This is a genomic window from Pleomorphomonas carboxyditropha, from assembly GCF_002770725.1.
Classification (GTDB): Bacteria; Pseudomonadota; Alphaproteobacteria; order Rhizobiales; family Pleomorphomonadaceae; genus Pleomorphomonas; species Pleomorphomonas carboxyditropha.
Genome location: NZ_NQVN01000011.1, coordinates 56,201 through 113,347, shown reverse-complemented (window position 1 = coordinate 113,347; position 57,147 = coordinate 56,201). Strand labels below are relative to the sequence as shown.

The window sequence follows — 57,147 nt, the reverse complement described above, 5'->3', positions numbered from 1 at the left end:
GCGGCGCAGAAGGCGTCGTAGTCGCGGATGGGCGTCGGCACGCGGCCGATTTCGCTGGCCGTCATGTCGGCGCCGACCCGCGCCGCCGCGATTTTCGTGCCGCCGATGTCGAAGGCTATGACCATGCGTTCCTCTCCGAGATTCGGAGGCGGAGGCTATCACCAAAGCGGATCGGAAAGCGACGGGCGCGGGTGTGACGCAATCACGTAGCACGGCTCCTTGTTTGTTTCATTATATGAGTATATTATAATATACAATCTAAACGGAGATGCCTGATGACCCTCGATCGCGCCGTTCTCGTCTTCGCCGGCAGCGTGCTGCTCGTCTCGCTGCTGCTCACCTATTTCGTCTCGCCGTACTTCATGTGGCTGACGGCTTTCGTCGGTTGCAACCTCATCCGGTCGGCGTTCACCGGGTTCTGTCCGGCGGCGATCGTCTTCCGCAAGCTTGGCGTCAAGCCTGGCACCGCCTTCTGATCGGGAACTCGCGATGCGCCTCTTCCTTGCCGGGTTCGTTTCGCTTTGTCTTGTCTCGCCGGCCGAGGCGGGAACGCTGGTCGTCCAGCCGGTTGCCGTTCCGGAATGGAAGGCGGTCTACGGCCGTGTCGAGGCGCGCGACAGCCTCGCCGCACGGGCTCGGGTCGGCGGCACGCTGGTGTCGCTCGACGTATCGGAAGGTGACCCGGTGAAGGCCGGGCAGCGCATCGCGGTCGTGCGCGACGACAAGATCGACTTCCAGATTTCGGCGCTCGATGCGCAGCTGAAGGCGCTCGGGGCGCAATTGCAGAACGCGGAAGCCGAGCTGGCGCGCGGCCAGACGCTGGTCGACAAGGGCGTCAGTACCAGCCAGCGGCTGGATCAGCTTCGAACGCAGGTCGAGGTGTTCCGCGGCCAGATCGCCGCCGCCGAGGCGCAGCGGCAAGTGGTCGTCCAGCAGGGCGCCGAGGGCGACGTTCTTGCTCCTGCCGACGGCAAGGTTTTGACCGTGCCGGTCACCAGGGGATCGGTGGTGATGGCCGGCGAGACTGTCGTCACCCTGGGCGGCGGCGGTTTCTTCCTGCGGCTTTCCATTCCCGAGCGTCACGCCGCTCTCCTCGAACAGGGGGCTTCGCTGGCCGTCGAAGCGACGGGCGGCACCCTGGAGGGGCGGCTTGCCAAGCTCTACCCGCAGATCGAGGGCGGGCGCGTCACCGCCGATGTCGAGGTGCCGAACCTGCCGACCGATTTCGTCGACGCCCGCCTTCTGGTGCGCGTCCCCGTCGGCACGCGGCAGGCCATCTCGGTGCCGGCCGATGCCATTACCAGCCGGTCTGGCATCGACACGCTGCGCGTCGTTTCGGACAGCGGAGAGGCCGACCGAACCGTGGTGCTCGGCGAACGGCATGATGGGCAGGTGGAAATCCTGTCCGGCCTCGCCGCCGGCGACACGGTGGTGCTGCCATGAGGCTCGGTATCGCCGGCCGTCTCACCCATGCCTTCATCGGCTCGGCGCTGACGCCGCTGTTCCTGCTGGCCGCCTTCGCGGTGGGCCTCGTCGCCTTGGTGACGCTGCCGCGCGAGGAGGAGCCGCAGATCTCGGTGCCGATGGTCGATATCCACGTCTCGGCCCCCGGGCTCAGGGCGGAGGATGCCGAAAAGCTGGTCACCGAGCCGCTCGAGACCATCGTCAAGGCCATCGACGGCGTCGAGCACGTCTACTCGCAGACCTACGACGAGCGGGTGCTGGTCACCGCCCGCTTCCTGGTCGGCACCTCGGCGGACGCGGCGGTGCTGCGCGTTCACGACCGGATTCGCGCCAATCTCGACCGCATTCCGGTCGGTATCGCCGAGCCGAGAATCGTTGGCCGCGGCATCGATGATGTCGCCATCGTCACGCTGACGCTGTCGCCGAAGCCGGAGACGGCCGCTTCGGTCAGCGCTGCCGACCTTACGCGCATCGCCAGGGAACTTCGCGGCGAGATCGCCAAGGTCGACGACGTCGGTCTTACCTATCTGGTGGGGGAAACCGGCGACGCTATCCGCATCGCGCCGGATCCTGCCCGGCTTGCCCTCTACGGCGTGACGCTGCAGCAGTTGTCGGCCAAGGTCACCGCCGCCAACAGGTCGTTTCCGGCCGGCATGGTGCGCGACGGCGGCGAGGGGATCCAGGTGGTCGCGGGTGAGACGCTGCAATCGCCGGCGGAGATCGCCAACCTCCTGCTGACGGCCCGCGACGGCCGTCCGGTCTATGCGCGCGACGTCGCCGACGTCTCTTTCGCTCAGGATACCGCCGATCTCTATGTGTCCACCGTTCGGAAGGCTGTCGGCGGTTCGATCGAGCGGTTGCCGGCCGTGACGCTGGCCGTTGCCAAGCGGGCCGGCGCCAACGCCGTGACGGTCGCCCATGACGTCCTCGCCCGCGTCGATAGCCTCGAAGGCAACCTCATTCCGGACAGCCTCACCGTCGAGGTGACGCGCGACTACGGCGAGACGGCCAACGAGAAGGCCAACGAACTGCTGTTTCATCTCGGCCTGGCGACACTGTCGATCATCGCCCTCGTGTGGGTGACGATCGGTTTCCGCGAGGCGGTGGTGGTGGCAGTGGTCATTCCGGTCACCATCCTGCTCACGCTGTTCGCCGCCAAGGTGATGGGCTACACCCTCAACCGCGTCTCCTTGTTCGCGCTGATCTTCTCGATCGGCATCCTGGTCGACGATGCCATCGTCGTCATCGAGAACATTGCCCGCCACACAGCGATGCGTGACGGTCGCAGCCGTCGGGAGGCGGCCGTCGATGCCGTTGCCGAGGTGGGTAATCCGACCATCGTCGCGACGCTGACCGTCGTGGCGGCGCTCTTACCGATGCTGTTCGTTTCCGGCATGATGGGGCCATATATGAGCCCCATCCCGGCCAATGCCTCGGCGGCGATGATCTTTTCGTTCTTCGTCGCGGTGATCGTCACGCCCTGGCTGATGCTGAAGGTGGCTGGGAACGGTCCGGTGCATCATCATCACGGCGATGGCGCAGGGGGCGCTCTGGGGCGGACTTATGCCGCCGTGGCGCGGCCGATCCTGGCGAGCAGGCGGAGGAGCCTTGCGTTTCTCTTGGCCGTCGGTGTGCTGACGCTCGGCTCTCTGACGCTGTTCTACACCAAGCACGTCACCGTCAAGCTCTTGCCCTTCGACAACAAGGCGGAACTCGCCGTCACCATCGATCTGCCGGAAGGTTCCGCAGTGGAAGCGACCGACGCGGTAGCCCAGGCGGTGGCGAAAGTGGCACTCGATTTGCCGGAGGTGGTGTCCGTTCAGACGCACGCCGGCGCGGCGGCGCCCTTCAACTTCAACGGACTCGTCCGTCATTCCTATCTGCGTGCCGAACCGCAGCTCGGCGACGTGCAGGTCAACCTGACGGCCAAGGGCAAACGCGACAGGGCCTCGCACGACATCGCCCTCGATCTCAGGCAGCGGGTCATGGCATTGACGGTGCCGGCCGGCACGTCGCTGAAGGTGGTCGAGCCGCCGCCGGGGCCGCCGGTGATGGCCACGTTGCTCGCCGAAATCTACGGCCCGGACGCCGATACGCGCCGTCGGACGACCGAGAAGGTCGAGGCCGCCTTCCGCGAGGTGCCCTTCATCGTCGATGTCGACAATTCCTTCGGCGTGCCGGCCCGGCGGCTCCGGGTGACGATTTCCACCGACGATCTCGACTTCTTCCATGTCGAGGAGAGCGACGTGTTCGATACGCTGGCCATCCTGGGCGGCGCGTCGACGGTCGGCTATTCGCACCGGGGCGGTGGCCGTGCGGCCATTCCCATCGTCGTCGAGCGGCCGAAGGGCGAGAAGGTGCTTGATGAAACGGCCCTGACTACGCCCATTCCGGCCAATGTGCTGCCGGGCGACCGTGGTGTCGTCGAACTCGGCGACGTGGTGCGGGTGAGCGAGGAGAGGGCGTCCTTCCCGATCTTCCGCCACAATGGCCGCTTCGCCGAGATGGTAACGGCCGAACTGGCCGGTACTTTTGAGGCTCCCCTTTACGGCATGCTGGCGGTGCAGGAGGCCCTCGACCGGCAGGACTGGACGGGCCTCGCAAAGCCGGCGATCGCCTTGCACGGCCAACCGGCCGACGAGAGCCGATCGACGCTGCTTTGGGATGGCGAGTGGGAAGTGACCTGGGTGACCTTCCGCGATATGGGAGCCGCCTTCGCCATTGCCATTCTCGGCATCTACATTTTGGTGGTGGCGCAGTTCGGCTCTTTCAAGCTGCCGCTGGTCATCCTGACGCCGATCCCGCTCACCTTCATCGGCATCCTCGGCGGGCATTGGCTGTTCCATGCGCCGTTCACGGCCACGTCGATGATCGGCTTCATCGCGCTCGCCGGCATTATCGTGCGCAACTCGATCCTGCTCGTCGACTTCATCCGCCACGCGCCGCGCGAGGTCACAGTGACGGACGAGGAGGGCGGATCCCGTGTGGCGCGGCGATCACTTGCCGATATCCTGATCGAAGCCGGTTCGATCCGCTTCAAGCCGATCCTTTTGACGGCGCTCGCCGCCATGATCGGCGCGGCGGTGATCCTGACGGATCCGATCTTTCAGGGGCTCGCCATATCGCTGTTGTTCGGCCTTGCGTCGTCGACGCTGCTCACCGTGCTGGTCATTCCGGCCATCTACCGGCTGCTTCGAAGCTGACAGCCGTTGTTGCCGGCGGTATTTTTCGTTATTGGCGGGCGGAACGAAACCCCTCTCTCCAACTCTCCCCCACAAGGGGGGAGAGGGCTCGTTGAGCCAACCAGTGCATGCTTCCCGGCAAATAGGTTCTGACGGGAACCAAGCGGTGCCCTCTCCCCCCTTGTGGGGGAGAGTTGGAGAGAGGGGTGGGAAACAAGGCGCATCAGAAAAAGGCGCCCGGAGAGCAAAGCCCAGCCGATGACCCAGCCCTTCTCCTTCCGCCTTCTTGCCACCGACGGCCGGGCGCGCCGTGGCGAGATCTTGACGCCGCACGGCGTCGTCCGCACGCCGGCCTTCATGCCGGTCGGCACGCTCGGCACGGTGAAGGCGATGTTCATGGACGACGTCAAGGCGACCGGCGCCGACGTCATCCTCGGCAATACCTACCATCTGATGCTGCGGCCCGGCGCCGAGCGGGTGGCGGCGCTCGGCGGCCTGCATAAATTCTCCACCTGGGACAAGACCATCCTGACCGACAGCGGCGGCTTCCAGGTGATGTCGCTCGCCAAGCTCCGGCGGATGGACGAGCAGGGCGTCACCTTCCAGAGCCACATCGACGGCAGCCGCCATGAGCTGACGCCGGAGCGTTCCATCGAGATCCAGGGTCTTCTCGGCTCCGACATCCAGATGCAGCTCGACGAGTGCGTCCGCCTGCCGGCCGAGCCGAAGGAGGTCGAGCGCGGCATGCGCCTCTCCCTCCGCTGGGCCGAGCGGTCGCGCCGGCAGTTCGAGGCGATGGGCGGACCCCAGAAAGGGCAGGGGCTCTACGGCATCGTGCAGGGCGGCGACGTGTCGTCGCTGCGCGGAATAAGCGCCCGCGAACTGTCCGCCATGCCCTTCGAGGGCTATTCGGTGGGCGGGCTCGCGGTCGGCGAGCCGCAGGCGGTGATGCTTGAGATGATCGACGTCGTCGATCCCATCCTGCCGCAGGGCAAGCCGCGCTACCTGATGGGCGTCGGCACGCCCGACGACATCATCGAGAGCGTGGCGCGCGGCATCGACCAGTTCGACTGCGTCATGCCGACGCGGGCCGGCCGCCACGGCCTAGCCTACACCCGCTTCGGCAAGCTCAACTTCAAGAACGCCCGCCACATGGACGATCCCCGGCCGATCGACCCGACCTCGGACTGTCCGGCGGCCCGCGACTATTCGCGCGCCTATATCCATCACCTCGTGCGCACCGGCGAGTCGCTCGGCGCCATGCTGCTCACCTGGGTCAATGTCGCCTATTATCAGTCACTGATGGCCGGCATCCGCGACGCCATCGAGGCCGGCCGCTTCGAGGCGTTCAAGGCCGAGACCAAGGCCGCCTGGGCGCGGGGAGAAAACGGATGACCCTTTACGACCGTCTCGTCGAAGCCAGCGCCGACGACTGGCGCGCCTATGTCGAGCATCCCTTCGTGGAGATGATGGCGGCCGGCACGCTGCCCGAGGCGGCTTTCCGCCACTATCTCGTCCAGGACTACCTGTTCCTGATCCAGTTCGCCCGCGCCTATGCGCTCGCCGCCTACAAGGGACGGACGATGGAGGAGATGCGCTACGGCCTCGACGGCCTCCGCGCCATCCTCGACGGCGAGATGGCGCTGCATGTGAAATACTGCGCCGGCTGGGGCCTGACGCCCGCCGATCTCCAGGCGGCCGACGAGGACATGCCGACCACCGCCTATACCCGCTTCGTGCTCGACTGGGGCGTTCGCGGCGATCTCCTCGACCTGCACGTGGCGCTCGCGCCCTGCATGATCGGCTACGCGGTGATCGCCCGCCGGCTCGCCGCCGTGCCCGGCGCGCTCGCCGGGAGCAATCCTTACGCGCCGTGGATCGCCGAGTATGCCGGCGACGGCTACCAGCAACTGGCTGCTTCCACCGTCGCCCATCTCGACGCGCTTTCCGGCGGCGCGGTGGGCGAGGCGCGCTTCCGCCAGCTCGCCGGCATCTTCGCGCAAGCGAGCCGGCTCGAGACCGCCTTCTGGCAGATGGGACTCGACAGGGCGTGATGTTCGCTTTATGTTCTCGCCGTTCGATGGTGGGGGCAAGCATGGCGGACGACGGCTTTCGGGAATTTCTGCGCGATCTGATGGAGCCGCTCGGCGGCGTTGCCTTCCGCAAGATGTTCGGCGGCCTTTCGATCTATCAGGACGGCATGGTGTTCGCGCTGGAGATCGACGGCAGCCTCTATTTCAAGGTCGACGACGAGACGCGCGGCCGCTTCGTCGCCGAGGATTGCCCGCAGTTCGAATATACCACCAAGGACGGCCGGACGGCGCAGATGCCCTATTGGCGGGCGCCGGAACGGCTCTACGACGAGCCGGACGAGTTCCTCGACTGGTGCCGCGCGGCGGTCGGCGTCGCCCGGCGCAGTGAGGCGGCGAAAGCCGAGGAAAAGGCGCGCAAGGCGAGCCGGAAACGCAAGGCGGCGGCCGATACCCATTGATACACTTCGGCACCGTCGCGATAAGATCATGACGCGGCGGAGTGGTAGGAGGAAGGGAGCCCAAGGGGCTGGTTTTCCCTGATTTTTTCCTATCGAGTCTCCCGCCATGTCCGCCAAAGAAACCCTGTTTCGCTATGCCACGCCGCTGACCACCTGGCTGTTCCTGATCTCGCTGGTGTCCGGCGTCGCGCTGTTCTTCCACGTCGGCAACCGGTATTTCCATGCCATGCACGAGATCCTGTCGATGGCGCTGATCGTGCCGTTCGGGCTGCACGTCTGGCGCAACTGGCGAACGCTGATGGGCTATTTCCGCCGCTCGGCCATGTGGATCTCGACCGCCGTCTGCCTCGCGGCGGCCGTCGCCTTCGCCTATGCGGGCGCCGGCGAGGGGCGTGGCGGCGGCAATCCCCGCATGGCCGCCTTCGGCGCGCTCAACAACGCCTCGGTGACGGCGCTGGCCGCGCTGGCCCGCACCGACGAGGCGACGGTGACCGGGCGGCTCAAGGCGATCGGCGTCGAGGTGACGTCGGCGGAAGACACGGTGGCCGGGCTCGCCAGGGCGTCCGGCCGCGACGGCTTCGAGCTGCTGAACGCGGCACTGGCGCCGGCTCAAGCCGGCGGCCGGCCGGCGCCCTGAGCCCGGCAAAGCCGGCAAACTCGACCAAAGGGGAGGTTCATCACGAATCCTCCCCTTTTTGCTTTGTGCCTGCGGGGAAGTTTGCTATGGAGACCCCGCTTCGAGCATCGGAGGCGATGGTCGGTGCGGTTTCGATCGCGGGCGTGGTGGAATTGGTAGACACGCTGGATTTAGGTTCCAGTGGCGAAAGCCGTGGGGGTTCAAGTCCCTTCGCCCGCACCAGATCGGCCCGCCGTGATCGAGGGTGATGCGGTCGGTGTCAGGTACGCCTCCGTGGCGTCCCGCCGGTGGTGAAGACAGAATTGAACCGCTTCTTCGGACCGGGCCGGCTGGGAAGACCGCCGGCATGGTCCCGCGAGGCGTTCTCGGGATCAGAGACGAAAGAACACATCCATGCAGGTGACTGAAACCTCGACCGAAGGCCTGAAGCGCGAGCTCAAGATCGTCGTCACGGCCTCCGAACTCGCCGAAAAGCTCGATGCCTATCTCGAGGATCTGAAGGGGCGCGCCCAGATTCGCGGCTTCCGCCCGGGCAAGGTTCCCAAGGCTCACCTCAAGAAGCTCTATGGCAAGTCGGCCATGGCCGAGATCGTCAACACCGTGATCGGCGAGACGTCGAACAAGGCCCTGGAGGAGCGTTCCGAGAAGGCGGCCATGCAGCCGCAGATCACGCTCTCCGACGAGGACGCCGAGAAGATCCTGTCGGGCGACCTCGACCTCGCCTATGACCTCGCCTACGAGATCGTGCCGGAATTCGAGCTGGCGCCGGTCGACGACATCGCCATCGAGCGGCCGGTGGTCGAGGTGCCCGATTCGGAAGTCGAGGAGCGCCTGACCCAGATCGCCGAGGGCGCCCGCTCCTACGTCGCCCGCGAGGAAGGCGCCGCCGCCGAGAACGGCGACCGGCTGACCATCTCCTACCTCGGCAAGATCGACGGCGAGCCCTTCGACGGCGGCGCCGACGACCGCGCCGCCATCTTCCTCGGCCAGGGCCGCTTCATCCCCGGCTTCGAGGAGCAGTTGATCGGCCTCAAGGTCGGCGACAAGAAGGTCATCGAAGTGACCTTCCCCGAGGACTACCAGGCCAAGCATCTGGCCGGCAAGCCGGCCACCTTCGACATCGAGGTGTTCGAGGTCGCCGCCCCGGGCGAGCTGAAGCTCGACGACGACTGGGCCAAGACGCTCGGCATGGACAACCTCGACGCGCTGAAGGACATCGTCAAGCAGCAGATCGAGTCCCAGAACGGCGCCCAGACCCGCCAGAAGGTGAAGCGCCAGCTGCTCGACGCCCTCGACGCGCAGTATTCCTTCGAGCTGCCGGCGACGCTGGTGGAGCAGGAATTCAACGCCATCTGGAATCAGGTCGAGGCCGAGATGAAGTCGGCCGGCAAGACCTTCGAGGACGAGGACACCACCGAGGAGAAGGCCCGCGCCGACTATCGCAAGATCGCCGAGCGCCGCGTCCGTCTCGGCCTCGTGCTGTCGAAGTTCGGCGAGCGCGAGAAGGTGCAGGTCAACGAGCAGGAGCTGCAGCGCGCCCTGATCGAGCGCGCCCGCCAGTTCCCCGGCCAGGAGAAGGCGGTGTTCGACTTCTACCGTCGCGACGCCAACGCGCTCGCCTCGCTGCAGGCGCCGGTGTTCGAGGAGAAGGTGGTCGACGTCCTTCTCGGCCTGATCAAGGTCACCGACAAGACGGTAAGCAAGGAAGAGCTGTTCAAGGACGACGAGGAGCCGGCCGTCTGACCGGCCTCTCCGCATCTCCTGCGGCGAATTCCGCGGCCGGGGCGTCACCGCCCCGGCCCGTTGCGTTTTGTGGCGATCAGCCCTGCATGTGGTTCCGGCCGCTTGCAGAGTTTGCCGGCGATGCATAAGTGGCCTTCATGGGGAGGTTCCCCGGAGATGTGCGGAGCGTGGAAAGGCCATACACCATGCATCGAAAATTCAGAGGCTTTGGTGTAGCCAATTGCCGGGTTGGGATGTAACGATCACGGCAAGAGTGATTTGCAGGCGACGCCACCGCTGCTCCACAAAGCCCCTTCAGGGGTCTGGAAGAGCGGTTCGTCCGTCGAACGCCGAGGGAACGTATGAAGGATCCTGTCGATTTCACCATGAGCACGCTGGTCCCGATGGTCGTCGAGCAGACGAACCGCGGCGAGCGCGCCTATGATATTTTCTCGCGCCTCCTCAAGGAGCGGATCATCTTCATCACCGGCGGCATCGATGACGGTGTGGCGACGCTGGTCAGCGCCCAGCTTCTGTTCCTCGAGTCGGAGAATCCCAACAAGGAGATCTCCCTCTACATCAATTCTCCCGGCGGTTATGTGACGGCGGGCCTCGCCATCTACGACACCATGCAGTTCATCCGCCCGAAGGTGGCGACGCTCTGCATCGGCCAGGCGGCGTCCATGGGCTCGCTGCTGCTGACGGCGGGCGAGGCGGGCATGCGCTTCTCGCTGCCCAACGCGCGCATCATGGTGCACCAGCCGTCGGGCGGCTTCCGCGGCCAGGCGGCGGACATCATGCTGCACGCCCAGGAGATCCTGAAGCTGAAGCGCCGTCTCAACGAGATCTATGTCCGTCATACTGGCCGGGATCTTGCAGCGGTCGAAGAGGCGCTGGAGCGCGACAATTTCATGGATGCCGAGGCGGCCAAGGCGTTCGGCCTTGTCGACGACGTCATCACCAAGCGGGCGACTCCAGAGCTGCCCTGAGAAAGAGGTTTGCCGGCGCCGTTGGCGGCGGCGCACTGAGATCGGTATGTTAAAGCTATCTTGAGTTCTTGCGGCGCAGCATGCGCAGGTGGCGGTTCCGGCGGATTCGGTCACGCGGCAAGGGTTCGAGAGGGAAGGTTCGGTCCGGCAATCCGCCCTCGGGCGGGGCGGTGGACCGTCCGTCAACCGAGCGGGAATGATTGGATGACCAAGGTTAGCGGCGAGTCGAAGAACACCCTCTACTGTTCGTTCTGCGGCAAGAGCCAGCATGAAGTCCGCAAGCTCATCGCGGGACCGACGGTGTTCATCTGCGATGAATGCGTCGAGCTCTGCATGGACATCATCCGCGAGGAGTCGAAGTCCAATCTCGTGAAGTCGCGCGACGGCGTGCCGACGCCTTCGGAAATCCGCAAGGTGCTCGATGACTACGTCATCGGCCAGGACAAGGCCAAGAAGGTGCTGGCGGTGGCCGTCCACAACCACTACAAGCGCCTCAACCACGCGACGAAGAACAACGACGTCGAGCTGGCCAAGTCGAACATCATGCTGATCGGCCCGACCGGTTCGGGCAAGACGCTGCTGGCCCAGACGCTGGCCCGTATCATCGACGTGCCGTTCACCATGTCCGACGCGACGACGCTGACCGAGGCCGGTTACGTCGGCGAGGACGTCGAGAACATCATCCTGAAGCTGCTTCAGGCCGCCGACTACAACGTCGAGCGCGCCCAGCGCGGCATCGTCTATATCGACGAGGTCGACAAGATCTCCCGCAAGTCCGACAATCCGTCGATCACCCGCGACGTGTCGGGCGAGGGCGTGCAGCAGGCGCTCCTGAAGATCATGGAAGGCACGGTCGCCTCGGTGCCGCCGCAGGGCGGCCGCAAGCATCCGCAGCAGGAGTTCCTGCAGGTCGACACCACCAACATCCTGTTCATCTGCGGCGGCGCTTTCGCCGGCCTCGAGAAGATCATCTCGGCGCGCGGCAAGTCGACGTCGATCGGCTTCCAGGCGCAGGTGACGGCCCCCGAGGACCGGCGCACCGGCGAGCTGTTCGCCCAGGTGGAGCCGGAAGACCTGCTGAAGTTCGGCCTGATCCCGGAATTCGTCGGCCGCCTGCCGGTGCTCGCCACGCTCGAAGACCTCGACGAGGCGGCGCTGGTGATCATCCTGACCGAGCCGAAGAACGCCCTGGTCAAGCAGTACCAGCGCCTGTTCGAGATGGAGAACGTCAAGCTGTCCTTCCAGGACGACGCGCTCTCGGCGATCGCCCGCAAGGCGATCGACCGCAAGACCGGCGCCCGCGGCCTGCGCTCGATCATGGAGGGCATCCTGCTCGAGACCATGTACGAGCTGCCGAACCTCGAGGACGTGACGGAAGTGGTGATTTCCGCCGACGTCATCGCCGGCAAGGCCAAGCCGATCTACGTCTATGGCGAGCGGCTCGACGATACGGGCACGGGTGCCTGACAGCTTTCTCCGGGCGGCGACCGACCGTTTGCCGCCCGCTTTCCCGGCTCACCGGGCCGGGAGCGTCGTGCGTCGGGCCATGGACGCTGTCGTGTCAAGGCCTTGAAAGCACAGTCGCCGCGATCCATGTATCCGCTTACGCGGCGGCAACGGAAACGGGAAAGGCGCCCGGCTTCGCGCCCATGATGGGGCGGACCGGACGGCCACGCAGCGGATCACCTCGACCGATCCTCTCGCCCGTTGCCGAATTCGAGCCTTCCGGTCGTCCGGCCGGCGGCCCTTGCCGTAAACCGCGTGCGACGGACGCCGGCGCCGAAAGGCCGAGCCGGCGGGCCACCAGAAAGGAAACCACCCCATGGCCGTATCCATTTCAACGACCGGCGCCGAACGGGACGTCTTCCCAGTCCTGCCGCTTCGCGACATCGTCGTTTTCCCGCACATGATCGTGCCGCTGTTTGTCGGCCGCGAGAAGTCCATCCGCGCCCTCGAAGAAGTGATGACGGCCGACAAGCAGATCCTGCTGGCGACCCAGAGGAACGCCTCCGACGACGATCCCGCCTCCGCCGACATCTACACGGTCGGCACGCTGGCAACGGTGCTGCAGCTCCTCAAGCTGCCCGACGGCACGGTGAAGGTGCTGGTGGAAGGCGCCCGGCGGGCCGAGGTGATCAATTTCATCGACCGCTCCGACTACTTCGAGGCCGAGGTGCGCCCGATCGAGGAAGTGGAGAGCGACCGCGTCGAGGTCGAGGCGCTGGCCCGCTCGGTGCTGGTCGAGTTCGACAACTACGTCAAGCTGAACAAGAAGGTGTCTCCCGAGGTGCTCGGCACCATCAAGGAGATCGACGACTATGCCAAACTCGCCGACACCATCGCCAGCCACCTCGCCGTCAAGATCTCCGAGAAGCAGGAAGTCCTCTCCCTGAAGTCGGTGGTCGAGCGGCTCGAGCGCGTGCTCGGCCTGATGGAGAGCGAGATTTCCGTCCTGCAGGTGGAAAAGCGCATCCGCAGCCGCGTCAAGCGGCAGATGGAGAAGACGCAGCGCGAGTACTATCTCAACGAGCAGATGAAGGCGATCCAGAAGGAGCTCGGCGACGGCGAGGAAGGCAAGGACGAGCTGGCCGAGCTCGAGGAGCGCATCAAGCGGACCAAGCTCTCCAAGGAGGCGCGCGAGAAGGCGACGACCGAGCTGAAGAAGCTCAGGCAGATGTCGCCGATGTCGGCCGAAGCCACCGTGGTGCGCAACTATCTCGACTGGATTCTCGGCATTCCCTGGAAGAGCCGTTCCAAGACCCGCGACGACCTCGCTTACGCCGAGGCGGTGCTGAACGAGGACCACTTCGGCCTCGACAAGGTCAAGGAGCGCATCATCGAGTATCTGGCGGTGCAGAGCCGCGCCAACAAGCTGAAGGGGCCGATCATCTGCCTCGTCGGCCCGCCGGGCGTCGGCAAGACCTCGCTCGCCAAGTCGATCGCCAAGGCGACCGGCCGCGAATACGTGCGCATGTCGCTGGGCGGCGTGCGTGACGAGGCGGAAATCCGCGGCCACCGCCGCACCTACATCGGCTCGATGCCCGGCAAGGTCATCCAGTCGATGAAGAAGGCGAAGAAGTCCAACCCGCTGTTCCTGCTCGACGAGATCGACAAGATGGGCATGGACTTCCGCGGCGACCCGTCGTCGGCCCTGCTGGAGGTCCTGGACCCCGAGCAGAACCACACCTTCATGGACCACTATCTGGAGGTGGAATACGACCTCTCCGACGTGATGTTCGTGACGACGGCCAACACGCTGAACATCCCCGGCCCGCTGATGGACCGCATGGAGATCATCCGCATCGCCGGCTACACCGAGGACGAGAAGGTCGAGATCGCCAAAAGGCACCTGCTGCCGAAGTCGATCGCCGACCATGGCCTCAGGGCGGGCGAGTACGAGATCACCGACGACGCCATCCGGGCGGTGATCCGCCAGTACACCCGTGAGGCGGGCGTCCGTAACCTCGACCGCGAGATGATGTCGCTCGCCCGCAAGGCGGTGACCGAGCTCCAGAAGTCGAAGGGCCTGTTGAAGTCGGTCACGGTGACGCCGGAGAAGGTGGAACAGTATCTCGGCGTGCCGCGCTTCCGGCACGGCGAGGCCGAGGGCACCGATCAGGTCGGCGTCGTCACCGGTCTTGCCTGGACCGAGGTCGGCGGCGAGCTGCTCACCATCGAAAGCGTGCGCCTGCCCGGCAAGGGCCGCATGACGGTGACCGGCAACCTCAAGGACGTGATGAAGGAATCGATCTCGGCGGCGGCGTCCTACGTCCGCTCGCGGGCCATCGATTTCGGCATCGAGCCGCCGCTGTTCGACAAGCGCGACATCCACGTGCACGTGCCGGAGGGCGCGACGCCGAAGGACGGCCCGTCGGCCGGCATCGCCATGGTCACCTCGATCGTGTCGGTGATGACCGGCGTGCCGGTGCGCCACGACGTCGCCATGACCGGCGAAATCACCCTGCGCGGCCGCGTGCTGCCGATCGGCGGCCTCAAGGAAAAGCTGCTCGCCGCTCACCGCGGCGGCATCAAGACGGTGCTGATCCCCGACGAGAACGCCAAGGATCTCGCCGACATTCCCGAGAACGTCCGGAACGGCATGGAAGTCATCCCGGTCGCCCATATGGACGACGTGCTGAAGGTGGCGCTGGTGCGGCCGCTGGAGCCGATCACCTGGGACGAATCGAAGGAAGTGACCTCCGCGCCGGTCGCCGATGGCGAAGCGGGCGATTTGGCGGCGATCACCGCGCACTGAACCAACACGGGACACTTGTCCAGAAAATTCGCGACCCGGGCCTCCAAAGCCCGGGTCTTTTTTGTCTCTGGTCAAAAAATCGCGCATAAGCGGTCTTTCCGCACTTGATTTTCCCCGGAAATCCGGGAAACGTGCCGCCGGGGTGACGGACAAGTCCGCTGCCGACAGAGTCAGACAAAGGGACACGACATGAACAAGAACGATCTGGTCACGCAGGTCGCCGAGAAGGCGTCGCTCAACAAGGCGCAGGCCGGTGCCGCCGTCGACGCGGTCTTCGCGACGATCACCGAGGCGTTGAAGGCGGGCGACGAAGTCCGCATCGTCGGCTTCGGCAACTTCGTTGTGACCGAGCGCGCCGCTTCCGAGGGCCGCAATCCGCAGACCGGCGAGCCGCTGAAGATCGCTGCGTCCAAGCAGCCGAAGTTCCGCGTCGGCAAGGGCCTCAAGGACGCGGTCAACGGCTGACATGCCGGATCGGCCCGGTGGCCCGCAATCGGGCCCGGGCCGGCGGGAATTTGAACGGCGCGGCCGGCGACGGTCGCGCCCTTTTTGCACTGCTCCCCGCCGTTTCGGCGGTCGAGCCGCCGGTCTTGCAATCGGTGGACCGAATCGTTAGAGCAGGGCCGTTCGCCGTTGCCGGCGATCGCGTCGGGCGGTTAGCTCAGTTGGTAGAGCGCCAGTTTTACACACTGGATGTCGGCGGTTCGAGACCGTCACCGCCCACCATCGATTTTCCGTCCGTCTGCCGACCGGTTTACCCGACCAAAACCGCGCCGTCGCAACGGGTGCCGTGCACCCAGACATCGGCGTTGCCGAGTCCCACGCCGAGCAGGCCGAGCGTCCGATAGAGAAGGGTGTCGATCGGCGCCGTCACCTTGACGAGGATCTTGGAAAGAAGGGTGCCGAGGACTTCGGCGGGCAGGAGGCTGAAGTTGTCGACATAAAGCTTGAGGTCGCCGATGAGGGAGGCGGTCAGGCTGGTCAGGAAATCCCTGGTCTTGGCGACTTTCGGCTGGCCGTCGGCGATATCCTTGGCGCTGAATCCGAGCCTGACGTCATCCATGTTGGAAATGGCGACATGCGCGCGGCCGCTGATCCTGGCAAGCAGCGGAATGTTGACCAGCGTTGCCGGCTTGGGAGCTGGGCGCACCTGCATGTTGGTCATCTCGGCATCGCCGACGCTGCCGATCCAGATATCGATGACCGCCGGTCTGACGGCGACCTGCACCGAACCATCCGAGCAACTCATCCGCTGGACAGTGGCCGTGGCGGACGCAACTTCGAGATAGAGCGACAGATTGACCAACGCAAACGTGGAGTCGCCCACCAGCGACAGGTCCAGCAGGACACGCGTTTGCGCCGTATGCACCGATACCGTCTCCATGCCTACGGCGAACCAGGAGCCGCCGACCGGTCTTTCGCCAACGGCAATGGTCAACGAGACCGAAGCGATGCCCGGCAGCCCGAGATTGGCCGAGGCTTTCACGAGCCGCCCGCCGCCCATCAGCTCGGCAACGGCCCTTACGAGGTCCAGCGCGTTAACGCGCGCGCCGATAAGCGGCCGGTCGTCGATCGGCAGATTGGAAAAAGGCCCGAGATCGATGAGCCGGGACAGGCTGACGACGCCGGAAGCCGTCGCCGTGGCGTTGGTGAGCGTGACCAGAGCGGCAACCGCAGCGGAATTGCTGCCGGAAGCCCGCGCCGCCGACGTCGCGGCGTCGAGCAGTCGGCCGGCCGTGACATTGGCGGCCAGCACGTCCTTGTAGGAAACGGCGTTCAAATTGAGCTGGCTGGCAAGAGCCTTCGAGAAACTGAACAGATCGATGTTCGCCGTAGCGAGCGCCTCGTAATCCATTGCCGACAGCGAGAGTTTCGCACCGAGCAGTGCGCCCAGGAATGCGTTCGGCAGGCCTCCGTCCAGATCGGCGAGACGGGAGCCGATCGATAAGCTGACGAACCGGCTGCTGGTCGCCGTGGCCTTGACCGCTATCTCGACCCCGTCTCGCAGGCCATCCGTCGACTGGCCGGTCAGAAACAGCAGGGCGTTGCCGAAAATCAGCGGAGTTCGCCACCGCAGCTCGATCCGCACGGCATTGCCCGGCTGGCCGCCGGGGCTCGCGAACCGCCGATCGATCGGTATGGCCTTGTCGGCGGAATAGGTTCCGGTTTCCAGTCCGGTCAGCGTTTCGGTCGGATAGCCGGCGGCGGTTATCGCCGAAAGGGCCGCCGCGCGCGCACGGCTTACGTCGTTGGCGGCCGCGATCGCGGCAAGGTCCGCGGTGGTCTGCAAGGTGCGTCGGGCGAGATAGAAACTGCCTACATCAACGCTGATCGCTGCAAAGCCGATCATCACCGTGAAGACGATGGCTGCCAGGGGGGCTATCGCGCCCCGACGTTGCCGCAGGAAAACCAGGGCGATGGCGGGCACCATGATTTCCTCCGCTAATAGCCGCCCTGGCGGACGACCGCGCTGCGCCGGATCATGGGATCCGGAAGCGGGATCAGGCCGGCGAACGAATAGACGTAGGAGGTGGAGGCGTCGTAGGTCACCGTCACCGTGTAGGATCGCGTGGCGCTATCGGTCGTCCTGCTCTCAGCAATGACCCGTTTCGGATCGAGAAGCGGATAGCTTCCGATATTGCCGACGACGAAGCTCTGGACGATCGACTGCCGTTCGGCGTCGGTCAGGCCGGAAACGGCCGCTCGCGCCGCTTCCGAGGTCAATTCCTGCACGCTGAAATAGATACCGAACAAACCGCCGAAGCAGACGATTCCCACCATCAGCAGCATGAAGAGAGGGCCGACGAAGGCGAACTCGACGGCGGTGGTTCCCTGTTTCTCAATCCAGAAGCCACGCATGGTGGAAGCCTGCATTGGATGGTGGTCTCTTCGGTGCGGACTCTCCTTTTGATAGATATGACGCCAATGGTAAGTGAGCTATTAAAGAGCGTGAAATTCGATCCATCTATTTAAGGATGTGTCCGGCTCCTTGGGAAATATATGCTGCCGATTGACGAAAGGTCCGGTTACCTGCCGCTCCCGTTGTTCCCGGAGGAATCCCGGCCCGATCGTGATCGCTGCCATTGCCCGCAATCCGTGGGTTTATGGGTTCGACTTTGTCGAATTCGTTCGATTGCGGCGGGGCAGGGGACAGGCCGGATGGCAGGCGTCCTCAGGCGGCCGAGATGGCGCCTGCGGCGAACATGCGCGCGACGTCGTCCGCCGGCACGGGCATTCCCAAGAGGAAGCCCTGCACCGTGTCGCAGCCCTCGGCGCGCAGGCGCTCGAACTGCTGCTCGTTCTCGACCCCCTCGGCGGTGGTGGCGATGTTGAGGCTGGACGACAGGCTGGCGACGGCCCGGACGATGGCCAGCGATTCCTGGTCGCCCGCGCCGAGGTCGGCGACGAAGGAGCGATCGATCTTGATGCGGTCGAAGTGGAACTGGCGCAGGTAGCCGAGGCTCGAGTAGCCGGTGCCGAAGTCGTCCATGGCGATGCGGACGCCGATCTCGTGCAGGCGTTGCAAGACGGCCAGCGTCACGGCGGTGTCGGCGATCAGCACGCGCTCGGTGATCTCGATCTCCAGGCGGTGCGCTTCGAGGCCGGAGGCGGCGAGCGCCGCCACCACCTGGTCGGCGAAGGTTCTCTCGCGAAACTGCACCGGCGAGACGTTGACCGCGATATTGATGTAGCCGGGCCAGCTCGCCGCGTCGCGGCAGGCCTGTTCCATGACCCATTGGCCGATCGGCACGATCAGTCCCACTTCCTCGGCCAGCCAGATGAATTCGTTGGGCGGCACGATGCCGCGGGTCGGATGATTCCAGCGGAGAAGTGCCTCGAAGCCGATGACCTCGCGGTTTTCCATGTTGAACATCGGCTGGTAATGGAGGCAAAGCTCGCCCTCGACCAGCGCTCGGCGCAGTTCCAGTTCGAGCAGGCGCCGCGTGTTGGAACGCAGGCTCATCTCGCCGCGGAAGAAGCGGTGGACGCCGCGGCCGTCGGCCTTGGCGGCATAGAGGGCCATGTCGGCGTTCTTGAGCAGGGTATCGGCGTCCTTGCCGTCGAGGGGGGCGATGGCGATGCCGACGCTGGCGCCGATGATGATCTGCTGGCCGTCGATCTCGTAGGGCTCCCCGACGATCCGCACGATGCGGCAGGCGAGATCGCTGGCGGCCTGCGGCTGCTGGACGGGCCCGAGCTGAATGATGGCGAACTCGTCGCCGCCAAAGCGCGCCGCGATGTCGTTCTGGCTGATGCACGACCTCAGGCGGTCGGCGACCGCCTGCAGAAGCGCATCGCCGACCGGATGGCCGAGCGTGTCGTTGACGTTCTTGAAGCGGTCGAGGTCGATGCAGAGAACGGCGACGCTCGCCTTGTCGGCCAGCCCGGATAGCGCCTCCTCGAGGCTGTCGCGGAACAGCAGGCGGTTGCCGAGGTCGGTGAGCGCGTCGTGGCGGGCCATATGGCGGATTTTTTCCTCGACGCGGCGGCGGGCCGTGATGTCCTCGTGGATGGCGATCCAGCCGCCGCCGGCGATGCTCTGGATGCCCAGGGCCAGGATGCGCTCGTCGCTGGTCTCGCAGACCAGATGGGTGGTGGCGCCGGGATCGGAGCGGGCCTCGGCCAGCACTTCGGCAATGGACGCGTAGATGCCGCTGTGCCGCCGGGCGCCGGCGAAAATCTCCTGGCACGTCCGGCCGCGCAGGGTGTCCTCGGGCGGCAGGCCGTACATGTCGCAGTAGATACGGTTGCAGATGATGAGCCGATCGGAAGCATCGAACATCGACAGACCGACCGGCATGTTGGCGACGGCGGCCCTCAGGCGTTCCCATTCCTGCTCGGCGTTGCGGGCGAATTCCCGGCTGTGGATCAGCGCGTCGCGATAGCCGGCGAGGGCGAGCACCAGCACGCCGATTTCGTCGCGGCGCGGCGTCGGTTCGGGAACGGGCGTCGTATGGTCGCCCACCGTCAGCCGCCGCATGGCGTGGGCGATGCCGCGGAGCGGGCCCGACACATTGCGCTGGACCCAGAAGATCGTCCCGAGCGCCGCCAGGCTGGCGATCGCCAGCACGATCAACGACTGGCTGACGGCGCGCGAGACGGCGTTCGAGGCCCGCTCGGCGGCGTCCTTCGATTGCGCCTTGGCGTAGGCGATGAGGTTTTCGAGCTCGTCCACCGCCGCCTGGTACTGGAGGCGCGTCGTGCCGTTGGCAAATTCGGTGGCCTCTTCCAGTTCGCCGCTTTCGACCGCGTCGTTTACCTGGTCGAGCGAAGCGACATAGATTTTCCAGGCATGGGAGAAGATGGCGAACAGCCGCCGTTCTTCCGGCGAGCCGATCGTCGCCTCGAAGTTGGCCGATGCCTCCTGCAGCTCCTGGCGGGTCTCGTCGAGGCTGGCGTCGATCTCGGCGAGGTTGCGGTAGTCGATCACCTGCAGGCGCCGCATGACCACGAGATGGTGCTGCAGGGCAAGGCGGCGCAGCTTCTCCAGCAGTTCCACCTGCGGCAGCCTGACCTCGCGGATCTCCGTCGTCACCCTGTTGACCGAGATGACCTGCGCAACGCCCAGTGCGCTGACGGCGGCGACCAGCAACAGGACGAAAACGAGCGCCCCGGACAACTTGGTCCGGATGCTCGCATCCCTCACGCCGCTGGTCAGATCGTCACGCCAGTTCATCGGTCTCGGCTTCTCCAATCCTGCTCAATGCAGATAGCTAAAACGCTTCCAGAACCCGTAGTTGTCGTGAAATCGCTCGTAGGATCTATAAATCTCCCTGAACCTCGGGCTGGTCGCCATCTCCTCCTCGGCCACGGCGCCCCAGGCGGCCTCGAAGGTGAGCAGGAGGTCGGGCGACCATCGGCGGAGCTTGACGCCGCGCTTCTTGACGTCTTCAAGGGCGCCCATCTGCATCGCCTCGGCCCGGCCGATGCTGTCGCGCATGACGGCGGCGCAGACGGTTTCGATGGTTTCCCGCTGCCTGGCGGTCAGTCCGCGCCAGGTCGCGTCGCTGAAGTAGAGCTCGTAGAGGGTGGACGGCTGATGCCACCCTGGAAAGTAGTAATATCTTGCGACGTTCTGAAGGCCGAGCGTCAGGTCCATCGACGGCAGCGAATATTCGGCCGCTTCGATCTCGCCGCTCCTGATGGCGTCGACGATTTCACCGGGCGGCTTCTGCACCACCTTGGCGCCGAGCCGGGCGAGCACGCGGCCACCGAGGCCGAAGAAACGGATACGCAGGCCCTTCAGGTCGTCGACGCTGCGGATTTCCTTTGAAAACCAGCCGGCGCCCTCCGCCGGCAGCACCATGCAGGGTACGTTGCGGATGCCGTAGCTTGCGAATAGCTCGTGCGACAGGGTGAGCCCGCCGCCCTCGAACAGCCAAGCCATGTATTCGATGGTGTCCGGCCCAAAGGGAATGGCGCTCAGCAGCTCGAAAGCGCTGTCGCGTCCGGAGAACTGGCCGGCCGTCGACCAGGCGGCGGCGATCTCGCCTGCACTCAGCCGGTCCATGGTGTCGGACGCCGGCGCCAGGTCGCCCGGCACGTGGAACACCAGCTTGACCTCGCCGTCGGTCAGGCTGTCCACCTGCTCGCTCAGGCGGCCCGTCGCCTCGGAAAACAGCGGCAGCGACAGGGGAAAAGTGCTGGCGACATGGATCACCGTCGCGTCGCCTGCAAATGCAAACGTCGCAAGGCCGGCATTGATTGCCAGTCCAGCGATCGCCAACAGCCTGATCATTCGCTTCCCCGAATGCACGCAACCAACTGCAATCCCGCTGACCAATATATGCGAAGATTGCTAGACAACAGTTAACCCGGCGCCATGCAGTAATGGATCGTCGCCAATATGATGAAAAAACGCTGCTTGGCGCAGCAAAGCAACTCCGCTGCCACTTCTCCGCCGGCGGGTGGTTATATCAGCGGTTGTCGGGACGGATAACCTGGGAAATATCCGCGAGTTCAATCGAAAGTGTATGATTTCCACCTGTGGAACCTTCGCGATCTAGGCGGAGCAGCGGGCACGACAGACGGGGCGAGTTGGTGATCGGTCGATCTTCCCTTCGAGCGGCATCCGGCAGGACGGCTCGGCGCTCGACTCAGGATGACCCATGTCGTGGCGTGGGAAAGGGGGGAAGACCTTTCGCGGTGAATTGATGGTGGGAAAGAAAACCTGCCTCGCATGCCCCACGGAAATCGAGTATCAGTCGTGGCCTTGCCTTGTTGAGGCCATATGGACGCGAACGTAACCCTGATCGCAGCCTTCGGCGCCGGATTGCTCTCCTTCGTGAGCCCCTGCGTGCTGCCGCTCGTTCCGCCCTATCTCGGCTTCCTGACCGGCGCGTCGATCGAGGAACTGACCGGCGAGGAGATGAGCCGTCTCGCCGCCAAGCGGCGCGCCGCCGAGGTGGCGCTGTCCTTCATCCTCGGCTTCACCTGCGTCTTCGTGGCGCTCGGCGCCACGGCGTCGGTGTTCGGCCAGCTTCTGCGGCAGTGGTCGGAAATTCTCGGAATGGTGGCCGGTGCCTTCATCATCGTGATGGGGCTGCATTTTCTCGGGCTGTTCCGCGTGGCGCTGTTCTATCGCGAGGCCCGCTTCCACGACTTCCGCGTCAAGGCGGGCCTCAGCGGCGCCTTCCTGCTCGGCCTCGCCTTTGCCTTCGGCTGGACGCCCTGCATCGGTCCGGTGCTCGCCACCATCCTGTCGGTGGCCGGCAGCCGCGACACCGTCGGCGACGGCGCGCTGCTCCTCGCCGTCTATTCCCTGGGACTGGGCGTTCCCTTCCTGATCGCCGCGCTTTTCGCGGCCCGTTTCGTGCTGTTCATGCGCCGTTTCCGCCGCCATTTTCCCCTGGTCGAGCGAGCTATGGGTGGCGTGCTGGTGATTACCGGCGCGCTGTTCCTGTCAGGCGGCATGCAGCGCGCGTCGTTCTGGCTTCTGGAAAACTTCCCGGCTCTCTCCACCATCGGCTGAAACCGTGGCGGGCCGGGCAGGGCGGCCACAGCGGCGGCTTTTTGGCGAGATCGGTCGGTGACCGGCCAAAAGCCACTTTCCCCTCCGCCCGGAATTGATCTAGAAGCACAGACCCGCCTGCCGGCGCGGGGCGAAAACCGCCGGCTTCCACGACCATACCGAGGTCAACCCCATGAGCAACAACGAGTTCCACAAGATCAAGCGCCTCCCGCCGTATGTCTTCGAGCAGGTCAACCGGCTCAAGGCTGCCGCGCGAGCTTCGGGCGCCGATATTGTCGACCTCGGCATGGGCAATCCCGATCTGCCCACGGCGCGCCACGTTGTCGACAAGCTGATCGAAACGGTGCAGCGGCCCGATACGCACGGCTATTCGGCCTCGCGCGGCATCAACGGCCTGCGCAAGGCGCAGGCCGGCTATTACGCCCGCCGCTTCGGCGTGAAGCTCAACCCCGACACGCAGATCGTGGCGACGCTGGGCTCCAAGGAAGGCTTCGCCAACATGGCGCAGGCGATCACCGCGCCCGGCGACGTCATCCTCTGCCCCAATCCGTCCTATCCGATCCACGCCTTCGGCTTCCTGATGGTCGGCGGCGTCATCCGCTCGGTGCCGGTGACGCCGGGGCCGGAGTTCTTCCATTCGCTCGAGCGAGCGGTGATGCACTCCATCCCGAAGCCGCTCGCCCTGGTGCTCTGCTACCCGTCCAACCCGACGGCCGAGGTGGTCGAGCTCGACTTCTACAAGGACGTGGTGGCCTTCGCCCGCAAGCACGAGGTATTCGTGCTCTCCGACCTCGCCTACTCGGAAATCTATTTCGACGGCGTGCCGCCGCCGTCGGTGCTGCAGGCGCCGGGCGCCATGGACGTCTGCGTCGAGTTCACCTCGATGTCCAAGACCTTCTCCATGGCCGGCTGGCGCATGGGCTTCGCCGTGGGCAACGAGCGGCTGATCGCCGCGCTGTCGCGCGTCAAATCCTACCTCGACTACGGCGCCTTCACGCCGATCCAGGTGGCGGCGACGGCCGCCCTCAACGATCCGGATGCCGATGCGCATATCGAGGAGGTGCGGCAGACCTACAAGCGCCGCCGCGACGTCATGGTGGAGAGCTTCGGCCGGGCCGGCTGGGAGATTCCGGTGCCGCGCGCCTCGATGTTCGCCTGGGCGCCCCTGCCGGAGCGGTTCAAGTCGCTCGGCAGCCTGGAATTCTCCAAGCTCTTGATCGAGAAGGCGGAAGTGGCGATCGCGCCCGGCGTCGGCTTCGGCGAGCAGGGCGACGACTATGTCCGCATCGCCTTGGTGGAGAACGAGCAGCGCATCCGGCAGGCGGCACGCGGGCTGCGTCGATTCTTCGACACGGCCGACGAAACCATGCATAACTACGCGCCGGCCGGCCGGAGCCGCTGAGCCGCGCATCGTTGTGCCACCAGACAGAGGGTTTCGAAAAGTACCATGGGTAAGCCGCTTCGCCTTGGCATCGCCGGTCTCGGGACCGTCGGCGCGTCCGTCGTTCGCATCGTCCAGTCCAATCTCAGCTCGCTGACGCTGAGGGCAGGGCGGCCGGTGACGATTACGGCCGTATCGGCGCGGAACCGCAACCGCGATCGGGGCATCAACGTCGGCGGGTTTGCCTGGTACGACGATCCGGCGGCCATGGTCGCCGATCCGAACGTCGACGTGGTGATCGAACTGATCGGCGGCGCGTCCGGCGCCGCCGAGAATGTGGTGCGCGCGGCGATTGCCGCCGGCAAGCCGGTGATCACCGCCAACAAGGCGCTGCTCGCCCGGCATGGCGTCGAGCTCGCCCGGCTCGCCGAGGAGGCCGGTCTCTCGATCGGCTTCGAGGCGGCGGTGGCCGGCGGCATTCCCGTCATCAAGACGCTGAAGGAAAGCCTGGCCGGCAATACTGTCAACGGCATCGTCGGCATCCTCAACGGCACGTGCAACTACATCCTGACCCGGATGGAGAAGGAGCACCTGTCCTTCGAGACCTGTCTCGCCGAGGCGCAGCGGCTCGGTTACGCCGAGGCCGACCCGACCTTCGACGTCGGCGGCTTCGACACGGCCCACAAGCTCGCCATCCTGACCAGCCTTGCCTTCGGCACCGAAATCGACGCCGACGCCATCTACGTCGAAGGCATCACGTCGATCTCGCTCGACGACATCAAGGCGGCCGAGGAGCTGGGCTATCGCATCAAGCTGCTGGGCGTCGCCCGCCGCACCGACAGCGGCATCGAGGCGCGGGTCAATCCGGCCATGGTGCCGAAGAAGTCGGTGGTGGCGCAGACCTCCGGCGTGCTCAACGCCGTCGCCTTCGACGGCGATGCGCTCGGCGAGGTGGTGCTGGTCGGCCCCGGCGCCGGCGGCAGCGCCACGGCCTCGTCGGTGATCGCCGACATCGTCGACGCGGCGCGCGGCCACCGGACACCGGTGTTCGGCCTGCCGGTCAACGAGCTCATGCCCTACCAGAAGGCCGAGATCCAGGCGCACAAGGGCGGCTACTACGTGCGCCTTTCCGTCTACGACCGGCCCGGCGCCTTCGCCGGCATCGCCAAGAGCATGGCCGATCGCGACATCTCGCTCGAGTCCATCGTCCAGCATCGCCGCTCGGCCGACGACGATGGGGCCGGTCACACCGGCGCGCCGCAGCCGGTGGTGCTCATCACCTACGCCACGCGCGAGACGGAAATTCGCGCGGCGCTCGCGGCCATCGAGGCGGCCGGCCACATCGCCGAGAAGCCGACGCTGATCCGCATCGAAAGCCTGTAGAAATAGCCCTGTCGGGCCTGGTTTCATTTCCAGGCCCTGCTACCGGAATGCTGCTATCGACTTTTTGCATGTCTGGTGGCCGGAAGGTTGGTTAATGCCGATAAATGGCGGTATTTCGCCAAGTATCGTGGCCCTGCGATGGGGCGGTATGGTTAATCCGCCGACGGAACATCCGTATTGCGTCCTATGGCGCATTGACCTCTATCGTCGGTTCTTCCTACCTCGCTAAAGTACCGACCGGGTTTCCCTCCCCGTTCGCAAGCGGCCCCAAGACCTCCACCAGCCGCGGCGACGAATTCGGTCGGCTGTCCGAACCGCGGGTTGCTTCATGTCGCAAAAATTCTCCAATTCTCTCGATCGTATTCTAACCCTGGAGGTTGTTCGGGTTACCGAACGCACGGCCATGGCCGCCGCCCGTCAGCGGGGCCATGGCGACGAGCACGCCGCCGATCAGGCGGCGGTGGACGCCATGCGCTCCGAACTCAACCAGTTGCCGGTTCACGGCACGATCATGATCGGCGAGGGCGAGCGCGACGAGGCGCCGATGCTCTACATCGGCGAGGAAGTCGGCACCGGCAAAGGCCCGCGCGTCGACATCGCCGTCGATCCGCTCGAAGGCACCACGATGTGCGCCAAGAACCAGACCAATTCGCTGGCCTGCATCGCCATCGCCGAGCAGGGCGGCCTTCTGAACGCGCCGGACGTCTACATGGACAAGATCGCCATCGGCCCGGGCTTTCCCGCCGGCCTGGTCGATCTCGACGCGACGCCGACCGACAACATCCGCGCGCTGGCCAAGGCCAAGGGCGTGCCGGTGTCGGCGATCACCGCCTGCATCCTCGACCGGCCGCGCCACGCCCGGCTGATCGACGAGGTGCGCGGGCTCGGCGCCTCCATTCGCCTGATCGGCGACGGCGATATCGCCGGCGTCATCCAGACCACCGATCCCGACGAGACCAGCATCGACATCTATCTCGGCGTCGGCGGCGCGCCGGAGGGCGTGCTGGCGGCGGCGGCATTGCGCTGCCTCGGCGGCCAGATGCAGGGCCGGCTGATGATCAACCGGCCGGAGCAGATCGAGCGCGCCCGCCGCATGGGCATCGCCGACGTTACCAAGAAGTACACCATGGAAGAGATGGCGCAGGGCGACGTGCTGTTCGCCGCCACCGGCGTCACCAAGGGCAACCTGCTCGACGGCGTGCGCTTCAAGGGCGGCAAGATCATCACCGACACGGTGGTGATGCGCTCGTGGACCGGCACGGTCCGCCGCATCAAGGCCGAGCATATCGACCGCGCCAAGCTCGATGCGATCTGAAAACGCTGCGATCGCAGGAAAGGGGCGCTCTGGCCGGGGCGCCCCTTCGCCGTTTCAGCCTTCCGTCGCGTCGAGTTCCGCGGCGATCCGGCGCAGGGCGTCGACCAGCACCTCCGACGTCTGGGCGCCGGAGATGGCGAACCTGTTCTCGACGATCACCGTCGGCACGCCGGTGATGCCGATGCGGCCGGCATGGGCGATGTCGGCCTTCACCGCGTCGAGGTCCACGCCGTCCTCGAGCTTCACGGTCACCTCGTCGCCGTCGAGGCCGACCTCCTCGGCGGCGGCGACCAGCGTCTCGGCATTCGTGAGGTCGGCGCCTTCTTCGAAGAACAGCGAGAACAGGCGCTCCAGCATGGGGTCGCCCAGGCCTTCCGCCGCCGCCCAGCGGACGAGGCGATGGGCGTCGAGCGTGTTGGGCGTCTTCTCGATGAGATCGAAGGCATAGGTGATGCCGACGTCGGCGCCCAGGCCGAACAGGCGGGCGTGCGCCTCGTCCAGCGCATCGGCGCTGCCGAACTTGCCGATGATATACTCCTCGCGATCGATGCCCTCCTCGGGGATGGTCGGATCGAGCTGGAACGGCCGGTAGCGGACCTCGATGTCGAGATCGTCGAGGTCGGCGATCGCCGCGTCGAGCCGGCGCTTGCCGAGGAAGCACCAGGGGCAGACGACATCGACGATGACGTCGAGGTGGAGCTTGGGTTTCTGCATGGGGACTCCTCGGATGATGGCCTCGGTTGGCAGTTCGGCCATCCTACCACCAATTACGGACGCGGGCGGACACGGACTCGACCAATGTGTCATGGCGGGGGAGGGGTGAGCCTCGTTACATAACGGCCGGTTATAGAGGGCCCGACGTGATCGAGAACCGCATCAAACATAGGCATCTGAGTTCCTTCGTGGAAGTCGCCCGCCTGAAAAGCATCGGCAAGGCGGCGGTGTCGCTGTCCATCAGCCAGCCGGCGGTGTCCAAGACCATCCGGGAACTCGAGGAAATTCTCGGCGTCGAGCTGTTCGACCGCAGCCACCGGTCCGTGGTTCTGTCCTATTACGGCGAGGTGTTTCTCCGCTTTGCCGGCGCCTCGATCGCCGCGTTGCGCCAGGGGGTGGAATCGGTCGAGCTGGCGCTGAAGCAGGGCGCGTCGATCGTCCGGGTGGGGGCGTTGGCCTCGGCGTCGTCGCGTGTCCTGCCGGAGGCGGTCACGCGTTTCCTCGGCAGCAGCGTCGGAACGACGCCGCAAATCATAACCGCCGACAACGTCGCCATTCTCAATCAACTGCGGGCCGGCGAGCTCGACTTCGCGCTGGGACGCATGGGCTCGCCCGCCAGCATGGTCGGCCTTGCCTTCGAGCATCTCTACAGCGAGCGGGTGGCGGTGGTGGCCCGGCGGGAGCATCCGCTGTTTGCCCAGGGAGCGGGGCTCGGGCGCCTGTCCGACTATGTCGTGCTGGTGCCGCCGTCCGGCTCGATCATCCACGACCATGCCGTCGAGCTGTTGATCCGCCTCGCGGTGGGGCCGCAGCTCCGGCGCATCGACACGGTGTCGACCGTGTTCGGCCGGGCGTTTGCCACCACGACCGACGCCATCTGGATCGCCCACTACGGCGAGGTGGTCGGCGATATCGCCGCCGGCACGCTGCGCGAGCTGCCGGTCGACACCTCCGATACCTTCGGGCCGCTGGGGTTGATCGTCCGGTCCGGCGCGCCCCTGACGCTGGGCGCCGAGCTGATGATGGCGGCCATCCGCGAGGTGGCGGGCGAGGTGCGGGCCGAGGGCGAGCGTTGATCCTGCTCGATCAGCCGGCCCGGATCAGCCGCACCGCCTCGTCGCGGCCGAACAGATAGAGCAGCAGCCTTAACGCTTCGCCGCGCGGGCCGGCGAGGCCGGCGTCGCGGGCGAGCAGCAATGCGGCGTCGTCGCGCGCCGTTTCCATCAGGGCGCCGTGATGCTCGGCGCGCACGAAGCGGAAGCCGGGCAGGCCGCTCTGGCGGGTGCCGAGCAGCTCGCCGCCGCCCCGGAGCTTCAGGTCCTCCTCGGCGATGCGGAAGCCGTCCTCGGTGTCGCGCATCACGTTCAATCGCGCCTTGGCCGTCTCGCCGAGCGGCCCCTTGTAGAGCAGCACGCAGGCCGACGACTTGTCGCCGCGCCCGACCCGGCCGCGCAACTGGTGCAACTGGGCAAGGCCGAAGCGCTCGGCATGCTCGATGACCATGATGGTGGCGTCCGGCACGTCGACGCCGACCTCGATCACCGTGGTGGCCACCAGGATATGCGCCTCGCCGGCCTTGAAGCGGGCCATGGCGGCGTCCTTCTCGGCCGCCCTCATGCGGCCGTGGACGAGCGCCACGTCGTCGCCGAAATGCTGGCGGAGGTCGGCGTGGCGCTCCTCGGCGGCGGCGAGGTCGACGCTTTCGCTTTCCTCGACCAGCGGGCACACCCAGTAGACCTTGGCGCCTTCCAGGCGGATGGCCGAGCCGATGCGGCCGACGATCTCGCCGATGCGCTCCTGCGGCACGGTGACGGTGGCGATCGGCTTGCGGCCGGCCGGCTTCTCGGTGAGGCGGGAGACGTCCATGTCGCCGAAATAGGCCAGCATCAGCGTGCGCGGGATCGGCGTCGCCGTCATGACCAGCAGGTCGGTGGTCGCGCCCTTGGCCGACAGCGCCAGCCGCTGGTGAACGCCGAAGCGGTGCTGCTCGTCGACGACCGCCAGCGTCAGGTTGCGGAATTCGACGCTCGACTGAAACAGCGCATGGGTGCCGACGACGATATCCACCTCGCCGGCGGCGATGCGGTCCAGCGTTTCGCGCTTGCCCTTTGTTTTGTCGGCGCCGGTCAGCAGGGCGAGCCGCAGGCCCGACGCCTCGGCGAGAGTCGCCATGGAACGGGCGTGCTGGCGGGCGAGCAGTTCGGTGGGCGCCATCACCGCCACCTGGCCGCCGGCCTCGACGGCCGCCGCCGCCGCGAACAGGGCCACCATGGTCTTTCCCGAGCCGACATCGCCCTGGATGAGCCGCACCATGCGCGAGGGCGCCGAGAGGTCGGCGACGGCGTCGGCGATCGCCGCCTCCTGAGATGCCGTGAGGCGGAAGGGCAGGGCGGCGCTGAGGCGGCGGGCGATATCGCCGGTCGGCAGGCGCGGCCGGCTCGCCACGCCCTTGAGCTGCCGCCTGACGAGGGCGAGCGCCAACTGGTTGGCGAGCAGCTCGTCATAGGCGAGGCGGGTGAGCGCCGGGCCCGGCTGGTCGGGTGCCTCCGGCTCCTCCGGCTTGTGAAGGTGCCACAAGGCCTCGGCGAAGGACGGCCAGTTCTCGCGGCGGCGATGCGCGTCGTCGAGCCACTCCGGCAGCGCCGGCAGGCGGGCGAGCGCCGCCTCGGCGAGCCGGGCGATCAGCCGGCCATTGACGCCCTCGGTCATCGGATAGACCGGCTCGAGGCGCGGCAGCTTGTCGGCCTCGGCCTCCGGCACCACGTGATCGGGGTGGCTCATCTGCGGCGCGCCGTTGAACCGCTCGATGCGGCCGGAGATCAGCACCGTTTCCCCTGGCGGGTAGAGCTTTTCGAGCCAGCCCTTGTCGGCGCGGAAATAGGTGACGGCGAGCTCGCCGCTGTCGTCGTGAACGATGATGCGATAGGGCGCCCGCGACTGCGGCGGCGTCGGGCGGTGACGGTCGACGTGGACGCGCAGCGTGACGATCGCCCCCTCCGGGGCCGCTTCGATCAGCGCCTCATGGCTCCGGTCGACGAGGCCGGTCGGAATGTGGAACAGGAGGTCGAGCACCACCGCGCCGCGGGCCGTCTCGCCGCCGGGGCCGACCAGCTTTTCGAGCTTGGGCGCCGTGCGCGGGCCGACGCCGGGAAGCGAGGTGAGCGGCTGGAACAGCGGATTGAGAAGATCGGGACGCATGGCGCGGGATGTTATGGCATCCGCCCGAAAAGTTGCAGACTTTTCGGATAATCTACCGGCTCGCTGGCGCCAAAAAAACGGACGCCCGAGGGCGTCCGGAAAATCGGGCCGGCGAAATAGCCGACGGCTCTGAAACGTCATGGGGTCAAATGGACGGTTGAGCGGCGGAATGGGTGCCGCGACCGCAGGTTTTATAGTTGCCGCAGGTGAGAGTTTTGTGACGACCGGCGCGTCGCGCGCACCAGCCCGCCGGTCACCGCTGCTCGACAGCAGGGACGCGAGCGGCTATGTCGGAATGTTCCCTCGTCTTTTTGCGTTCAGATACAATGATCGTCGATAGCCACTGCCACCTCGATTTTCCCGATTTCGCCGGCGAGACGGATGCGCTGATCGCCCGGGCGGCGGCGGCCGACGTGCGGTTGATGGTGACGATCGGCACGCGCGTCCGCGATTTCGGCAAGGTGCGGGCGATTGCCGAGGCGCACAGCCAGGTCTACTGCACGGTCGGCACCCATCCACACGAAGCGGAGAAGGAGGCGGACGTTGCCGTTGAGGAGCTGGTGGACCTCGCCGCCCATCCCAAGGTGATCGGCATCGGCGAGGCGGGACTCGACTATTTCTACGATTCGTCGCCGCGCGACGTGCAGGCCGAGGTTTTCCGCCGGCATATCGCCGCGGCGCGGATGACCGGCCTGCCGGTCTGCATCCATTCGCGCGACGCCGACGCCGACATGATCGCCATCCTGGAAGAGGAAACCGGCAAGGGTGCCTTTCCGATCCTGCTGCATTGCTTTTCGTCGGGCCGCGAATTGATGGAGCGGGCGACGGCGCTCGGCGCCTTCGTCTCCTTCTCCGGCATCCTGACCTTCAAGCGCTCGGACGAACTCAGGGCCATTGCCCGCGACGTGCCGATGGATCGCCTGCTGGTCGAGACCGACGCGCCCTATCTGGCGCCGCTGCCCTGGCGGGGAAAGCGCAACGAGCCGGCGTATGTGGCGCATACGGCGAAGGTGCTGGCCGAGGTGAAGGGCGTCGCCCCGGAGGAGATGGCGGCGACGACGACGGCCAATTTCGCCCGGCTGTTCGCCAAGGTGCCGCGCGAGGCGGTGACGCCATGACCGGACGGATGCGCTTCACCATCCTCGGCTGCGGCGCCTCGCCCGGCGTGCCGCGCATCGGCAACGACTGGGGCGCCTGCGATCCCAACGAGCCGCGCAACCGCCGCCTCAGGTCGTCGCTGATGGTCGAGCGGATCGGCGAGGATGGCGGCATCACCCGCATCATCGTCGACTCCGGCCCGGATTTCCGCGAGCAGGTGCTGCGGGCGGGCGTCGGCGAGGCCGACGCGGTGCTCTACACCCACTCGCATGCCGACCATATTCACGGCATCGACGAACTGCGGCAATTTTTCCACAACAGCGGTCACCGCGTGCCGGTCTATGCCGACGAGGAGACGGCCGCCCGGCTCAAGGAAGCCTTCGGCTACTGCTTCGAGACGCCGCTGGGATCCGGCTATCCGCCGATCGTCGCCGAACACCGGGTCGACGCCGGCGTGGCCTTCACCATCGAGGGCAAGGGCGGGCCGATCGAGGTCGTTCCCTATGTGCAGATGCACGGGGATATCCATAGCCTCGGCTATCGCTTCGGCGGGCTCGCCTATTCCTCCGACGTCAGCGCCGTTCCGGCGGAAAGCTGGCCGCTGATCGAGGGGGTCGACGTGTTCGTCGTCGACGCGCTGCGCTACCGGCCGCATGTCAGCCATTTCTCGGTCGACCAGGCGATCGAGGCCGGCCACCGGGCCGGCGCCCGGCTCATCGTCCTCACCCATATGCATCACGACCTCGATTATCGCACGCTGGCCGCCGACCTGCCGGCCGGGGTGGTGCCGTCCTTCGACGGCATGGTGATCGAGGACGGCGCGGTGGTCGAACCGGCCGGCTGAGGCAAATATGGCGACGTTGCGGAAACTTGGCTTTTTCGCCATGCTTTTGCCGCGCGTTTAAATTTGCCTGAAAAGCTCATGAAGAAATAATGTCGCGATTCCGGGCTTTTCGCATGGCTGGCTTGCGCGGCTGACCTTGGTGCCACTGCGACGAAAGTATATATGAGTGGCAAGGCAATGAGGTCGGTAACTCTTTCGGGAACGCCAGATCCTAGCCGATCCGTATCGTTGAAAGAAGTGAAGCCATGTTTGGTCCGCTGAAGAAGGTCGCCCGCGCTCTGCATGTTCCCACCACCGAGGAGCGTGAGCTGCAGTACCTGAGCGCTGCCGGCGACCGCATCGAGCTCGAATACCGCCAGCGCGAAATCGACCGCGGCCTGTTCCGGCGCGGCCCCTTCGGCCTTTGAGCCGAGGCCGGCCGGCCCCGACAGGCCGGCTGAAACCGGGATGGCGTGACAGGCAAGCGCTCCATGGTCCGAAAGGCCGGGGCGCTTTTTTCATATCTTGATCGTCCGGATTCATTGCTTGCGATATCGAAAGTTTATCTGAAGATCGGCTATAGTTATTCTTCAAGTCGGTTCTCGTATGGCGCATGGCGGCCTTGCGGTATATGCGCTGGTACGATCAGCATAAATAGCTATGTTTAGGCTCGTAAGAGCAAGAAACGAACGCCGGAACAATGATGATCCCGGCGGCACCCAGAGAAAGGATGCAGCTATGTTTGCCAACCTGAAGAAGGCCTTCCGTTCCGTCAGCGCCTCCGAACGCGAGGCGGCCTATCTGAACGAGGCTGGTGACCGCATCGACCTCGAGCTTCGCCAGCGGGAAGTCGACCGTGGCCTGTTCCGCCGCAACCGGAACCTCGGTCTCTGATCCAACACCCTGACGAGAAACGAGAAAGTCGCTGGCGCGCTTGGTGCCGGCGAGGATGGAAGAACGGAATCCGGCGAACCCCAGGGCCGGGCTGTTCCGAAATCGGATTTCCTGACCTGCCGACGAGCGCCCGACTGGCTTGACCGCCCGGGCGCTTTTGTCGTCTCCGGCGCCGGCTGTCGCCAAGTGTCGCTCCGCGCAGGGCGCTCGTGGAAATAGGCCGCTCTGGCATCGCGCGGCCCGCGTTAACCACTCCTTAAGTTGTTTTCGGGGCGGCGAAGTGGAGCGAAGTTTCTCTGAAAGCCACCAAAAGAAAATCTGTTGAGACCAATTCGCAGGATGCATGCGCGTCATGCAACATTCGATCTGGTCCAAAGAACAGAATGCATTATCTTCATGAGCGTCAGGACAGAGGAACGGATCGCTGGGTCCTGAAGAAAAACCGGCGGTTCGTGGATCGAAAGGAAGATAAAATGTTCACCCAGCTTCGCAAGGCCGCTCGCGCCCTTCGCCCCGCCACCGCCGCCGAACGTGAGCTCGCCTACCTCAACGAGGCCACCGATCGTATCGACCTCGAGTACCGCCAGCGCGCCGTCGACCGTGGGATGTTCCGCAATGCCGGCTTCTGACCGTCGCCACATCGATCCCGTCATCGGGATCTCGCGCCAGCTACCCCGGACCACGAGCCGCAGGCTCGAAGACGGTCCGGCCCCGAGAGGACTGTGAAACCCGGCCATCGCGCCGGGTTTCTCTTTTGAAGATCGCCGGACCGTCAGCCTTCGGTCTTGGCTTGCTGCCAGAGCGCTTCCATCTCCTCCAGCGTGGCGTCTTGCGGCCGGCGCCCGGTCTCCCCGAGCTTCCGCTCGATATAGGAAAAGCGCTTCCTGAATTTCTCGTTGGTCGCCCGCACCGCCGCCTCCGGATCGATGTCGAGATGGCGGCCGAGATTGGCGAGAGCGAACAGCACGTCGCCGAGTTCGGCCTCGATGGCGGCCCGCGCCTCGGCCCTCTCCAGCTTCCCGCTATCGGCGCGGTCCATCTCCGCCTCCAGTTCGTCGAGCTCCTCGCGGATCTTGGCGAGCACGGCGCGCGGATCGTTCCAATCGAAGCCGACCGTTCCGGCCTTCTGCTGCAGCTTCACCGCCCTCAGCATCGGCGGCATGGCCACCGACACGGCGTCCAGCAGGCCCGGCGGGATTTCTTCGCCGCCGTGGCGCGCCGCCTTCTCGGCCTTCTCCTCGGCCTTGATCTTCTCCCACAGCCCTTTCACGAGATGCGGCGTGCGCGCCTCCGCCGGCCCGAACACGTGCGGGTGCCGGCGAATCATCTTGCGCGTTACCGCTTCCACCACGTCGGGGAAGGCGAAGGCGCCTTCCTCCTCGGCCATGCGGGCGTGGAACACCACCTGCAGCAACAGGTCGCCCAGTTCGTCGCAGATATCGTGCCGGTCGCCACGGGCGATCGCCTCGGCCACCTCGTAGGCTTCCTCGATGGTGTAGGGGGCGATGGTCTCGAAGGTTTGCTGAACGTCCCAGGCGCAGCCGCTCTCGGGATCGCGCAGCCGGGCCATGATGTCGATCAGGACGGATATGTCGCGGCCGGGCTGCATGGCGGAAGACTCCACAGCGATCAGGGAAGGGCGGGGCGAGACTTGGCGCGGGCGGCCGCCCGAGTCAACGCCAAACTCGAGGCAACATTGCCGATCAGCCAGCGAGATAAGGCGCCAGGAAAGCCGGGAGTTCGCCGATGTCGGCGAGGCAGGCGTCGGCAATCGGCGCCAGCGTCGCCGCGTCGCCGGTGCCGCTCAGCACGCCGATGACCAGGCCGGCGCCGGCGCTGCGGCCCATGTCGATGTCGTGGCTGTTGTCGCCGACGACGGCGATTTCCGACGGCCGGAGGCCGAGCGCCGCGGCGAAGGCGAGGGCCATGCCGGGGCCGGGCTTCACGCCGTGGCCGCTGTCATAGCCGGTGACGAAACTCATGTGATGGGCGAGGCCGAGGTGATCCAGCATCAGGCGGATGGATGCCTCGTTGTCCGACGAGGCGATGCCGAGCGTCAGGCCCGCCGCCCGCAGGGCCGAGAAGCAGGCGTCGAGGTCGCCGATCGGCACCGAGCCGGTGGCCGAGGCGGTGAACAGGGCATCGAGCCGGCAGGAAAGGTCGTCGAGGGGGAGCGGGCTGCCGGCCTTGACCCAGGCGGCGGCGATCTCGATGGTATGGGCGGCCGCCAGCAGGCTGCCGGGCCGGGTGATCATGCTCGTCCGGTCCATGCCGCCGAGGGCCAGCAGGCGGTCGGCCAGCACGCGGTCGCCGGCCGCGGCGATGTCGGCGGCGGCGACGTTGATCGGTCCCCAGGTGAGGTGATAGTCAAGAAGGGTCCCGTCCTTGTCGAACAGGACAGCTCGAATCGGCATATCGGGTCCTTACGGATAATCGCGGACGGTTTTCCCATAATCGGGGCGCTGCGCTTCGGCAATCGGGACCCGTCGGAGAGCGGACACATGGTGCAGGCGAAAGTCACGGCCCTCGGCTTCGACGCCGACGACACGCTTTGGCAGAATGAGCAGTTCTTTCGCGATACGGAAGGACGCTTCCTTGATCTCCTGACCGATTTCGGCGACCGGGCGACGTTGTCGGGCCGGCTGTTCGCCGTCGAGAAGCGCAACATTCCCGTCTACGGCTTCGGCATCAAGGGCTTCGTGCTGTCGATGATGGAGACGGCGCTGGAGGTGAGCGCCGGCCGGCTGGCTCCGTCGGTGATGGCCGGCGTGCTGGCCATGGGGCGGGAGATGCTGAACCATCCGGTGGAGCTGCTGCCGGAGGTGCGCGAGACGCTGGAAGCGCTGTCCGGACGCTATCCGCTGATCCTGATCACCAAGGGCGATCTGTTCGACCAGGAACGCAAGCTCGCCGCGTCCGGCCTCGGCGAGCTGTTCCACGCCGTCGAGATCGTCTCCGACAAGTCGTCCGCCACCTATGCCCGCGTGTTCGCCGCTCGCGGCGATGGGCCGGAGAAGGGGCTGATGGTCGGCAATTCGCTGCGCTCCGACATCCTGCCGGCGCTCGCGGCCGGCGCCTTCGCCGTCCATATTCCGCACGACCTGACCTGGAGCTACGAGCACGTCGACGAGCCGGTCGACCATCCGCGCCTGTTCATCGAGCAGCATATCCGGAAGGTCGCGGAAATCATTGAAAGGATTAACGGAAGCGACGACGGCCTCGAGCGGTGAGGCTGATGGCGGCACGTCATTTCCGTTGCCTTTCACGGCCGGTCCTTTGCGAGCCGGTCCTCAGCGGTTTCGCGTAAGTATACCAAAGTCGCGCTTTTGCCTTTGCCAAACGGCGCGCTCGTGGTAGAGACCACCGCCAACTTCATTCGGTGATGAGTGCTTGCCCCGAGTCGCGGAACGCGATGTCGGACAGGCGTATTTTCATTTCGTCGCCCGCGAGCCCAAGGAGTTGGTCATGGCCTCATTCTTCGTTCCTTCCGCCGGTGGCGATCTCGCGCTGACCTTCGACGACGTGCTGCTGATGCCCGGCCATTCGGAAGTGCTGCCGGCCGATACCGACGTCCGCACCCGTCTTACCCGTTCGATCGAACTGAACATCCCGCTGCTGTCGTCGGCCATGGACACGGTGACCGAGTCCCGTCTCGCCATCGCCATGGCGCAGGCCGGCGGCATCGGCGTCATCCATCGCAACCTCGACGTCGAGACGCAGGCCGAGCACGTGCGGCAGGTGAAGAAGTTCGAAAGCGGCATGGTGGTCAACCCGGTGGTGATCGGCCCCGAGGCGACGCTGAAGGACGCGCTCGACCTGATGAAGGCGCACAACATCTCCGGCATTCCGGTGGTGGAGAACGCCGGCGACGGCGGCCGCACCCACGGGCGTCTCGTCGGCATCCTGACCAACCGCGACGTCCGCTTCGCCTCCGACCCCGCCCAGCGGGTCTACGAACTGATGACGCGGGAAAACCTCGTCACGGTGCGCGAGGGCGTCAGCCAGGACGAGGCCAAGCGCCTCTTGCACCAGCACCGCATCGAGAAGCTCCTGGTGGTGGATTCGGCCTATCAGTGCGTCGGCCTGATCACCGTCAAGGACATCGAGAAGGCGCAGCTCAACCCCAACGCCGCCAAGGACGACCAGGGGCGCCTGCGCGTCGCCGCCGCCACCACCGTTGGCGACAAGGGACACGAGCGCTCGCAGGCGCTGATCGACGCTGGCGTCGACGTGCTGGTGGTCGACACCGCTCACGGCCATTCCGAGTATGTGCTGCAGGCCGTCACCAAGGTGAAGAAGCTGTCCAACCACGTGCAGGTCATCGCCGGCAACGTGGCGACCGCCGACGGCACCAAGGCGCTGATCGATGCCGGCGCCGACGCCGTCAAGGTCGGTATCGGCCCGGGCTCGATCTGCACCACCCGTATCGTCGCCGGTGTCGGCGTGCCGCAGCTCACCGCCATCATGGAGGGCGTCTCCGCCGCCCGCGACGCCGGCGTGCCGGTGATCGCCGACGGCGGCATCCGCTTCTCCGGCGACTGCGCCAAGGCGCTGGCGGCCGGCGCCACCGCCTGCATGATCGGCTCGCTCTTGGCCGGCACCGACGAGAGCCCCGGCGAGGTCTATCTCTACCAGGGCCGCAGCTACAAGAGCTACCGCGGCATGGGCTCGGTGGGCGCCATGTCGCGCGGTTCGGCCGACCGCTATTTCCAGGCGGAAGTGCGCGACCAGTTGAAGCTGGTGCCCGAGGGTATCGAGGGGCAGGTGCCCTACAAGGGGCCGCTCGGCTCGGTCGTCCACCAGTTGGTGGGCGGCATCCGCGCCGCCATGGGCTACGTCGGGGCGAAGACCATCCCCGACCTGCAGGAGAACGGCCGGTTCGTGCGCATCTCCTCGGCCGGCATGCGCGAGAGCCACGCCCACGACGTGACCATCACCCGCGAGAGCCCGAACTATCCCGGCGCGGCGTAAAGGTCGTTCGGTCGATAGAGGCCTTCGGCCTCACCCCTCTCTCCAACTCTCCCCCACAAGGGGGGAGAGGGCTCGTCGAGCTGAACGGAGCGAACCTCAGGCCGATAGGTTCTGACAGGAAACCCCTCGGTGCCCTCTCCCCCCTTGTGGGGGAGAGTTGGAGAGAGGGGTAAAATCGCATCTTCGGATGGAGACGGTTTCTGTTCTGCGTCGGCCGTCGGGCTTGCTCCCGGCGGCCGACTGTTTCATATGTCGGCGACACGACTGGACGGGCAACCGAAGGATATCGTCATGAGAGACGGCGGCAGGATCGCGGCGGCGATCGAAGTGCTGGGAGATGTCGAGCGCACGCGGCGCCCGGTGCAGGACGCGCTGAAGGACTGGGGGCTGACCCACCGCTTCGCCGGCTCGAAAGACCGTAGCGCCATCGGCAACCTGGTGTTCGACGTGCTGCGCCGCAAGGCGTCGCTCGCCGCCGTCATGGGCTCGGACAGCCCGCGCGCGCTGGCGCTCGCCGCCGCCGTGCGGCTGTGGGGGCGCAGCGTGCCATCGCTCGATGCGTTGTTTGCCGAGGACAAGTTCGCCCCGTCGCCGCTCACCGACGACGAGCGCGCGGCGCTTGCGGCTGGCGCCGTTCCGGCCGACGCGCCCGACTGGGTGAAGGGCGACTATCCCGAATGGCTGGCCGCCTCGCTGGCCCGCGCCTTCGGCGACCGCGTGGTGGAGGAGGGCGAGGCGCTGGCCGGCCGCGCCGACGTCGACCTGCGCGTCAACACGCTGAAGAGCGGGCGCGAGCAGGTGCTCGGCGGTCTTACCCATCTCAAGGCCGAGCCCTGCCGCTGGTCGCCGGTCGGCATCCGTATTCCGGCCGTCGACGGCGACCTCCGGCCCGGCCACGTTTCCTCCGATCTCGCCTACAAGAAGGGCTGGTTCGAAGTGCAGGACGAGGGCAGCCAGCTCGCCGCGCTGATCGCCTCCTGCGGCGGCGGCCGGCAGGTGGTCGATCTCTGCGCCGGGGCGGGCGGCAAGACGCTGGCTCTCTCCGCCGCGCTCGGCAACCACGGCCAGATCTACGCCTACGACAGCGACAAGCGCCGCTTCGGCGACATCCTCGACCGCATCGATCGCTCCGGCAGCCGCAACATCCAGATCCGCGAGCCGCGCCGCGACCAGGACGTGCTGGCCGATCTCGCCGGCAAGAGCGACCTGGTGCTGGTCGACGCGCCCTGCACCGGTTCCGGCACCTGGCGCCGCCGGCCGGACGCCAAGTGGCGCCTGGCGCCCGGCGCGCTGGAGATCCGCCTCAAGGAACAGGCGGCGGTGCTCGACAACGCGGTGCGGCTGGTGAAGGCCGGCGGCCGCATCGTCTACATCACCTGCTCGGTGCTGCCGGAAGAGAACGAGGAGCAGATCGCCGCCTTCCTCGCCCGCACGCCGGATTTCTCGCTCGGCGACGCGGCTGCCGCCTTCGCGGCGGTGACCGGCGCGGCAGCGCCGGATCTCACGCGCCTCGGCCTCGACGGCCACGCGGGATCGATGCTCCGGCTGACGCCGGCGCTGACCGGCACGGACGGCTTCTTCGTCGCCGTCCTGAACCGGACGGGCTGATCGCCGTCAGGCCTTGGCCGGCTCGGCCGCCGCCGCGACGTTGCGATCGCCGGGGCGGAGCGAGCCGCTGAGCAGCAGGCTGAGGAGCAGAACCGGGATTAGGAACATCAGTCCGGCGCGGATGCCGAGGAATTCGGCGAGGCCGCCGATCACTAGCGGGCCGGCCAGGAAGCCGAGAACGTAGATCGCCGAGAGGATGGCGACGTTGCCGGCCGGCGTGCCGGGGATCGCCGTGACGGCGGTGACCGCCATCGGGAAGGCGACGGAAATGCCGAGCCCGATCATGCCGAAGGCGACGGCGCCCATCCAGAAATCGGTGGCGACGGAAATCACCAGGGCGCCGCCGAGGGCGATCGACACGAAGAGCCGGCCCAACACCACCATGCCCAGGCGTTTGCGCAGCGTGTCGCCCATGAAGCGGCCGGCCGACAGCAGGGCGGCGAAGGTGGCGTATCCGTAGCCGAGCATGGCGGTCGGCGTGCCCGTCTCGTCTCTCAGGAAGATGCCGGACCAGTCGCCCATCGCTCCCTCCGTGACGGCGAAGCCGACGCTGAACAGGCAGACGAGCAGCAGGCCCTTCGGCGGAATGGCGAAGAAGGACGGCGACGGGGTATCGTGGGCCGCCTTGGCCGGCCCGACCACCGGCAGGCGCAGGCCGGCCCAGACGGCGACCGGCAGCACGACCACCACCGACAGGACCAGCGCCTCGGTGACCGTCAGCCCGAGGGTGGCGAGCGTGGCGCCGAGGAAGCTGCCGACGCCGATGCCGACGCTCCAGCAGCCGTGGCAGGTGCTCATGATCAGCCGGCCGGCTTCCTTCTCGATGCGCGCCGCCTCGACGTTCATGGCGAGCTCGGCCAGCGCCAGCAGCGCGCCGCAGAAGAAGAGGATCAAGAACAGCGAGGGGATGTCGAAGGCGAGCCCCGGCAGCGACAGGATCAGCAGCATGCCGGCGAAGGTGTAGATCAGCAGGTTGCGCGCGCCGACGGCATCGCAGATCCGGCCGGCAAACGGCAGGATCAGGAGATTGGACACCGGCATGCCCAGGAGCGCGAGCGCCAGTTCCGCCGGGCTGAGGCCGAGGCCGGCCTGCACCTCGGGAATGCGCGACAGCCAGTTGCCGAAGACGAGCGGATCCAGGAAGAAGATCAGCATGATCAGGCGGACTTGGGTCATCGGGTCACCAATCTCAGAATCGATTCAAGCGAACATCTATCGCCAATATCGATCATTCGCCAGACGGTGAAAGCGCGCTGACCGGCGATTTCGCCATGTTCGCCCGGAGCGTGGGCCGGATATGTCAGGAGGGTGACCGCGGCGCGATTGGCGTTGCTCAGTCGATGGCGATGATGACGTGTCCGGCGTCGAACAGGGCGACGGCGGGCGCGCCTTCCCTGAGCGCCAGCGTTTCGGCCGAGCGGGCGGTGATCGAGGCGGTGAGCGACTTGCCGCCGCCGACGTCGAGCACCACTTCGGCGTTGACCGCTCCCATCTCGATGCGGGCGATGCGGCCGGCGACGCGGTTGGCGACTGAGACGGCCGGCGGTTCGGTGCCGGGGGCGATCATCACGAAGGGCGCCTTGATGAGCACGATCGCCTCGCGCCCGACGACGAGGCCGAGATCCCTGAGGCTGCCGGCGGTGACGGTGGCATGGATGACGGTCTCGTTCGACACGGCCACCGCGACGTCGGCGTTCAGGGTGTCGGCGTCGATGGAGACGATGGTGCCGCGAAGGACGTTGCGCGCCGAGGTTCGCATGAAATAGCCCGAGAAGAGGTTGAGGGGGGAAATGCCGCTGCCGACGAGGTCCGGCTCGATCAGGCGGACCACGCGGGCCATCTCCGCTTCCATGCGGCGATAGGCCTCGATCACCTTGGCGCCGGCCGGCGTCAGCGTCGCGCCGCCGCCGGCCCGGCCGCCGGTCCGCGTATCGAGCATCGGCTGGCCGAACAGGTTGGCGAGGGCGTCGAGCCAGTCCCAGGCCGCCTTGTAGGTGATGCCGACCGCCTTGGCGCCGGCCGAGATGCTGCCCTCGCGGGCCACCGCCTCGAGGAGGCGGATGCGGTCGCCGTTGACCGACGACGGGCCGTCGCTCCTGAGGGTGATCGAGGCATTGATCGGCATCGCGGGCCCTTCCATCATTGCGGCCGGCTGACGTGCGTGGCGGTCGGCCGGCCGCCACGTTCTAGCCCGGCGGGGCGGCGAGGGGAATTCCCGAGCCTATCCGGCGGCGAGCGCGTTTCTCAGCCGGCGGATGACCTTGCCGCGCGCCTTCTCGTCGGCTGCCTTGCCGATTTCCGCCTGGATGTCGAGCAGCAGGCTCTGGAAATCGTTGTGCCAGTCGGTATGGCCGGCCTGCCTCGGATCGATGCGCGGCACCCTCGCGGTGTCGACGATCTCCACGGCGGCGGCATGGCCGAGCCGGTAGGAGGCGTCGAGGCGCGGATCGACGAGGCGCTCGCGGGGCACGCTGTCGGCAAGCCGCGCCCTGAGTCCGTCGATGGCCATCTCCTCGCCGTGCACCATGAACACGGTGCCGCCGACCGGCAGGCGCTTCCTGAGCCAGGCGGCGAGCTCCGGTCCGTCGGCGTGGCCGCTGTAGAGGTCGAGCTTGCGGATGCGGGCGCGCACCTCGATCTGCTCGCCCTTCATGCGGACCACCGGAGCGCCGTCGGCGAGCAGCCGACCGAGCGTGCCGGCCGCCTGGTAGCCGACCAGCAGCACCGTCGCCTCCGACCGCCACAACCAGTTGCGCAGCCGGTGGCGGATACGGCCGGCCTCGCACATGCCGGACGCCGAGATGACGATGTGGAAGCCATGCATCTGGTCGAGCGCCATCGACTGCTCGACGCTTTCGGTGAAGCGGACGTGCGGCGAGGCGAAGGCCCGCAGCAACAGGTCGCCGTTGTCGAGCGTGCGGGCGTAGGCGCGGAAGATCTGGCTCGCCCGGTTGGCGAGCGGCGAATCGATGATGACGGGGCAGGGCGGCAACTGGCCGGTCTCGAACAGATGGACGAGGTCGGCGAGCAGTTCCTGGGTCCGCTCGACGGCGAAGGAAGGGATCAAAAGGACGCCGTCGGGATTGATCGCCGCCTGCACCTCGGCCCGCAATTCCGCCCGGCGGCGGGCCTCCGTCACTTCCAGGCGGTCGGTATCGCCGTAGGTGGATTCCATCACCACGTGGTCCCAGCCGGCCGGCGCCTCGGGATTCGGCTGCAGCAGCTTGTTGTCCGGCCCGAGGTCGCCGGAGAACAGGATGCGCACCGGCCGGTCGCCGCCGGCCGTCTCCATCTCGATCGACGTCGAGCCGAGCAGGTGGCCGGCGTTCCACAGGCGGAAGCGGATGCCCGGCGCCGCCTCCCGCCAGTCGGCGAGCCGCGTCGGCCGCATCAGCTTCACCGCCTCCATGGCGTCGAGCAGCGTGTAGATCGGCGTCACTTCCTGCCGGCCGCGCCGCTTGTTGCGGCGGTTGAGCTGCTCTACTTCCATTTCCTGGATGTGGGCCGAATCGGGCAGCATCACCTTGCAGAGGTCGATGGTCGGCGCCGACGCGAAGATCGGGCCGGTGAAGCCGTCTCTCACCAGCTTCGGGACGAGGCCGGAATGGTCGATGTGGGCGTGCGTCAGGATCAGCGCGTCGATGGCGCGCGGATCGAATGGAAAGGCGCGATAGTTGAGCTCCTTCTCGGTCTTCGATCCCTGGAACATGCCGCAGTCGATCAAGACCCGGTGCCCGCCGGCTTCGATCATGTGACAGGAGCCGGTGACGGTTTCGGCGGCGCCGTGGAAGGTGATGACGGGCTGATCGGACATTGTGAAGCACCTCGGAAGGAACGGCCGGCCAGCGTGCCGACGCTTCCATACTGGGGTCTTCGGCCGGGTTGGCAAGGGCGGCCGGCTGCGTCTTATGACCAATTCCGGCCGATCAGGCTTTACGGAGCCTTAGCCTCCGTGTGGAAAAATGGGAGACTGTGGCGGAAGTTTCCGCCCGCACGAGGATGACGACATGGCGACCGCCACCCGAATCGACCGCGACGAAGCGGAGCCGAAGGCCGCGCCCGTGCGGCCGAGCCGCATCGCCCATCTGCCTTTCCCGCTGTTCTCGGCGCCGATGGGAATCGGCGGTCTCGGTCTCGCCTGGCGCGAGGCGACCGCCCATTTCGGGGTGCCGTCCTTCCCGGGCGAGGCGCTGCTGTCGGTGGCGGCGCTGGTCTGGGCGTTGCTCACTCTTCTCCATATCTGGCGGGAGATCCGCCATCCGCGGGCGCTCATCGCCGATCTCGGCCATCCGGCGCGCGCCGCCTTCGCCGGAGCCTTCACCATCGGCCTGATGATGATCGCGGCCATGCTGATTCCGACGCAGCCCGGCGCCGCCTTCTGGGCGTGGACGGTGGCGGTGGCGCTGCATCTTTTCGTGGCGCTGTTCACCGTGCGCGGCCTGATGCTGACGCCGCGCAACGACCCGATGTCGCTGATGCCGCCGACGCTGATCCCGCTGGTCGGCATGCTGCTGGCGCCGGTGTTCGGCGTCCGGCTGGGCCTCGTCATGCCGTCGTGGCTGCTGTTCGGCATCGGCATGATCTTCTGGCTGACCGTGCAGCCGCTGCTGTTCCAGCGCATCGCGGCCGGGCCGGCCTTTCCCGAGAAGCTGAAGCCGACGCTGGTGATCTTCCTGGCGCCGCCCTCGGTCGCCTTCCTGTCGCTGGTGGCGCTCGAAGGCAAGGTCGACTGGCCGGCGCTGGCGCTGTTCGGCTATGCCTCGTTCCTCGCCGTGGTGTTCCTCACCATCCTGCCGCGCTTCCTGAAGGCGCCGCTGGCGCTGTCCTGGTGGAGCTATACCTTCCCGGCGGCGGCCTTCACCGTGGCGCTGTTCACGCTGGTGCGCGCCTATCCTTTCCCCTTCGCCGACTGGCTCCTGTGGGCGCAGCTCTCCATCGCCTCGCTCCTAGTGCTGGTGGTGGTGCTGGCGACGCTGCTCGGGCTCGCCAACGGCAAGCTGCTCGTTTCCGACTGAGCCGCTATGTCGAGGCGATTGGCCGTTGCCTCTAGGTAATTGAACGGATAAGGCTGCGGTGGCCGACAGGCCTTTCCGGAGCCCTTCATGGTCAAGTCCATCATCATCGATACCGATCCGTCGCCCGACGATGCCGTCGCCTTCCTGATGGCGCTCGGATCGCCCGGGGAACTCGAGCTTCTGGCGATCACCACGGTCGGCGGCAACGTGCCGCTCCACCACACCACCCGCAACGCCCTGAAGGCGCTGGAACTGGTGGGGCGGACCGCCGACGCGCCGGTCTACGCCGGCGCCGCCGGGCCGATGGTGCGGGCGCTCGAGACGGCGGAATACGTGCATGGCGCGACCGGCTTCGAGGGTTACGACCTGCCCGATCCGGTGGCGACGGCGGCGGACGGCTTCGCGCCCGACAAGATCGTCGAGCTGGTGATGTCGCGGCCCGAGAAGTCGGTGACGCTCTGCTGTCTGGCGCCGCTCACCAACATCGCGCTCGCCATGGCGCGGGAGCCGCGGCTCGCCGGGCGCCTCGAGGGCATCGTGCTGATGGGCGGCGCCCGCTCGGAGGGCGGCAACGTCACGCCGGCCGCCGAATACAATATCTACGTCGATCCCGAAGCGGCGAAGAAGGTGTTCGAGTGCGGCGCGCCGATCGTCATGATCCCGCTCGACTGCACCCACACGGCGCTGACCAAGAAACACCGCCTCGACAAGCTGCGCGCCATGGGCGGGCCGCACATGGAGGCGTTCTACCACCTGCTCGAGTGGAACAAGCGCTTCGACGAGAAAGCCTGGGGCATGGACGGCGGTCCGCTGCACGATCCGACCGTCACCGCCTATCTCCTGAGGCCGGAGCTGTTCAGGGGGCGCCTCGTCAACGTCGAGATCTCCTGCGACGAGCTGACGCGCGGCATGACCGTGGTCGACTGGCATTCGGTGACCGGCCGGCCGAAGAACGCGCTGGTGCTGACCGAGATCGACGCCGACGGCTATTTCGACCTGGTGATCGAGCGGCTCCACGCGGCCCGCAAGGGCTGAGGCGGAAGCATCCCGCCGCCTTGGCGGGTTCGGTACTGACGAGCTCTAGCTCCGATCGCCCCGGGAGACGAGCAGCCCATCCGGGTCGTCCGGGGCCAGATCGCGCTCCTGGAGCATCAGCTTGGCCAGCGCGTCGGCGTCCATCGGCCGACCGAGGGCGTAGCCTTGCAGCGTCTGGCAGCCGAGTTCGGCCAGCACGTCGGCCTGTTCCAGTGTTTCGACGCCCTCGGCGACGATGCCGATGCCTTGCGTCCGTCCGATCTCGACGATCGAGCGGATGAGCTGGCGCTGGGCGAACGAAGTGGAGACGGCGGCCGTGAGCTGGTGGGCGATCTTGAGGCGGTTCGGCTGCAGCCGCATCAGGCTGACGATCGAGGCGTAGCCGGTGCCGAAATCGTCGATCTCGATTTCGATGCCGAGCGCCTTGAGGCGCTGGATGTTTTCCGAGACGACCTCGTCGCTGTCGTCGAGGTAGATCGCCTCGGTGAGCTCGAAGGACAGCGCGCCCGGTCCGATCGCCATTGTCGAAAGCGTGTCGACGAGGCGCTCATCCCTGAGCCGGCCCATCGACACGTTGACGGCGATCCGCGGCACCCTTATGCCCGCGGCGATCCAGCGCAGACGGTCGGCGAGGGCGGTCTCGAGAACCAGATGATCGAGGACCGGCAGCGCATTGATATCCTCGGCCACCTTGAGGAAGCGGGCGGGCGGGACCACCCCGTCCGCCGGATGGTTCCAGCGCGCCAGCGCCTCGATGCCGACCATCGCGCGCGTCCGGGCGTCGAATTGCGGCTGGTAGTGGGCGGTGAACTGCTCCTCCTCCATGCCGGTGAGGATTTCGTCGGCAAGGCATTTGGCGCTGACCACCTCGGCTTCCAGCGCCGGCGTGAAGAACTCGAAGCGATTGCGCCCGAGTTTCTTGGCCCGGTAGAGGGCGATGTCGGCGTCGATCAGCAGCTTGGCCGGCTGGTTGTCGCCGGGGCCGGAGCAGGCGATGCCGATCGACAGGCCGCTGCGGCAGCGAAGCTCGCCGAGGTCGATCGGGTGGCGGAAGCCGGCGATCAGGGCCTCGGCAAGCGCGCGGGCGAGCCCTTCCGGCTCCTCGCTGATGCAGACGGCCACGAACTCGTCGCCGCCGATGCGAGCCACGATGTCGCCGGGCCGGAACACGGCGCGCATCAGGCCGGCGACGTGCCGGAGCAGGCGATCGCCCACCGCATGCCCGTAGGCATCGTTGACCTGCTTGAAGCGGTCGAGGTCGATATGGAGGACGGCGATCCGGCCGGCAATCTCCGGCGCGCCGGACTTCAGGTCGCCGAGATGGTCCATGAGATAGCGGCGGTTGGGCAGGCCGGTCAGCTCGTCATGCAGCGAGGTGTGCCGGACACGGCGGTTGGCCTCCTCGAGCTGATGGTTGCGGGCCTCGGCCAGCCTCTTGGCTTCCCGCAGCTCGTCGAGATTGCGCCGCCGTTCGGCGTAGAGATGGCTGGTGACGAGGATCGGCAGCACGACCATGGCGCCGATGAGCACGATCATCAGGCGGAAGACGGCGTTGTTGGGCGGTGCCGGCCAGCCGCCCCTCGGCGTGGCGGCGAGCTGCCAGGTGCCGCCGGGAATGTTGACCGTCGTGCTGAGCGGATTGCGGGCCAGCACGTCCTCCGATCCGAAGAAGATCTCGCCGGCCGCGCCCTTGCCGTCGCGTCCGCGCATGGTCAGGTCGAGATCGAAGTCGGTGGTGGTAATGCCGCTGTTGGCGTAGAGGCGATCGATGTCGATCACCGCCGACACGATGCCCCAGAAGACGGGACGCCCTGCGGGTTGATCGATCAGCACCGGAAAGCGGCCGACGATGCCGATCCCCCCTTGCACCAGCTCGAGGGGGCCGGCCATGACGAGCTGGCCGGTTTGCCTCGCCCGGAAGGCGGCGTCGCGCTGGTTGGGGGTCCGGGCATAGTCGAGGCCCATCACCTTCTCGTTGCCGGCGAGCGGGTGGACCATGCGGACCACCATGTCCGGCGCGGCGGCCATCAGGCGAAGATCGGAGCCGGTTGCCAGCAGGTGCTCGACGAGCGTGTTGAACTCGGCCTCGCCCAGGGTCGGGCGGGTGGCGAAGGCCGCCACGACGCCGCGGCCGATCTGGATGTCGCGGCTGATGTTGCCCTCGAGGCGGGCCCGGATGACCGACAGGCGATCGGCGACGGCCGCCCGGGCATGCTGTTCGAATATCTGGTGGTTTTGATGGTCGGCGAGCAGGCCGAACAGACCGACCGCGACGAGCGTGATCAATGCCGGCAGGCTGGCAGGCCGAAGAACCCACCCGTTCACGCGCCGCAGAACCCGAAGCAGCCGGCCAGGCGCCATCACTTGCTTCCCAGAAGGAGTCGTTATTGCCGTATAAGCCAGATTTTCCTTGTGTAATTGTTACTTCCGAAACAAATACGTCTTCCGGTTGGTGGCGTCGGACTCCTGCCCGGGCCCGTTGCCGTCAGCCGAGCCAGCCGGCGAGATCGGCGAGCGCCCGGCGGCAGATCGCCTGCCGCTTGGCGATGGTCTTCTCGTTGCCGCGCAGCCGCCGGCCGGGCTCCTTCGGAATTTCCACCGGCGGGAAAAGTCCGAAGTTGACGTTCATCGGCTGGAAGGAGCGAGGGGCTCCCTCGGTTTCCGCCGAGATGTGGCCGCCGGTGATGTGACCGAGCAGGGCGCCGAGGGCGGTGGTCGGCGGCGGCGGAGCCGCGGTCGAGCCAAGCCGTTCGGCGGCGGCGAAGCGGCCGGCCAGCAGGCCGATCGAGGCCGATTCGACATAGCCCTCGCAGCCGGTCACCTGGCCGGCGAATCTGAGATGTGGCGCCGCCTTGAGGCGGAGCACCGGGTCGAGGAGGCGCGGGCTGTCGAGATAGGTATTGCGGTGGAGGCCGCCGAGCCGGGCGAACTCGGCCTTTTCGAGCCCCGGAATCATGCGGAAGATATCGCCCTGGGCGCCGTATTTCAGCTTCGTCTGGAAGCCGACCATGTTGTAGAGCGTGCCGAGCGCATTGTCCTGACGGAGCTGGACGATGGCATAGGACTTGACGGTGGGATTGCGCGGGTTGGTCAGGCCGACCGGCTTCATCGGTCCGTGGCGCAAGGTCTCGCGGCCGCGCTCGGCCATTACCTCGATCGGCAGGCAGCCGTCGAAATACGGCGTCTTCTCGAAATCCTTGAATTCGGTCTTGTCGCCGGCGATGAGCGCGTCGACGAAGGCCTCGTACTCATCGCGGTCCAGCGGGCAATTGATGTAGTCGGCGCCGGTGCCGCCGGGACCGGGCTTGTCGTAGCGCGACTGGAACCAGGCCTTGTCCATGTCGATGCTGTCGAAATGGACGATCGGCGCGATGGCGTCGAAGAAGGCGAGCGACGCGGCGCCGGTCCTGGAGCGGATGGCCTCGGCGAGCGCCGGCGAGGTCAGCGGGCCGGTGGCGACGATCACGCTGCCCCATTCCTCGGGCGGCAGGCCGTCGACCTCGTCCTCGACGACGGTGACCAGCGGATGGGCGCGCAGCGTCTGGGTGACGTTGTCCGAGAAGCCGTCGCGGTCGACGGCCAGCGCGCCGCCGGCCGGCACCTTGTTGGCGTCCGCCGAGCTCATGACCAGCGAACCGGCGCGGCGCATCTCCTCGTGCAGCAAGCCGACGGCGTTGTTCTCATGGTCGTCGGAGCGGAAGGAGTTGGAGCAGACCAGCTCGGCGAAGCCGCCGGTCTTGTGCGCTTCGGTGCCGCGACGCGGCCGCATCTCGTGAAGCACGACCGGAATGCCGCGGGAGACGATCTGCCAGGCGGCTTCCGAACCGGCGAGGCCGGCGCCGACGACGTGAATGGGGGCGGGGGTCTGTTGGCTCATGGCGGGGGGGATAGCACGTCCCGCCGCCGCGTGCAGCGCTTTTCCCGATGCTCGGCGGGAGAGGCGGGCGACCGATCGGCATATCCCGAAAATGCAAACGCCCACCGGGGGAGGAGATCCGGTGGGCGCTGCAATTTTCTGTAGACGGCATGGGAGGAGGTATGCCGCTACAGCTAACCTGCGATGCGGGAGGAGGAGCATCGCAGGACGGTCACAGCAAGGGAGGAGGATTGCTGCGACCAAACCGACGTTGCCCAGGGAGGAGGAAGGGCAGGTCGGTACTCACAAAAGCGGCGAAATGGTCCAGGGAGGAGGAGAGGACCATCATCGCCTAAGGGAAAGATGGGGGAGGAGGACCATCTTTCCAAGACACCGGCCGGAGGGAGGAGGAACCGGCAGGGTGTCTATCAGGGTCGCCGCGGAACTGGGAGGAGGAAAGTTCGGCGGGCGAGCCTAATCTCGTGGGTTCAGAGCGTGGCCTTGCGGGCGACGTTCGAGATTTCACCGCGGGAGATGCCCAGGTCGGCAAGCTCGCGGGTGCTCAGACGGGAGAGCTCGCGATAGGTCTCCTGGTACTTGCGGTAGGAGCGGAGCTTGTTGACAACGGTATCCAGCATTTCGTTCATCCATTCGGGTTGTGAGGCGCTGCGCTCTTCAGTCTTTCGTCTGCTGCGCTTCGCTCTCGACACCCAGACATTTAGGCGAACGAGCCATGCGGGGCTAGAGGGGGTCCTGCATGTCAGGAATGCAGTTTTCGCGCGGCAGCATTTGTGCCCTGGAGAGCCATCCCCTTCGACGTCGAAATGCGGCTAAAATACGACTTTAGACGATGGGTCGGTCGCCGATTTGCCGCTATTTGGGGTAGATGAGGGATTTTTTGAGGTGATATAATCATAAATCAGCCAATGATGCATTGCAGCATAAACCTGCGCTAAAACCCACCGAAAGAAATTTTGAATGCCATGGGATGGTTATGCGGGGAGGGTTTGAGTTTGGAAGGTCTCAAAAATCTCTACGTAGATGCCCCAATGGTCCTGAATCGGTTTTGCCCGGGGCGTCCTTGGTCGGCGGATCGCGCTTGAATCGTTTTCCGCGTCGGCCCGCGCCGCCATGGACGATCGCCCGGTTTTGACAGCGATGTCATGGATGATGCCGTTGACGACAAGGAGGGCGGGAGCAGGGCCGGCGCGCTTGGCCGATGCCGGCGCCGCCCGTGTTCCTTCCAGGTCGGGGCGCTGCCTGAAATCGGCGGCTTATTTCTCGACGGAGACGCGTACCGCCGACGGGCCGTATTGCCGGACCAGGGCGAACAGCAGCTTGGCGTTGTCGGGGTGCAGGCGGACGCAGCCATGCGAGGCCGGCTTGCCGAGCCGCGCCACATAGGGCGTCGCATGGATGGCGTAGCCCTCGTAGAAGAAGATGGAGTGCGGCATCGGCGCGTTGTCGTATTTCCGCGAGTGCCACATGACGTGCATGCGATAGGGCGTCCAGAAGCCGGTCGGCGTCTTGTAGCCGCTCCTGGCGGTCGAGACCTTCCAGACATGGGCGACCTTGCCACGCACCAGCACGGTCATCCTTTGCCTGGAGAGATTGACCCGCACCATGACTTTGGGGCCGAGGGCCTGGCGCGTCGCGGGACCGCTGCCGAGGGCTTCGGCAATGTCGGCGGCCGGCGGCAGCGTCATCGCCAATTCGCCGGCGTGCCCGCCCGCCGGCAGCGATGGCCGCATCGGGACGTTGTCGAAACTCGGGTCGCCGCTGGTGGCCGCTTGGGCCGGCAAGGCGGCGGCCAGGCACAGGGACAGTCCCAACAGGGTGAAGACGCGATACATGACATCCCCCGTAAAGATGCCGCCCACTATTGCACGCAAGCGTTAATTGATTATGGTTATCATCGTTTTCGCGGATTTCAGGGCTTTTTAGCAAAGTTATCGAGGGCCGGATGCCGGCATGGCCTCGTCGGCTCTCCGATCCGCCACTGCTCGTCTCCAGCGTCGGCATTCGGCCGCCACCGGTCATCCAGGGAGCCGGGAATGTCCATTTTTCTCGCAGGTCTCGTCCTGTTCATCGGCATGCATTCGATCTACATCCTGCTTCCCGGCGTGCGGAGCGCGGCGATCGCCCGTATCGGCCACAACCCCTGGCGCGGCCTCTACTCGCTGGTCTCGCTCACCGGGCTCGTCCTGACGATCTACGGGTATGGTCTCGCCCGGCAGGATCCGGTGCCGCTGTTTGCGCCGCCGCCCTGGGCGCGCGATTTCGCCTTCGTGCTGATGGCGGTGGCTCTGCCGTTGCTCGTCGCCTCCTTCTTTCCGGTGCCGACGCGCATCGGCCGTTTCGTCCGCCACCCGATGCTGATGTCGGTGACGCTCTGGTCGCTCGCCCATGCGCTGGCCGTCGGGACGCTCGCCGGCGTGCTGCTCAGCGCCGTATTCTTCGTATGGACGCTGGCGGCCCGTTTTTCGCTGATCGCCCGGCCGATGACGGCGGCGACGGCGGCTCCGCCCGAACCGACGAGCGACTGGATCGCCGTGGCGATCGGTCTCGCCATCTGGGCGGCGTTGCTGTTCGGGCTGCACGACTGGCTGATTGGCACGCCGCTTCTGTGAAGGGGCTCGCGGCGCCTGCATGAAGAGGTGGCGCCGTGGCAAAAAAGGCTGTAAACGGCGTCAATGAAATGCGCCGGCCCGGGTTGGCGCAAGCCGTGCCCATGGGCTGCGATCGACGCGATCGCCGGCCGATAGTTGGATGGAAGATGCCTGATATTTTCGACGAAGTCGGCGATGATCTGCGCCGCGACCGGTTGACGGGCCTGTGGAAGCGCTATGGCTGGGTCCTGTATGTGGCGGCGGGTCTCATCGTCGCCGGCACGGCCGCCTGGCGCGGGTATGACTATTGGGCGACCAGCCGCGCCAACGCGGCGGGCGACGCCTATTCGCAGGTGCTGGCCTCGGCCAAGGCCGGCGACCACAAGGCGCTGGCCGAGTCGCTCGCCGTCTACGCCGGCGGCGCGCCGTCGCAGTATCAGGTGCTCGCCCGCTTCCGCGCCGCCTCCGAGCACGCGGCGATGGGCGAGACCGACAACGCGCTCGCCGCCTTCGAGGATCTCTCCAAGGCGTCGGGCGTCGACCGGGCCTTCCGCGATCTCGCCGCCGTCCGCGCCGCGCTGATCGCCGTCGACCGGGAGAATCTCGATCAGATCAAGGCGCGCGTTTCCGGCTACAACAACGACATTTCGCCCTGGCGCCACGCGGCGCGCGAGATTATCGCGCTCGCGTCCGTCCGCGCCGAGGACTGGAAAGGCGTCAGCGAGGAGGCCCGCAAGCTGACCGACGATCCGGCGACGCCGTCGGACGTGCGCGCCCGGGCGCGCATCCTGCGCGACCTCGCGATCTCCGAGGCCGGCGACCTCGACAATGGAGCGGCCGGATGACCGCTCTCCTGCGTCTTTCCTCGGCGGCATTCGCGCTGGCCGTCGCCGCGGCGCTCAGCGGCTGCGGCTCGGATTCGGCGATGGATTCGCTGTCGTCGCTCAATCCCTTCAAGAAGGACCAGCCGGTGGCCGAGGGCAACCGCACCTCGATTCTGGCGGTCTCCGATCCGACGCGCGGCATCACCAACGGCCGGGCGACCATCGGTGCGGCCACCGCACTGGCCGCCTGGTCGCAGCCCGGCGGCACGGCGACCAACGATCCCGGCAACGTCGCCGGCGCCCTGCAGGGCGTGCACTACTGGTCGATGAAGGGCGGACAATCGGGCTTCGGCAGCGGCATGATGGGCCTTTCCACCAGCAAGGGACGCGGCATCTCGGCGCGGCCGGTGGCGGCCGACGGCGTGGTCTACGTCTATGATGCCGCCGGTGTCGTTTCCGGCTTCAAGGTGGCCAACAGCGGCGCCACCTGGCACGTCGGCGTCTATCCGGCCGGTGCGCGCGCTTCGGTGGGCGGCGGCGGCCTCGCGGTGACGGGCGGCCGCGTCTACGCGGCGACCGGTTACGGTGAACTGCTCGCCATCGATGTCGCCACCAGTTCGATCGCCTGGCGGGTAAAACTCGACGCGCCGGCCCGCTCGGCGCCCGCCGTCGGCGGCGGCAAGGTTGTCGTCACCGCCCAGTCGGGCGTCGTGCAGGCCTTCGACGCCGCAACGGGCGCCGCCGGCTGGCGGGCCTCGACCGAGGTCTCGGGGGCGGCGCTGCTCGGCGCCGGCAGCGCGGCGATCTCCGGCGACACGGTGGTGGTCGCCGGTTCGGCCGGCCAGATCCAGGCCTTCGACATGGCGACCGGCAGCCAGAAATGGCAGGCGTCGATCACCGGCGGCAGCTCGATCTCGGCGATCACCGGTCTGCGCGACGCCTCGGCAAGCCCGGTGATCCATGGCGACGCCGTCTATGCCACCGGCATCGGCGGCGCGCTGGTCGCTCTCGACCTCAAGACCGGCGACGTCCGCTGGCAGCAGCCGATCGGCAGTGCCGAGACGCCCATCGTCTCCGGCGGCAGCCTGTTCCTGATCGACCTCGAGAACCGGATGATCGCCGTCGACCTCAAGACCGGCAAGGTGATCTGGGCGCAGACGCTGCCGCTCAAGCCGTCGTCGAGCCGCAAGGGGTCGTGGGCCGGGCCGGTGATGGCCGCCGGCACGCTGTGGGCGACGTCCAACGACGGCCGCATCGCCTCGGTGGACGCGGTGACCGGCGCGCTCGGCGTCAATACGGAAATCGGCTTCAGCGGCGCCATCGCGCCGATCCTGAGCTCCGGCAAGATGATGGTTCTGGCCGGAGACGGTACGCTCATCGCCGTGAACTGAACACGGCGCCATAAGAAAACGGACGGGCGGCGGCGGATCGGCTGATCCGGCGCCGCAACGTCTATTGAAGGAAGTCTCGACCATGTCCGCGCAACCGACCGTCGCCCTCGTCGGCCGCCCGAATGTCGGCAAGTCCACGCTGTTCAATCGCCTCGTCGGCAAGAAACTGGCGCTGGTCGACGACACGCCCGGCGTGACGCGCGACCGCCGCGTCGGCAACGGCCGCCTCGGCGATCTCACCTTCCAGGTGATCGATACCGCCGGCCTTGAGGAGGCCGATCCGGATTCGCTGGCGGGCCGCATGCGCGCCCAGACGGAAACGGCGATCCGCGACGCCGACGCCATCCTGTTCCTTTACGATGCTCGGGCCGGCATCACGCCGCTCGACAAGCATTTCTCCGACATGATCCGTCGCATGGACCGCGAGGTGATTCTGGTCGCCAACAAGGCCGAGGGGCGTGGCGTCGAACCGGGTCTGATGGAGGCCTACGAGCTCGGCCTCGGCGAGGCGATCGCGGTCTCGGCCGAGCACGGCGAGGGCATGGCCGACCTCTACGACGCGTTGCGCGAGGCGCTGGAGGGGCGTCTAGGCTTCGCCGAGCCGGAGAGCGAGGAGGCGGTGGTCAACCTCGACGTCGACGAGGAGGGCAATCTCGTCCGGCCGCAGGAGCAGCGGCCCTTGCGCGTCGCCGTCACCGGCCGGCCCAACGCCGGCAAGTCGACGCTGATCAACCGCATGATCGGCGAGGACCGGCTGCTCACCGGCCCCGAGGCCGGCATCACCCGCGACTCCATCTCGGTCGACTGGGTGTGGCGCGACCGGGAGGTGAAGCTGTTCGACACGGCCGGCCTCCGCCGCAAAGCACGCGTGCAGGAAAAGCTCGAAAAGCTGTCGGTGGCCGATGCGCTCAGGGCCATCAAGTTCGCCGAGGTGGTGGTGGTGCTGCTCGACGCCACCATTCCCTTCGAGAAGCAGGACCTGCACATCGTCGACCTGATCGTCCGCGAGGGCAGGGCGCTGGTGATCGGCCTCAACAAGTGGGATCTGGTCGAGGATCGCGCCGCCAAGCTCAGGGAGCTGCGCGAGGAATGCGAGCGGCTGTTGCCGCAGGTGCGCGGCGTCGAGCTGGTGACGCTGTCCGGCCTCAACGGCCAGGGCATCGACAAGCTGATGCAGGCGGTGGCGCGCGCCTACGACGTCTGGAACACCCGCATCTCCACCGGCCGGCTCAACCGCTGGCTGACCGGCCTCATCGAGCATCACCCGCCGCCGGCCGTCGCCGGCCGCCGCCTGAAGATCCGCTACATCACCCAGGCCAAGACGCGGCCGCCGATGTTCGTCATCTTCGGCTCGCGCCCCGAGGCGATGCCGGAGAGCTACATCCGTTATCTCGCCAACGGCCTCCGGCAGACCTTCGACATGCCGGGCACGCCGATCCGCGTGCAGATGCGCTCGGGCGGCGACAACCCCTATGACAAGAAGGATTAGCCGGGCGGTCACTTCTCGGTGACATCGATGCGAGACCGTTGAAATCCCTATCGATGCCGAGCGAGTGTCGTGGCTCGTCCCGGGCGTTTCCGACACTTGCGAGTGCCGGCTTCGCCGCGGGTGTTGCTTCTCCCCGGGGATTCCCATCATGCTGCTTGAAAAGCTCAACTGGCGCTACGCCACCAAGAAGTTCGATCCGGCGCGCGCCGTGCCGCAGGACAAGGTCGACCTGATCGTCGAGGCGGCCCGCCTCGCTCCCACGTCGAGCGGCCTGCAGCCCTACGAGCTGTTCGTCATCACCAATCCGGACGTCAAGGCGAAGATCCTGCCGATCGCCAGCGGCCAGGCGCAGGTGGTCGACGCCTCGCATCTCCTGGTCTTCGCCGCCTGGGACACCTACACGGCCGACCGCATCAACGACGCGTTCGACTTCGTGATCGCCGAGCGGAAGCTCGACGGCGAACCGCTCGCCAACTGGAACGCCTACCGGCAGCGCCTGCTGACGGCCTATGTGCCGCGCGACGCCCGCACCAACTTCGAGCACGCCGCCCGCCAGGCCTACATCGGCTTCGGCCTCGCCATCGCCGAGGCGGCCATGCTGGACGTGGATGCGACGCCGATGGAAGGCTTCGACGCCGAGGCGCTCGACGCGTTGCTGGGCCTCGGGGCGCGCGGTCTCAGGTCGGTCACCATCCTGCCGCTCGGCTATCGTCAGGCCGACAAGGACTGGCTGGTGAACCTCAAGAAGGTGCGCCGGCCGAAGGAAAAGTTCGTGACCGAGATTCGCTGACGCGATCGTAAATGGCGGCGCCCGTCCCTCTTTCGGAGGGC

Annotated in this window: 48 protein-coding genes and 2 tRNA genes (1 of these 50 running past the window's edge); 34 read left to right on the top strand and 16 right to left on the bottom strand. The window is 66.7% G+C overall.

The features are described 5' to 3' along the window. Positions 1-125, bottom strand: the 5' portion of a protein-coding gene (locus tag CJ014_RS16465) for an ROK family protein (protein ID WP_100081576.1). The gene continues 769 nt to the left of window position 1, outside the view; only the first 125 of its 894 coding nucleotides appear in the window; the start codon lies at positions 123-125; the stop codon falls past the left edge of the window. A gap of 150 nt (positions 126-275) precedes the next feature. Here CJ014_RS16465 and CJ014_RS16460 point away from each other — a divergent pair, with 150 nt between their 5' ends. The 14 genes from CJ014_RS16460 (at position 276) to CJ014_RS16395 (ending at position 15,466) form a co-directional block, all read left to right on the top strand. Continuing rightward, positions 276-476: a YgaP family membrane protein gene (locus CJ014_RS16460; protein ID WP_100081575.1), complete on the top strand. Its 201-nt coding sequence runs from the start codon at positions 276-278 to the stop codon at positions 474-476. A 13-nt stretch (positions 477-489) separates the two neighbouring features. Further along, entirely contained in the window at positions 490-1,443 is a 954-nt protein-coding gene (locus CJ014_RS16455) for an efflux RND transporter periplasmic adaptor subunit (protein ID WP_100081574.1), read from the top strand. After that, positions 1,440-4,667, top strand: a complete 3,228-nt coding sequence (locus CJ014_RS16450; RefSeq protein ID WP_100081573.1) for an efflux RND transporter permease subunit — start codon at positions 1,440-1,442, stop codon at positions 4,665-4,667. Before CJ014_RS16455 ends, CJ014_RS16450 begins: the two co-directional genes overlap by 4 nt. A gap of 237 nt (positions 4,668-4,904) precedes the next feature. Continuing rightward, complete coding sequence (gene tgt, locus CJ014_RS16445) at positions 4,905-6,041, top strand: tRNA guanosine(34) transglycosylase Tgt (protein WP_100081572.1); 1,137 nt, start codon at positions 4,905-4,907, stop codon at positions 6,039-6,041. Continuing rightward, positions 6,038-6,700, top strand: a complete 663-nt coding sequence (tenA, locus tag CJ014_RS16440; RefSeq protein WP_100081571.1) for a thiaminase II — start codon at positions 6,038-6,040, stop codon at positions 6,698-6,700. Before tgt ends, tenA begins: the two co-directional genes overlap by 4 nt. A 41-nt stretch (positions 6,701-6,741) precedes the next feature. Next, positions 6,742-7,137 carry a TfoX/Sxy family protein gene (locus CJ014_RS16435; RefSeq protein WP_165790868.1) on the top strand — a complete coding sequence of 132 codons (396 nt, stop codon included), beginning with the start codon at positions 6,742-6,744 and terminating at the stop codon, positions 7,135-7,137. 106 nt (positions 7,138-7,243) lie between these two features. Beyond that, the gene (locus CJ014_RS16430; protein WP_100081569.1) at positions 7,244-7,774 is read left to right on the top strand and encodes a DUF4405 domain-containing protein; all 531 of its coding nucleotides are present in this window, start codon (positions 7,244-7,246) and stop codon (positions 7,772-7,774) included. A 137-nt stretch (positions 7,775-7,911) separates the two neighbouring features. Continuing rightward, a tRNA-Leu gene (locus tag CJ014_RS16425) sits at positions 7,912-7,996 on the top strand. Positions 7,997-8,167: 171 nt separating this feature from the next. Further along, positions 8,168-9,517 carry a trigger factor gene (tig, locus tag CJ014_RS16420; protein WP_100081568.1) on the top strand — a complete coding sequence of 450 codons (1,350 nt, stop codon included), beginning with the start codon at positions 8,168-8,170 and terminating at the stop codon, positions 9,515-9,517. A gap of 341 nt (positions 9,518-9,858) precedes the next feature. Further along, the gene (locus CJ014_RS16415; protein ID WP_100081567.1) at positions 9,859-10,485 is read left to right on the top strand and encodes an ATP-dependent Clp protease proteolytic subunit; all 627 of its coding nucleotides are present in this window, start codon (positions 9,859-9,861) and stop codon (positions 10,483-10,485) included. Between the two features lie 204 nt (positions 10,486-10,689). Further along, positions 10,690-11,952 (top strand): ATP-dependent Clp protease ATP-binding subunit ClpX, encoded by a 1,263-nt coding sequence (gene clpX, locus CJ014_RS16410; RefSeq protein ID WP_100081566.1) that lies wholly within the window; start codon positions 10,690-10,692, stop codon positions 11,950-11,952. Between the two features lie 355 nt (positions 11,953-12,307). Beyond that, positions 12,308-14,740: an endopeptidase La gene (lon, locus tag CJ014_RS16405; RefSeq protein ID WP_100081565.1), complete on the top strand. Its 2,433-nt coding sequence runs from the start codon at positions 12,308-12,310 to the stop codon at positions 14,738-14,740. Between the two features lie 120 nt (positions 14,741-14,860). Next, entirely contained in the window at positions 14,861-15,205 is a 345-nt protein-coding gene (locus CJ014_RS16400; protein ID WP_280952342.1) for an HU family DNA-binding protein, read from the top strand. A 185-nt stretch (positions 15,206-15,390) separates the two neighbouring features. Beyond that, positions 15,391-15,466, top strand: a tRNA-Val gene (locus tag CJ014_RS16395). A 28-nt stretch (positions 15,467-15,494) separates the two neighbouring features. On the opposite strand, the gene CJ014_RS16390 is transcribed toward CJ014_RS16395, so the two are convergent. The 4 genes from CJ014_RS16390 to CJ014_RS16375 all read right to left on the bottom strand — a co-directional run bounded on the left by CJ014_RS16390 (position 15,495) and on the right by CJ014_RS16375 (position 21,479). Further along, complete coding sequence (locus CJ014_RS16390; protein ID WP_100081564.1) at positions 15,495-17,171, bottom strand: pilus assembly protein TadG-related protein; 1,677 nt, start codon at positions 17,169-17,171, stop codon at positions 15,495-15,497. 11 nt (positions 17,172-17,182) lie between these two features. Further along, entirely contained in the window at positions 17,183-17,614 is a 432-nt protein-coding gene (locus CJ014_RS16385; protein ID WP_100081563.1) for a TadE/TadG family type IV pilus assembly protein, read from the bottom strand. Positions 17,615-17,912: 298 nt separating this feature from the next. Further along, positions 17,913-20,417, bottom strand: coding sequence for an EAL domain-containing protein (locus CJ014_RS16380; protein ID WP_100081562.1), 2,505 nt, complete (start codon positions 20,415-20,417; stop codon positions 17,913-17,915). A 24-nt stretch (positions 20,418-20,441) separates the two neighbouring features. Continuing rightward, positions 20,442-21,479 (bottom strand): TRAP transporter substrate-binding protein, encoded by a 1,038-nt coding sequence (locus tag CJ014_RS16375; protein WP_100081561.1) that lies wholly within the window; start codon positions 21,477-21,479, stop codon positions 20,442-20,444. 492 nt (positions 21,480-21,971) lie between these two features. Here CJ014_RS16375 and CJ014_RS16370 point away from each other — a divergent pair, with 492 nt between their 5' ends. From CJ014_RS16370 to glpX, 4 genes are all read left to right on the top strand, one after another. Next, positions 21,972-22,712, top strand: a complete 741-nt coding sequence (locus tag CJ014_RS16370; protein ID WP_100081560.1) for a cytochrome c biogenesis CcdA family protein — start codon at positions 21,972-21,974, stop codon at positions 22,710-22,712. Between the two features lie 172 nt (positions 22,713-22,884). Then, positions 22,885-24,114: an LL-diaminopimelate aminotransferase gene (locus tag CJ014_RS16365; RefSeq protein WP_100081559.1), complete on the top strand. Its 1,230-nt coding sequence runs from the start codon at positions 22,885-22,887 to the stop codon at positions 24,112-24,114. A 45-nt stretch (positions 24,115-24,159) separates the two neighbouring features. Further along, complete coding sequence (locus CJ014_RS16360; RefSeq protein ID WP_100081558.1) at positions 24,160-25,476, top strand: homoserine dehydrogenase; 1,317 nt, start codon at positions 24,160-24,162, stop codon at positions 25,474-25,476. 328 nt (positions 25,477-25,804) lie between these two features. Continuing rightward, entirely contained in the window at positions 25,805-26,791 is a 987-nt protein-coding gene (glpX, locus tag CJ014_RS16355; RefSeq protein ID WP_100081557.1) for a class II fructose-bisphosphatase, read from the top strand. Between the two features lie 54 nt (positions 26,792-26,845). On the opposite strand, the gene CJ014_RS16350 is transcribed toward glpX, so the two are convergent. Continuing rightward, positions 26,846-27,505 carry a DsbA family oxidoreductase gene (locus tag CJ014_RS16350; RefSeq protein WP_100081556.1) on the bottom strand — a complete coding sequence of 220 codons (660 nt, stop codon included), beginning with the start codon at positions 27,503-27,505 and terminating at the stop codon, positions 26,846-26,848. 86 nt (positions 27,506-27,591) lie between these two features. Between CJ014_RS16350 and pcaQ the strand changes: the two genes are divergently transcribed. After that, entirely contained in the window at positions 27,592-28,581 is a 990-nt protein-coding gene (gene pcaQ, locus CJ014_RS16345; protein ID WP_342588561.1) for a pca operon transcription factor PcaQ, read from the top strand. A 10-nt stretch (positions 28,582-28,591) separates the two neighbouring features. Here the strand turns inward: pcaQ and recG are convergent, their stop codons facing one another. Further along, the gene (gene recG, locus CJ014_RS16340) at positions 28,592-30,703 is read right to left on the bottom strand and encodes an ATP-dependent DNA helicase RecG (RefSeq protein WP_100081554.1); all 2,112 of its coding nucleotides are present in this window, start codon (positions 30,701-30,703) and stop codon (positions 28,592-28,594) included. 326 nt (positions 30,704-31,029) lie between these two features. Between recG and CJ014_RS16335 the strand changes: the two genes are divergently transcribed. From CJ014_RS16335 to CJ014_RS16315, 5 genes are all read left to right on the top strand, one after another. Further along, positions 31,030-31,821 carry a TatD family hydrolase gene (locus CJ014_RS16335; RefSeq protein WP_100081553.1) on the top strand — a complete coding sequence of 264 codons (792 nt, stop codon included), beginning with the start codon at positions 31,030-31,032 and terminating at the stop codon, positions 31,819-31,821. Then, on the top strand, positions 31,818-32,645 hold the full coding sequence (locus tag CJ014_RS16330; RefSeq protein ID WP_100081552.1) for an MBL fold metallo-hydrolase: 828 nt from the start codon (positions 31,818-31,820) through the stop codon (positions 32,643-32,645). Before CJ014_RS16335 ends, CJ014_RS16330 begins: the two co-directional genes overlap by 4 nt. A gap of 245 nt (positions 32,646-32,890) precedes the next feature. Next, the gene (locus CJ014_RS16325) at positions 32,891-33,052 is read left to right on the top strand and encodes a DUF3563 domain-containing protein (RefSeq protein ID WP_100081551.1); all 162 of its coding nucleotides are present in this window, start codon (positions 32,891-32,893) and stop codon (positions 33,050-33,052) included. A gap of 310 nt (positions 33,053-33,362) precedes the next feature. Continuing rightward, positions 33,363-33,518, top strand: a complete 156-nt coding sequence (locus CJ014_RS16320; RefSeq protein WP_100081550.1) for a DUF3563 family protein — start codon at positions 33,363-33,365, stop codon at positions 33,516-33,518. Positions 33,519-33,991: 473 nt separating this feature from the next. Further along, complete coding sequence (locus tag CJ014_RS16315) at positions 33,992-34,147, top strand: DUF3563 family protein (RefSeq protein WP_100081549.1); 156 nt, start codon at positions 33,992-33,994, stop codon at positions 34,145-34,147. A 143-nt stretch (positions 34,148-34,290) separates the two neighbouring features. Here CJ014_RS16315 and mazG read toward each other — a convergent pair whose 3' ends face one another. Continuing rightward, on the bottom strand, positions 34,291-35,127 hold the full coding sequence (mazG, locus tag CJ014_RS16310; RefSeq protein WP_100081548.1) for a nucleoside triphosphate pyrophosphohydrolase: 837 nt from the start codon (positions 35,125-35,127) through the stop codon (positions 34,291-34,293). Between the two features lie 94 nt (positions 35,128-35,221). Continuing rightward, entirely contained in the window at positions 35,222-35,932 is a 711-nt protein-coding gene (locus tag CJ014_RS16305; protein ID WP_100081547.1) for an HAD family hydrolase, read from the bottom strand. 87 nt (positions 35,933-36,019) lie between these two features. Between CJ014_RS16305 and CJ014_RS16300 the strand changes: the two genes are divergently transcribed. From CJ014_RS16300 to CJ014_RS16290, 3 genes are all read left to right on the top strand, one after another. Further along, positions 36,020-36,748 (top strand): HAD family hydrolase, encoded by a 729-nt coding sequence (locus CJ014_RS16300; protein WP_100081546.1) that lies wholly within the window; start codon positions 36,020-36,022, stop codon positions 36,746-36,748. Between the two features lie 235 nt (positions 36,749-36,983). Then, complete coding sequence (guaB, locus tag CJ014_RS16295) at positions 36,984-38,489, top strand: IMP dehydrogenase (RefSeq protein WP_100081545.1); 1,506 nt, start codon at positions 36,984-36,986, stop codon at positions 38,487-38,489. A 291-nt stretch (positions 38,490-38,780) separates the two neighbouring features. Beyond that, the gene (locus tag CJ014_RS16290; protein ID WP_100081544.1) at positions 38,781-40,097 is read left to right on the top strand and encodes an RsmB/NOP family class I SAM-dependent RNA methyltransferase; all 1,317 of its coding nucleotides are present in this window, start codon (positions 38,781-38,783) and stop codon (positions 40,095-40,097) included. A gap of 6 nt (positions 40,098-40,103) precedes the next feature. Here CJ014_RS16290 and CJ014_RS16285 read toward each other — a convergent pair whose 3' ends face one another. The 3 genes from CJ014_RS16285 to CJ014_RS16275 all read right to left on the bottom strand — a co-directional run bounded on the left by CJ014_RS16285 (position 40,104) and on the right by CJ014_RS16275 (position 43,911). After that, entirely contained in the window at positions 40,104-41,273 is a 1,170-nt protein-coding gene (locus CJ014_RS16285; RefSeq protein ID WP_100081543.1) for an MFS transporter, read from the bottom strand. 157 nt (positions 41,274-41,430) lie between these two features. Continuing rightward, the gene (locus tag CJ014_RS16280; RefSeq protein ID WP_100081542.1) at positions 41,431-42,222 is read right to left on the bottom strand and encodes a TOBE domain-containing protein; all 792 of its coding nucleotides are present in this window, start codon (positions 42,220-42,222) and stop codon (positions 41,431-41,433) included. Between the two features lie 96 nt (positions 42,223-42,318). Next, the gene (locus tag CJ014_RS16275; protein ID WP_100081541.1) at positions 42,319-43,911 is read right to left on the bottom strand and encodes an MBL fold metallo-hydrolase; all 1,593 of its coding nucleotides are present in this window, start codon (positions 43,909-43,911) and stop codon (positions 42,319-42,321) included. A gap of 193 nt (positions 43,912-44,104) precedes the next feature. Here CJ014_RS16275 and CJ014_RS16270 point away from each other — a divergent pair, with 193 nt between their 5' ends. Both CJ014_RS16270 and CJ014_RS16265 read left to right on the top strand, forming a co-directional pair. After that, positions 44,105-45,112, top strand: a complete 1,008-nt coding sequence (locus CJ014_RS16270) for an SLAC1 anion channel family protein (protein WP_165790867.1) — start codon at positions 44,105-44,107, stop codon at positions 45,110-45,112. A gap of 87 nt (positions 45,113-45,199) precedes the next feature. After that, positions 45,200-46,147, top strand: a complete 948-nt coding sequence (locus tag CJ014_RS16265) for a nucleoside hydrolase (RefSeq protein WP_100081539.1) — start codon at positions 45,200-45,202, stop codon at positions 46,145-46,147. Positions 46,148-46,192: 45 nt separating this feature from the next. Here the strand turns inward: CJ014_RS16265 and CJ014_RS16260 are convergent, their stop codons facing one another. The 4 genes from CJ014_RS16260 to CJ014_RS28345 all read right to left on the bottom strand — a co-directional run bounded on the left by CJ014_RS16260 (position 46,193) and on the right by CJ014_RS28345 (position 51,856). Beyond that, positions 46,193-48,472, bottom strand: a complete 2,280-nt coding sequence (locus tag CJ014_RS16260; RefSeq protein WP_165790866.1) for a putative bifunctional diguanylate cyclase/phosphodiesterase — start codon at positions 48,470-48,472, stop codon at positions 46,193-46,195. Between the two features lie 160 nt (positions 48,473-48,632). Further along, on the bottom strand, positions 48,633-50,024 hold the full coding sequence (gene trmFO, locus CJ014_RS16255; RefSeq protein ID WP_100081537.1) for a methylenetetrahydrofolate--tRNA-(uracil(54)-C(5))-methyltransferase (FADH(2)-oxidizing) TrmFO: 1,392 nt from the start codon (positions 50,022-50,024) through the stop codon (positions 48,633-48,635). Positions 50,025-50,491: 467 nt separating this feature from the next. After that, positions 50,492-50,641 (bottom strand): DUF1127 domain-containing protein, encoded by a 150-nt coding sequence (locus tag CJ014_RS16250; protein WP_084633142.1) that lies wholly within the window; start codon positions 50,639-50,641, stop codon positions 50,492-50,494. 636 nt (positions 50,642-51,277) lie between these two features. Further along, positions 51,278-51,856, bottom strand: coding sequence for a L,D-transpeptidase (locus tag CJ014_RS28345; protein WP_100081536.1), 579 nt, complete (start codon positions 51,854-51,856; stop codon positions 51,278-51,280). Between the two features lie 201 nt (positions 51,857-52,057). Between CJ014_RS28345 and CJ014_RS16240 the strand changes: the two genes are divergently transcribed. The 5 genes from CJ014_RS16240 to CJ014_RS16220 all read left to right on the top strand — a co-directional run bounded on the left by CJ014_RS16240 (position 52,058) and on the right by CJ014_RS16220 (position 57,106). Then, complete coding sequence (locus CJ014_RS16240) at positions 52,058-52,633, top strand: NnrU family protein (protein ID WP_100081535.1); 576 nt, start codon at positions 52,058-52,060, stop codon at positions 52,631-52,633. Between the two features lie 146 nt (positions 52,634-52,779). Continuing rightward, entirely contained in the window at positions 52,780-53,457 is a 678-nt protein-coding gene (locus tag CJ014_RS16235; RefSeq protein ID WP_165790865.1) for a tetratricopeptide repeat protein, read from the top strand. Beyond that, positions 53,454-54,827: an outer membrane protein assembly factor BamB family protein gene (locus tag CJ014_RS16230; protein ID WP_100081533.1), complete on the top strand. Its 1,374-nt coding sequence runs from the start codon at positions 53,454-53,456 to the stop codon at positions 54,825-54,827. Before CJ014_RS16235 ends, CJ014_RS16230 begins: the two co-directional genes overlap by 4 nt. 82 nt (positions 54,828-54,909) lie before the next feature. Then, on the top strand, positions 54,910-56,316 hold the full coding sequence (der, locus tag CJ014_RS16225; RefSeq protein ID WP_100081532.1) for a ribosome biogenesis GTPase Der: 1,407 nt from the start codon (positions 54,910-54,912) through the stop codon (positions 56,314-56,316). Between the two features lie 148 nt (positions 56,317-56,464). After that, a complete protein-coding gene (locus CJ014_RS16220; protein ID WP_100081531.1) occupies positions 56,465-57,106 on the top strand; it encodes an NAD(P)H-dependent oxidoreductase in 642 nt (213 codons plus the stop codon). Positions 57,107-57,147: the final 41 nt, after the last annotated feature.

Excerpts from the sequence above, each read along its gene's own strand:
- CJ014_RS16460 (WP_100081575.1), top strand. The coding sequence starts at position 276 with ATGACCCTCGATCGCGCCGTTCTCGTCTTCGCCGGCAGCGTGCTGCTC.
- CJ014_RS16455 (WP_100081574.1), top strand. The coding sequence starts at position 490 with ATGCGCCTCTTCCTTGCCGGGTTCGTTTCGCTTTGTCTTGTCTCGCCG.
- CJ014_RS16450 (WP_100081573.1), top strand. The coding sequence starts at position 1,440 with ATGAGGCTCGGTATCGCCGGCCGTCTCACCCATGCCTTCATCGGCTCG.
- tgt (WP_100081572.1), top strand. The coding sequence starts at position 4,905 with ATGACCCAGCCCTTCTCCTTCCGCCTTCTTGCCACCGACGGCCGGGCG.
- tenA (WP_100081571.1), top strand. The coding sequence starts at position 6,038 with ATGACCCTTTACGACCGTCTCGTCGAAGCCAGCGCCGACGACTGGCGC.
- CJ014_RS16435 (WP_165790868.1), top strand. The coding sequence starts at position 6,742 with ATGGCGGACGACGGCTTTCGGGAATTTCTGCGCGATCTGATGGAGCCG.
- CJ014_RS16430 (WP_100081569.1), top strand. The coding sequence starts at position 7,244 with ATGTCCGCCAAAGAAACCCTGTTTCGCTATGCCACGCCGCTGACCACC.
- tig (WP_100081568.1), top strand. The coding sequence starts at position 8,168 with ATGCAGGTGACTGAAACCTCGACCGAAGGCCTGAAGCGCGAGCTCAAG.
- CJ014_RS16415 (WP_100081567.1), top strand. The coding sequence starts at position 9,859 with ATGAAGGATCCTGTCGATTTCACCATGAGCACGCTGGTCCCGATGGTC.
- clpX (WP_100081566.1), top strand. The coding sequence starts at position 10,690 with ATGACCAAGGTTAGCGGCGAGTCGAAGAACACCCTCTACTGTTCGTTC.
- lon (WP_100081565.1), top strand. The coding sequence starts at position 12,308 with ATGGCCGTATCCATTTCAACGACCGGCGCCGAACGGGACGTCTTCCCA.
- CJ014_RS16390 (WP_100081564.1), bottom strand. The coding sequence starts at position 17,171 with ATGGTGCCCGCCATCGCCCTGGTTTTCCTGCGGCAACGTCGGGGCGCG.
- CJ014_RS16385 (WP_100081563.1), bottom strand. The coding sequence starts at position 17,614 with ATGCAGGCTTCCACCATGCGTGGCTTCTGGATTGAGAAACAGGGAACC.
- CJ014_RS16380 (WP_100081562.1), bottom strand. The coding sequence starts at position 20,417 with ATGAACTGGCGTGACGATCTGACCAGCGGCGTGAGGGATGCGAGCATC.
- CJ014_RS16375 (WP_100081561.1), bottom strand. The coding sequence starts at position 21,479 with ATGATCAGGCTGTTGGCGATCGCTGGACTGGCAATCAATGCCGGCCTT.
- CJ014_RS16370 (WP_100081560.1), top strand. The coding sequence starts at position 21,972 with ATGGACGCGAACGTAACCCTGATCGCAGCCTTCGGCGCCGGATTGCTC.
- CJ014_RS16365 (WP_100081559.1), top strand. The coding sequence starts at position 22,885 with ATGAGCAACAACGAGTTCCACAAGATCAAGCGCCTCCCGCCGTATGTC.
- CJ014_RS16360 (WP_100081558.1), top strand. The coding sequence starts at position 24,160 with ATGGGTAAGCCGCTTCGCCTTGGCATCGCCGGTCTCGGGACCGTCGGC.
- glpX (WP_100081557.1), top strand. The coding sequence starts at position 25,805 with ATGTCGCAAAAATTCTCCAATTCTCTCGATCGTATTCTAACCCTGGAG.
- CJ014_RS16350 (WP_100081556.1), bottom strand. The coding sequence starts at position 27,505 with ATGCAGAAACCCAAGCTCCACCTCGACGTCATCGTCGATGTCGTCTGC.
- recG (WP_100081554.1), bottom strand. The coding sequence starts at position 30,703 with ATGCGTCCCGATCTTCTCAATCCGCTGTTCCAGCCGCTCACCTCGCTT.
- CJ014_RS16335 (WP_100081553.1), top strand. The coding sequence starts at position 31,030 with ATGATCGTCGATAGCCACTGCCACCTCGATTTTCCCGATTTCGCCGGC.
- CJ014_RS16330 (WP_100081552.1), top strand. The coding sequence starts at position 31,818 with ATGACCGGACGGATGCGCTTCACCATCCTCGGCTGCGGCGCCTCGCCC.
- CJ014_RS16325 (WP_100081551.1), top strand. The coding sequence starts at position 32,891 with ATGTTTGGTCCGCTGAAGAAGGTCGCCCGCGCTCTGCATGTTCCCACC.
- CJ014_RS16320 (WP_100081550.1), top strand. The coding sequence starts at position 33,363 with ATGTTTGCCAACCTGAAGAAGGCCTTCCGTTCCGTCAGCGCCTCCGAA.
- CJ014_RS16315 (WP_100081549.1), top strand. The coding sequence starts at position 33,992 with ATGTTCACCCAGCTTCGCAAGGCCGCTCGCGCCCTTCGCCCCGCCACC.
- mazG (WP_100081548.1), bottom strand. The coding sequence starts at position 35,127 with ATGCAGCCCGGCCGCGACATATCCGTCCTGATCGACATCATGGCCCGG.
- CJ014_RS16305 (WP_100081547.1), bottom strand. The coding sequence starts at position 35,932 with ATGCCGATTCGAGCTGTCCTGTTCGACAAGGACGGGACCCTTCTTGAC.
- CJ014_RS16300 (WP_100081546.1), top strand. The coding sequence starts at position 36,020 with ATGGTGCAGGCGAAAGTCACGGCCCTCGGCTTCGACGCCGACGACACG.
- guaB (WP_100081545.1), top strand. The coding sequence starts at position 36,984 with ATGGCCTCATTCTTCGTTCCTTCCGCCGGTGGCGATCTCGCGCTGACC.
- CJ014_RS16290 (WP_100081544.1), top strand. The coding sequence starts at position 38,781 with ATGAGAGACGGCGGCAGGATCGCGGCGGCGATCGAAGTGCTGGGAGAT.
- CJ014_RS16285 (WP_100081543.1), bottom strand. The coding sequence starts at position 41,273 with ATGACCCAAGTCCGCCTGATCATGCTGATCTTCTTCCTGGATCCGCTC.
- CJ014_RS16280 (WP_100081542.1), bottom strand. The coding sequence starts at position 42,222 with ATGCCGATCAATGCCTCGATCACCCTCAGGAGCGACGGCCCGTCGTCG.
- CJ014_RS16275 (WP_100081541.1), bottom strand. The coding sequence starts at position 43,911 with ATGTCCGATCAGCCCGTCATCACCTTCCACGGCGCCGCCGAAACCGTC.
- CJ014_RS16270 (WP_165790867.1), top strand. The coding sequence starts at position 44,105 with ATGGCGACCGCCACCCGAATCGACCGCGACGAAGCGGAGCCGAAGGCC.
- CJ014_RS16265 (WP_100081539.1), top strand. The coding sequence starts at position 45,200 with ATGGTCAAGTCCATCATCATCGATACCGATCCGTCGCCCGACGATGCC.
- trmFO (WP_100081537.1), bottom strand. The coding sequence starts at position 50,024 with ATGAGCCAACAGACCCCCGCCCCCATTCACGTCGTCGGCGCCGGCCTC.
- CJ014_RS16250 (WP_084633142.1), bottom strand. The coding sequence starts at position 50,641 with ATGCTGGATACCGTTGTCAACAAGCTCCGCTCCTACCGCAAGTACCAG.
- CJ014_RS28345 (WP_100081536.1), bottom strand. The coding sequence starts at position 51,856 with ATGTATCGCGTCTTCACCCTGTTGGGACTGTCCCTGTGCCTGGCCGCC.
- CJ014_RS16240 (WP_100081535.1), top strand. The coding sequence starts at position 52,058 with ATGTCCATTTTTCTCGCAGGTCTCGTCCTGTTCATCGGCATGCATTCG.
- CJ014_RS16235 (WP_165790865.1), top strand. The coding sequence starts at position 52,780 with ATGCCTGATATTTTCGACGAAGTCGGCGATGATCTGCGCCGCGACCGG.
- CJ014_RS16230 (WP_100081533.1), top strand. The coding sequence starts at position 53,454 with ATGACCGCTCTCCTGCGTCTTTCCTCGGCGGCATTCGCGCTGGCCGTC.
- der (WP_100081532.1), top strand. The coding sequence starts at position 54,910 with ATGTCCGCGCAACCGACCGTCGCCCTCGTCGGCCGCCCGAATGTCGGC.
- CJ014_RS16220 (WP_100081531.1), top strand. The coding sequence starts at position 56,465 with ATGCTGCTTGAAAAGCTCAACTGGCGCTACGCCACCAAGAAGTTCGAT.